Annotated in this window: 50 protein-coding genes (1 of these 50 only partly in view); 34 read left to right on the top strand and 16 right to left on the bottom strand. The window is 69.4% G+C overall.

The features are described 5' to 3' along the window. Window positions 1-71 precede the first annotated feature (71 nt). Together ACWD4J_RS35015 and ACWD4J_RS35020 are read left to right on the top strand one after the other, a co-directional pair. Window positions 72-527, top strand: a complete 456-nt coding sequence (locus ACWD4J_RS35015; RefSeq protein WP_451399529.1) for a hypothetical protein — start codon at window positions 72-74, stop codon at window positions 525-527. A 48-nt stretch (window positions 528-575) separates the two neighbouring features. Then, window positions 576-1091, top strand: a complete 516-nt coding sequence (locus tag ACWD4J_RS35020; protein ID WP_451399530.1) for an SMI1/KNR4 family protein — start codon at window positions 576-578, stop codon at window positions 1089-1091. Window positions 1092-1153: 62 nt separating this feature from the next. On the opposite strand, the gene ACWD4J_RS35025 is transcribed toward ACWD4J_RS35020, so the two are convergent. Together ACWD4J_RS35025 and ACWD4J_RS35030 are read right to left on the bottom strand one after the other, a co-directional pair. Continuing rightward, window positions 1154-1381: a DUF397 domain-containing protein gene (locus ACWD4J_RS35025; RefSeq protein WP_451399531.1), complete on the bottom strand. Its 228-nt coding sequence runs from the start codon at window positions 1379-1381 to the stop codon at window positions 1154-1156. Further along, window positions 1368-2192, bottom strand: a complete 825-nt coding sequence (locus ACWD4J_RS35030) for a helix-turn-helix domain-containing protein (protein WP_451399532.1) — start codon at window positions 2190-2192, stop codon at window positions 1368-1370. The genes ACWD4J_RS35025 and ACWD4J_RS35030 overlap by 14 nt, the downstream gene beginning before the upstream one ends. Window positions 2193-2324: 132 nt before the next feature. Here ACWD4J_RS35030 and ACWD4J_RS35035 point away from each other — a divergent pair, with 132 nt between their 5' ends. Beyond that, window positions 2325-2543, top strand: a complete 219-nt coding sequence (locus tag ACWD4J_RS35035; protein WP_451399533.1) for a hypothetical protein — start codon at window positions 2325-2327, stop codon at window positions 2541-2543. 162 nt (window positions 2544-2705) lie between these two features. On the opposite strand, the gene ACWD4J_RS35040 is transcribed toward ACWD4J_RS35035, so the two are convergent. After that, window positions 2706-3437 (bottom strand): alpha/beta hydrolase family protein, encoded by a 732-nt coding sequence (locus ACWD4J_RS35040; RefSeq protein WP_451399534.1) that lies wholly within the window; start codon window positions 3435-3437, stop codon window positions 2706-2708. A 135-nt stretch (window positions 3438-3572) separates the two neighbouring features. Further along, window positions 3573-3719 carry a phosphotransferase gene (locus ACWD4J_RS35045; protein WP_451399535.1) on the bottom strand — a complete coding sequence of 49 codons (147 nt, stop codon included), beginning with the start codon at window positions 3717-3719 and terminating at the stop codon, window positions 3573-3575. Window positions 3720-4751: 1032 nt separating this feature from the next. On the opposite strand from ACWD4J_RS35045, the gene ACWD4J_RS35050 reads away from it, so the two are divergent. Together ACWD4J_RS35050 and ACWD4J_RS35055 are read left to right on the top strand one after the other, a co-directional pair. Beyond that, on the top strand, window positions 4752-5651 hold the full coding sequence (locus ACWD4J_RS35050; protein ID WP_451399536.1) for a hypothetical protein: 900 nt from the start codon (window positions 4752-4754) through the stop codon (window positions 5649-5651). A 52-nt stretch (window positions 5652-5703) separates the two neighbouring features. After that, window positions 5704-6966 (top strand): hypothetical protein, encoded by a 1263-nt coding sequence (locus ACWD4J_RS35055; RefSeq protein ID WP_451399537.1) that lies wholly within the window; start codon window positions 5704-5706, stop codon window positions 6964-6966. Here ACWD4J_RS35055 and ACWD4J_RS35060 read toward each other — a convergent pair. Further along, complete coding sequence (locus ACWD4J_RS35060) at window positions 6908-8125, bottom strand: SMI1/KNR4 family protein (protein WP_451399538.1); 1218 nt, start codon at window positions 8123-8125, stop codon at window positions 6908-6910. The genes ACWD4J_RS35055 and ACWD4J_RS35060 overlap by 59 nt on opposite strands. A gap of 282 nt (window positions 8126-8407) precedes the next feature. Between ACWD4J_RS35060 and ACWD4J_RS35065 the strand changes: the two genes are divergently transcribed. The 5 genes from ACWD4J_RS35065 to ACWD4J_RS35085 all read left to right on the top strand — a co-directional run bounded on the left by ACWD4J_RS35065 (window position 8408) and on the right by ACWD4J_RS35085 (window position 13167). Then, window positions 8408-8809 carry a hypothetical protein gene (locus ACWD4J_RS35065; RefSeq protein ID WP_451399539.1) on the top strand — a complete coding sequence of 134 codons (402 nt, stop codon included), beginning with the start codon at window positions 8408-8410 and terminating at the stop codon, window positions 8807-8809. Between the two features lie 207 nt (window positions 8810-9016). Beyond that, window positions 9017-9658 (top strand): RNA polymerase sigma factor, encoded by a 642-nt coding sequence (locus tag ACWD4J_RS35070; protein ID WP_451399593.1) that lies wholly within the window; start codon window positions 9017-9019, stop codon window positions 9656-9658. A 200-nt stretch (window positions 9659-9858) separates the two neighbouring features. Next, window positions 9859-10731: a hypothetical protein gene (locus ACWD4J_RS35075; RefSeq protein WP_451399540.1), complete on the top strand. Its 873-nt coding sequence runs from the start codon at window positions 9859-9861 to the stop codon at window positions 10729-10731. A gap of 481 nt (window positions 10732-11212) precedes the next feature. Continuing rightward, the gene (locus ACWD4J_RS35080; protein WP_451399541.1) at window positions 11213-11875 is read left to right on the top strand and encodes an RNA polymerase sigma factor; all 663 of its coding nucleotides are present in this window, start codon (window positions 11213-11215) and stop codon (window positions 11873-11875) included. Continuing rightward, window positions 11875-13167, top strand: a complete 1293-nt coding sequence (locus ACWD4J_RS35085; RefSeq protein ID WP_451399542.1) for a hypothetical protein — start codon at window positions 11875-11877, stop codon at window positions 13165-13167. Before ACWD4J_RS35080 ends, ACWD4J_RS35085 begins: the two co-directional genes overlap by 1 nt. A 370-nt stretch (window positions 13168-13537) precedes the next feature. Here ACWD4J_RS35085 and ACWD4J_RS35090 read toward each other — a convergent pair whose 3' ends face one another. Continuing rightward, a complete protein-coding gene (locus tag ACWD4J_RS35090; RefSeq protein ID WP_451399543.1) occupies window positions 13538-14401 on the bottom strand; it encodes a L,D-transpeptidase family protein in 864 nt (287 codons plus the stop codon). A 308-nt stretch (window positions 14402-14709) separates the two neighbouring features. On the opposite strand from ACWD4J_RS35090, the gene ACWD4J_RS35095 reads away from it, so the two are divergent. From ACWD4J_RS35095 to ACWD4J_RS35125, 7 genes are all read left to right on the top strand, one after another. After that, window positions 14710-16290 carry an acyl-CoA mutase large subunit family protein gene (locus ACWD4J_RS35095; protein WP_451399544.1) on the top strand — a complete coding sequence of 527 codons (1581 nt, stop codon included), beginning with the start codon at window positions 14710-14712 and terminating at the stop codon, window positions 16288-16290. Window positions 16291-16370: 80 nt separating this feature from the next. Beyond that, window positions 16371-16964 carry a Uma2 family endonuclease gene (locus ACWD4J_RS35100; protein ID WP_451399545.1) on the top strand — a complete coding sequence of 198 codons (594 nt, stop codon included), beginning with the start codon at window positions 16371-16373 and terminating at the stop codon, window positions 16962-16964. 67 nt (window positions 16965-17031) lie between these two features. Further along, window positions 17032-17685, top strand: a complete 654-nt coding sequence (gene leuE, locus ACWD4J_RS35105; protein ID WP_451399546.1) for a leucine efflux protein LeuE — start codon at window positions 17032-17034, stop codon at window positions 17683-17685. 235 nt (window positions 17686-17920) lie between these two features. Next, window positions 17921-26980, top strand: coding sequence for a golvesin C-terminal-like domain-containing protein (locus ACWD4J_RS35110; protein WP_451399594.1), 9060 nt, complete (start codon window positions 17921-17923; stop codon window positions 26978-26980). Window positions 26981-27066: 86 nt separating this feature from the next. After that, a complete protein-coding gene (locus tag ACWD4J_RS35115; RefSeq protein WP_451399547.1) occupies window positions 27067-27522 on the top strand; it encodes a hypothetical protein in 456 nt (151 codons plus the stop codon). A gap of 118 nt (window positions 27523-27640) precedes the next feature. Beyond that, a complete protein-coding gene (locus ACWD4J_RS35120; protein ID WP_451399548.1) occupies window positions 27641-27871 on the top strand; it encodes a hypothetical protein in 231 nt (76 codons plus the stop codon). Further along, complete coding sequence (locus tag ACWD4J_RS35125; RefSeq protein ID WP_451399549.1) at window positions 27868-28290, top strand: hypothetical protein; 423 nt, start codon at window positions 27868-27870, stop codon at window positions 28288-28290. The genes ACWD4J_RS35120 and ACWD4J_RS35125 overlap by 4 nt, the downstream gene beginning before the upstream one ends. Window positions 28291-28523: 233 nt before the next feature. On the opposite strand, the gene ACWD4J_RS35130 is transcribed toward ACWD4J_RS35125, so the two are convergent. The 3 genes from ACWD4J_RS35130 to ACWD4J_RS35140 form a co-directional block, all read right to left on the bottom strand. Continuing rightward, window positions 28524-29717, bottom strand: coding sequence for an acyltransferase family protein (locus tag ACWD4J_RS35130; RefSeq protein WP_451399550.1), 1194 nt, complete (start codon window positions 29715-29717; stop codon window positions 28524-28526). Next, window positions 29714-31042 (bottom strand): alpha-2,8-polysialyltransferase family protein, encoded by a 1329-nt coding sequence (locus tag ACWD4J_RS35135; RefSeq protein WP_451399595.1) that lies wholly within the window; start codon window positions 31040-31042, stop codon window positions 29714-29716. Before ACWD4J_RS35135 ends, ACWD4J_RS35130 begins: the two co-directional genes overlap by 4 nt. Before the next feature lie 65 nt (window positions 31043-31107). Next, on the bottom strand, window positions 31108-32106 hold the full coding sequence (locus ACWD4J_RS35140) for a glycosyltransferase family 2 protein (protein WP_451399596.1): 999 nt from the start codon (window positions 32104-32106) through the stop codon (window positions 31108-31110). Between the two features lie 198 nt (window positions 32107-32304). On the opposite strand from ACWD4J_RS35140, the gene ACWD4J_RS35145 reads away from it, so the two are divergent. From ACWD4J_RS35145 to ACWD4J_RS35160, 4 genes are read left to right on the top strand one after another with little or no spacing between them, the layout of a single operon-like run. Continuing rightward, on the top strand, window positions 32305-33630 hold the full coding sequence (locus tag ACWD4J_RS35145; RefSeq protein ID WP_451399551.1) for a DUF6716 putative glycosyltransferase: 1326 nt from the start codon (window positions 32305-32307) through the stop codon (window positions 33628-33630). A 53-nt stretch (window positions 33631-33683) separates the two neighbouring features. Next, window positions 33684-34982, top strand: coding sequence for a cytidylyltransferase domain-containing protein (locus ACWD4J_RS35150; protein WP_451399552.1), 1299 nt, complete (start codon window positions 33684-33686; stop codon window positions 34980-34982). 14 nt (window positions 34983-34996) lie between these two features. Then, a complete protein-coding gene (locus ACWD4J_RS35155) occupies window positions 34997-35935 on the top strand; it encodes an N-acetylneuraminate synthase family protein (protein ID WP_451399553.1) in 939 nt (312 codons plus the stop codon). Between the two features lie 14 nt (window positions 35936-35949). Beyond that, complete coding sequence (locus tag ACWD4J_RS35160; protein ID WP_451399554.1) at window positions 35950-37149, top strand: hypothetical protein; 1200 nt, start codon at window positions 35950-35952, stop codon at window positions 37147-37149. 138 nt (window positions 37150-37287) lie between these two features. Here the strand turns inward: ACWD4J_RS35160 and ACWD4J_RS35165 are convergent, their stop codons facing one another. Genes ACWD4J_RS35165 through ACWD4J_RS35180 form a run of 4 tightly spaced genes read right to left on the bottom strand, consistent with a single transcriptional unit; the run spans window position 37288 to window position 39174 of the window. Beyond that, window positions 37288-37815 (bottom strand): hypothetical protein, encoded by a 528-nt coding sequence (locus tag ACWD4J_RS35165; protein ID WP_451399555.1) that lies wholly within the window; start codon window positions 37813-37815, stop codon window positions 37288-37290. A gap of 49 nt (window positions 37816-37864) precedes the next feature. Next, entirely contained in the window at window positions 37865-38065 is a 201-nt protein-coding gene (locus ACWD4J_RS35170; RefSeq protein WP_451399556.1) for a DUF397 domain-containing protein, read from the bottom strand. A 55-nt stretch (window positions 38066-38120) separates the two neighbouring features. Then, complete coding sequence (locus tag ACWD4J_RS35175) at window positions 38121-38306, bottom strand: DUF397 domain-containing protein (RefSeq protein ID WP_451399557.1); 186 nt, start codon at window positions 38304-38306, stop codon at window positions 38121-38123. 13 nt (window positions 38307-38319) lie between these two features. Continuing rightward, window positions 38320-39174, bottom strand: a complete 855-nt coding sequence (locus ACWD4J_RS35180; RefSeq protein ID WP_451399558.1) for a helix-turn-helix domain-containing protein — start codon at window positions 39172-39174, stop codon at window positions 38320-38322. 252 nt (window positions 39175-39426) lie between these two features. On the opposite strand from ACWD4J_RS35180, the gene ACWD4J_RS35185 reads away from it, so the two are divergent. The 11 genes from ACWD4J_RS35185 to ACWD4J_RS35235 all read left to right on the top strand — a co-directional run bounded on the left by ACWD4J_RS35185 (window position 39427) and on the right by ACWD4J_RS35235 (window position 51349). Next, window positions 39427-39903: an ATP-binding protein gene (locus ACWD4J_RS35185; RefSeq protein ID WP_451399559.1), complete on the top strand. Its 477-nt coding sequence runs from the start codon at window positions 39427-39429 to the stop codon at window positions 39901-39903. Between the two features lie 143 nt (window positions 39904-40046). After that, on the top strand, window positions 40047-40664 hold the full coding sequence (locus tag ACWD4J_RS35190) for a Uma2 family endonuclease (protein ID WP_451399597.1): 618 nt from the start codon (window positions 40047-40049) through the stop codon (window positions 40662-40664). Window positions 40665-40824: 160 nt separating this feature from the next. Beyond that, window positions 40825-42078: an amidohydrolase gene (locus ACWD4J_RS35195; protein WP_451399560.1), complete on the top strand. Its 1254-nt coding sequence runs from the start codon at window positions 40825-40827 to the stop codon at window positions 42076-42078. Between the two features lie 242 nt (window positions 42079-42320). Continuing rightward, window positions 42321-43373: a BMP family lipoprotein gene (locus ACWD4J_RS35200; protein WP_451399561.1), complete on the top strand. Its 1053-nt coding sequence runs from the start codon at window positions 42321-42323 to the stop codon at window positions 43371-43373. Window positions 43374-43653: 280 nt separating this feature from the next. Further along, a complete protein-coding gene (locus ACWD4J_RS35205; RefSeq protein WP_451399562.1) occupies window positions 43654-44706 on the top strand; it encodes a BMP family lipoprotein in 1053 nt (350 codons plus the stop codon). Window positions 44707-44943: 237 nt separating this feature from the next. Then, on the top strand, window positions 44944-46575 hold the full coding sequence (locus tag ACWD4J_RS35210; protein WP_451399563.1) for an ABC transporter ATP-binding protein: 1632 nt from the start codon (window positions 44944-44946) through the stop codon (window positions 46573-46575). Beyond that, complete coding sequence (locus ACWD4J_RS35215; protein ID WP_451399564.1) at window positions 46575-47711, top strand: ABC transporter permease; 1137 nt, start codon at window positions 46575-46577, stop codon at window positions 47709-47711. The genes ACWD4J_RS35210 and ACWD4J_RS35215 overlap by 1 nt, the downstream gene beginning before the upstream one ends. Further along, the gene (locus ACWD4J_RS35220; RefSeq protein WP_451399565.1) at window positions 47708-48973 is read left to right on the top strand and encodes an ABC transporter permease; all 1266 of its coding nucleotides are present in this window, start codon (window positions 47708-47710) and stop codon (window positions 48971-48973) included. The genes ACWD4J_RS35215 and ACWD4J_RS35220 overlap by 4 nt, the downstream gene beginning before the upstream one ends. After that, a complete protein-coding gene (locus ACWD4J_RS35225; RefSeq protein ID WP_451399566.1) occupies window positions 48970-49386 on the top strand; it encodes a cytidine deaminase in 417 nt (138 codons plus the stop codon). The genes ACWD4J_RS35220 and ACWD4J_RS35225 overlap by 4 nt, the downstream gene beginning before the upstream one ends. Before the next feature lie 257 nt (window positions 49387-49643). Next, a complete protein-coding gene (locus tag ACWD4J_RS35230; protein ID WP_451399567.1) occupies window positions 49644-50921 on the top strand; it encodes a thymidine phosphorylase in 1278 nt (425 codons plus the stop codon). 41 nt (window positions 50922-50962) lie between these two features. Beyond that, the gene (locus ACWD4J_RS35235) at window positions 50963-51349 is read left to right on the top strand and encodes an STAS domain-containing protein (RefSeq protein ID WP_451399568.1); all 387 of its coding nucleotides are present in this window, start codon (window positions 50963-50965) and stop codon (window positions 51347-51349) included. Here the strand turns inward: ACWD4J_RS35235 and ACWD4J_RS35240 are convergent. Then, complete coding sequence (locus ACWD4J_RS35240) at window positions 51260-52246, bottom strand: sigma-70 family RNA polymerase sigma factor (RefSeq protein ID WP_451399569.1); 987 nt, start codon at window positions 52244-52246, stop codon at window positions 51260-51262. The genes ACWD4J_RS35235 and ACWD4J_RS35240 overlap by 90 nt on opposite strands. 223 nt (window positions 52247-52469) lie before the next feature. Then, window positions 52470-53750 carry an MFS transporter gene (locus tag ACWD4J_RS35245; protein ID WP_451399570.1) on the bottom strand — a complete coding sequence of 427 codons (1281 nt, stop codon included), beginning with the start codon at window positions 53748-53750 and terminating at the stop codon, window positions 52470-52472. Between the two features lie 63 nt (window positions 53751-53813). Between ACWD4J_RS35245 and ACWD4J_RS35250 the strand changes: the two genes are divergently transcribed. Further along, complete coding sequence (locus ACWD4J_RS35250) at window positions 53814-54767, top strand: LysR substrate-binding domain-containing protein (protein ID WP_451399571.1); 954 nt, start codon at window positions 53814-53816, stop codon at window positions 54765-54767. Between the two features lie 289 nt (window positions 54768-55056). On the opposite strand, the gene ACWD4J_RS35255 is transcribed toward ACWD4J_RS35250, so the two are convergent. Next, complete coding sequence (locus tag ACWD4J_RS35255) at window positions 55057-55818, bottom strand: alpha/beta hydrolase (protein ID WP_451399572.1); 762 nt, start codon at window positions 55816-55818, stop codon at window positions 55057-55059. A 113-nt stretch (window positions 55819-55931) separates the two neighbouring features. On the opposite strand from ACWD4J_RS35255, the gene ACWD4J_RS35260 reads away from it, so the two are divergent. Beyond that, window positions 55932-57027, top strand: the 5' portion of a protein-coding gene (locus tag ACWD4J_RS35260; RefSeq protein WP_451399573.1) for an adenosine deaminase. Its footprint extends 59 nt past the window's final position; 1096 of the gene's 1155 nt are visible here — the first part of the coding sequence; the start codon lies at window positions 55932-55934; its stop codon lies beyond the right edge, outside the window.

Raw genomic sequence — 57027 nt, forward strand, 5'->3', positions numbered from 1 at the left:
CTGTCGCGCACCGCCGGCGGTGCGCGACAGACCCCGCCCCCCGCACCATGCTGGAACTGCGGAGAAGTCAGTTGGAGAAGATCGAGTTCGCGGACGTCGTCCGGGTGTATCTCAGGGTGGTGCCGCACACCGCTGAGGTTCTGCGGGATGTCCCCGAGCCTCAGCGATCGAACTTCGAGGCATGGCCCGACGGGGAGGAGTCGGATCTGTTCGACTTCCTGCCCATGGCGTTCGTGCGTCCGGTCCTGCTGCCCCGGCTGAAGGAGGAACCGGCCGACCAGGAAGCGCTGGCGGGCTGTTTCGAGTTCGTCGAAGGTCTCGCGAAGAATCCGGACACGTACGTCCAGAACGCCCTGTTTTTCGAGGTCTACGAGCAGTTCCTGGAGAGCCGCGAGAACCTGCTCAGGGCGCAGTGGTTCTGCGGCCCCGTCGCACGTGCGGCTCTGCTAAGGATGCTCCGCGAGAACTACCCGGGAACGCTGAAGCAGTTGACCGGAGAGTCAGACGACGCCACGCCGGATGGGTAGGCCACTGGGCGGAAGGCCCGCCACGGCGTCACATGCTAGGAGATATCAATGGCCGCCCTTGAGGACATCAAGGCGCTGCTCGGAGAACCGCGGAACGGGACGTTCGATCCCGAGGCATGGTCCCGGCTCGAGAACGAGCTCGGTATCGAATTCCCCCGGGACTTCCGTGAGTTCTGCGACGCATACGGTCCCGTGCGGATCAACAATCAGGTCGTCACCAAGCACCCGGGCGTGGCACGGGCGAATCTGGGGCAGCTGATCAGGTCGGACATCGAGGCCTGGCCGCACGCGCCGGAGGAGATGGTGATCCATCCGGTGGGAACGGGTCCCGGGGAGCTCTTTCCCTGGGGTACCTCCGCATCGGGGGAGACCATGTTCTTCCGGGTCCCCAAGGGTGCCTCCGAGCCGTGGTCGATCTTCGTCTACTGGAGTGACGAGGGCGAATTCGCGGAGTACGCGATGTCGTTCAGCGACTGGATGCTGGCGTATCTGAGGGGCGAGGACGTGGGCGTCTGCTCGCGCAACTTCGCTCCCGAAGGCCCCTTCTTCCAGCAGCTCGACTGACCTGGAACAAAGAATGACAACGGCCCGCCAGTTCGCCTGGCGGGCCGTTGCCGTCGGCAGGCTCAGGCGAGGGCGCTCTTCTTGACCGCGGTGACGAAGGAAGTCCAGGCGGGGGCGGTGAAGACGACGGCCGGTCCGTGGGGGTTCTTGCTGTCGCGGACGGGGACGGAGGCGGGGAGGGCGGTGTCGTTGACCTCCAAACAGTTGCCCTCATTCGCACCGCTGTAGCTGGACTTCCGCCATATCGGGAGAACTGAGGCGTCCGGGATGATGGGCTCAGCGCGCTTCATGCTCGTATTCCTCTGCAACGGATCGCATCAGGTCCAGAGATTGCTGGTGCGACATAGCGTCGCCCAAGGCGAGATCGTAGGCGGACAAGCACTGGTGCACCACCGACGGAAGCTCCCAGACCTTTCCCGTCTTCCAGCCCTCGACGTAGACAATCGGTGGCAGGTCCTCGAACCACATCAGAGAGACTGCGCCCTCCATCAGCGGGTGAGCCCCTGTACCGAAGGGGAGCACGTACACGCGAATGCGCCGCCGCTCACCCAACTCGACGATGTGCCTCAACTGCTCAGCCATCACTGCCGGACCGCCTACGGGCCGCCGCAACACCGCTTCGTTCAAGAGTGCCCATACCACAGGTGACCAGGGGTCTTCGAGGATGCGGGCCCGACCGAGGCGTGTGACAAGGGCCTTGTCACATTCCTCGTCGGTCATGGGCGGGAACCGTGTCTGGAACACGGCCCGGGCGTACCCCTCCGTCTGGAGAATGCCCGGAACGAGCTCGGCTGAGTACTCACGGATCTCGGTCGCCTGCTGCTGCAACTCCTTGGCAGCCTCGAAGTGTTCGGCCACTCTGCGGCCGTCCAGTGTGGGCAGGAAGCGTTCCAGGACGCCGCCCGTATGCAGGATCTCGTCCAGCCGCCGCGCATCCTCCACCGACGGCCGCCGGCGCCCGGCCTCAATGTGGGCGATGTGCGTGCGTGACATGATCGCCCGCACGCTCAGCTCCTCCTGCGTGAGCACGGCCGCCTCGCGTCGGCGGCGCAGCTCCTCTCCGTAACTGGAACGGGATCCGGGATTGTCCTCGATTGCCATACGCAACTCCGGGATGTGACATCGCAGTTGTCACTCTGCGTCCACTGGCGAGCGTACCTGCGGTGACGCCACTCTGTGAGCGGTTCGGCACACAGCGCGAGAGGCGGTGCGATGGCAATGGGGACGCCGCACATGGAGTTCGAAGAGGGTGCGTATGTCGCCCACACCGGCACCGATGTCTACGGCCCGGGAAAGGTGATCGGAGTGGACGGCGAGCTGCGGCGCGTGCGGTTCGTGCACTTCGTGGCCACGATCGCGGCGCACGATCTGCGTACGGCGTCTCCGGACGAGGAGGCGGAGATGAGGGCGTGGCTGAGACAGAAGGTGAGGCGGTACGGGGGCCGGTGGTGAGTGACAGTGCGTACACGAGACCGACCGGCCGGTACCGCCGATGGCCGGTCGGGGCGCTTGTGCATCTGCCGGCCGCCATCGGGGAGAGGCCGGGACCCGTCCTCGATGGCGGCGTTCTGGCCGACAGCGCCTACCGTCTGTGGCCGGCCGGACGACCCGGCCTCACTTCAGGTGCCGGGTGAAGAACCGGGCCGCGGCGTCCCCCGCGAACTGCGGGACGCCGGTGTGACCGCCCATATTGGCCTCCAGGGTCTTCTCCTTGGAGCCGAAGGCGTCGAACAGGTCCAGGGCCGCCTGCCGGTCGTTCCCTTCGTCGTCCCACTGCAGCAGGACATGCAGCGGAATGGTGACCTGCCGGGCCTCCTCGAACATGGAGCGAGGCACGAGACTCCCGGCGAAGAAACCGGCGGCCACGATGCGCGGCTCGACCACCGCAAGGCGAACGCCGATGGAGATCACTCCCCCCGAGTACCCGACCGGGCCACCGATCTCGGGCAGCGACAGGAGGGCGTCAAGGGCGGCCTGCCATTCCGGGACCGCCTTGTCGACGAGCGGGAGGATGAGGGCGTCGATGATCTCGTCGCTGACCGGCTCGCCGGCTTCCATAGCCCGGCGCAGGTCGGCGCGGGCCTGCTCGACGGCGGGCCAACGGGGCCGGTCGCCACTTCCGGGGAGCTCGATGGTGGCCGTGGCGAAGCCCTCCGCCGCAGAGTGCCGGGCCCGGGCCACCAGTCGGGGGTACATCCTGCGCAGCCCGAGGGGAGGGTGGCCGAGCAGGATCAGCGGTGCCGGTGCGTCGGATTCAGGCGTCCACAGGATGCCCGGGATCTCGCCGAGGGTGAATTCGCGTTCGAGGACGCCGTCGTCGAGGCGCTGTTCAGACGTGAAACGCATGGTTGTGCCTTTCGGGAGTGCACAGAACGGCGCTCCCGGACGACCTATCGCCCGACCGTGACCCCGGAGGAGAGCACCCATGTCGATACGTTCACGGGTACCACCTCCTCGTTCTCTCGCACGGCCTCCGGAAGGCTAGCAGGCCGGGTAGCCCTGCGCGGCCAGCCACCGCATGAGCCGTGCCTCATCCTCAACCGGACGGCCGTCCCGGAAACGTCGCAGCACACGGTCCTCGTCCAGGGCGTACACATCCGCCTCACGCCCCCGCCCGATCAGCTCCATGGCAGCGCAGTCTGCCAACGCCCACCCGTCGACAGCTACCTTCTGCGCCTACTGGCCGTATCGCTGTTCCGTCTCACCGAAGGTTGGGTGCGTCTCATCAAACGTTGAGCGGTGCCAAGCGCATGGTTCACGCAGAGGGTAGATCCGGAGCAACGGTGCGTTCGACTGCTTCCATCAGCAGTGAATTCAGTCCGTGGCGTGCCCTCCGGGCTTCGTCCAAGGACTGCTCCAGTTCGCTTATCTGTTCCGGAGTCGGGGCACCTTGCGTGAGCAAGGTCCGACGCATCAGCGTCGATGTCCGGTCAAGAGCGTAGGTGGCCGAAATATCTTCAGGCCTGGGCTCTTCCGACCCTATGGACCGTATGTATACCGGACTGAGAGGCGTTTGGGGCAGGCGCAGGCCGTCGTGAACCGCCTCGTCGACGGCCGATTGCGCGGCTCGTCGCACTACCTGCAGTTCCTCGTCGAAGTCTCGGAGCGACGGGCCTGGTGTGCTGGCATGCTGCAACATCAGATCTTGCACATAGCGGTCAAGTAGCTGCTCCCAGTCTCGGGTTGTCGTGCGAATGCGAATAATGCGGGCGGTGGCCGCGTCCCGGTCAGCACGGGCCCTCGCTACGTGCTCACGCTGTTCGGCAGCGCGTGCTTCTTCCTCCGCGAGCCGTCGAGCCTCAGCGCGTGCGGCCTCTTGGTCAAGCCGCGCCCGCTCCGCCTCCTCCCGAACCTGCTCAAGCGTCCGGCGCTGCACTTGCAGAGGGCCCATGTAGGCAGCAGCCGCGGCAATAACTGCTCCCCCGAGAGCACCCACCAAGCCATACAGCGCGTCTCCGACATAGCTCCACCATGCCGGATTCACGGCACCCTCAAACCCCCTGCACCCCAAGTCACTGTGAGATTGCGTCAGCCCGTGCCGAGTCGGCAGCACAACCGGAGTGGGTAAATGTTTCGAATGTTCGTTGGCTTGATTCTGCTGAGGCCCGGTGGTTAGAACCTCGCCCGTCCGCGACCCGCGCCCCCAGCAAGGAGCACACCGTGCACGTCCGGCCGCGCCACGTTCTGATCAGCACTGCCGTAGTCGGCGTATTGGCGGCGACGTCCGCTTGCGGTGGAGGCGGTGACGGCGAAGGCTCGGGCTCTGACCCTGTCGCCTCGGCGAAGGCGACCGCCGGTGCGGCCGGGGTGAAGAAGCAGCCGTCGCCGAAGCCGCCGGAGACTCCGCAGGAGTTCCTTGACCGGGCCGAGGAAGCGATGGCCGCCGGGAAGGGCTGGACGTTCGCGGTGCGGGGAAAAGAGAGCCTCGTCCTGCAGGGGCAGCAGAGCGGCGCCTCCTATGAATCCACGGTGCGGCGGACCCTGGTCCCCGACGACGCCTTCCACTCGACAGGGACGACCACCACCAGCAAGGGCGCCCGCAAACCCGAAGAGATCTTCGTGCTCGACGGCACGGGATACGTGAAGGAGGGAACCGCGGGCTGGAAGAAGCAACCCGCCTCCGATCCGGAGATGGAGAACAAGGTCGAAGACCCCCTCGCCGCCATCGGGGAGTTCAGGAGTTATCTCAAGGAATCCGGCGGCGATGTCACGCTGACCCGGAACGGCGGCGAAGTCACGCTTCAGGTGAGCATGTCCTCACGGAAACTGCCGCAGGTGCAGGACCGTGCCTACGTCAAGGCCGCGGTCCGAGAGCTGAACCCGACCCTGAAGCAGCTCCGCAGCGCCGGAGTCTCGGCGACCGACGATCAGCTCACCCTTTCCAGCCTCAAGCAGACACTGGTCCTGGACGCCGCCACGTACCGCATCACATCCCACAGGTTCCAGTTCGGCTTCCTGATCCCCTATGGAGGCCAGAACATCACGTACGCGCAGGATGTGAGGGAGGAGAACAAGGGAGTGTTCGACGGGAGCATCAAGCCTCCGGCCGACGTGAATTGAGCAGGCTGCGGAACGGGGGAGCGGGGGAGCGGGGGAGCGGGGGAGCGACGGGATGACGGTGAAGGTCCTCGTGGACGTCACAGTTCTGGCGTCCGTGCTGATCTCCCTTGCCCTGGGTCCGCGGGCTCTGGCCCGCCGCCCGGATCCGGACCCGGCCCCGGCCTCGGTCCCGGCCGGAGTTCGCTCCCGGTCCCGCTCCCGCTCCCTCTCCGTCCCGCCGCTCGCCGGCCTGGCCGCCGTGACCGTGGCGGTCTACCTCAACCAGGTGCTCTTCACCGTGTACGTGCTGCGCGTGCACGGCGGAAACCCGTCGTTCATCGCGCGCTATCTGCCCACCGGATGGTTCGAACTGGCGGTGGACAACCCTGCCCTGCGCTCACTTGCCGAGCACTTCCCGGCACCGGCACTCCTCGCCCCGTCCGTCCTGCGCGTACAGGCTTTCGTCGAGCTGCCCTTCGTCCTGCTGGCCTTCGCGACGGTCCTGCGCTGGCTGGACGCCGATGTGTACCGGCGGACCATCCGGTCACCGCTGCTGCCCCTGGCCGCGCTGTCGTACACGGCGGTGTTCTGCACCGTCGAATGGGACCTGCACAACCCCTACACGGCGGACGACCTCGTCATCCGGGCCGTCTCGGCCGTCCTCACACCGCCGCTCATGGCCCGCATGGCCGCCCGCGACACCGTCCGACCACGTCCGCTGACCGCTCCCGGCCTCCTGCTTTTCATCGGCTCACTGGGTGCGTTGGGAGTCCTCGTCCTGGTCGTGTACGACACGGCGCTGCTCTACAACCTCGGCAGGCTGGACGACCGTCTGCCGCTCGCTGTGGCCGCACTCGGCGCACTGATCGTCTGCCGTCTGATCGCTCTCCGGCTCCCGGCCCGCCACCCCCCAGGGCCCGCGATCAGTTTCGTGGGCCACGCCCTCCGCCGCTGGCTGTCCCTCTTCCTCGTACCGGCGCTCGCCGTGCGGTACGGAGTCACCTTCGGTACGCCGCAACTGGCCGCCGGAGCGGGCCTGCTGACAGCGACTCTTGCGAGCCTGTACGCCTTGCGGGACGGGTCCGCCCCGGTCCCGGTGCCGGGGGAACGCGACCACCGCCGCGTCCTCATGCTGCTGGGGCAACTCGGCTGCGCCGTGCCGGCGGGCGCAGCCGTGGCGTACACCGTCGTCCGCTGGACCACCGGCCCGTACTACGAGGCGACTCTGCTGCAGGCCATGGCCGCGTTCCTCGTCACGGCCATCGCGGTGTGCGCGCTCACTGATCGTGCCACGCCTCGAATCTCACGTACTCCAGCTGGTCCGCCACCCCTCTGAACCGCGGGAAGCCCTCCGCTGAGAAGCGGCCTCGGTGCCACTCCAGAAGGGTCTCGATCAGCTTGCCGGGGAGTGGGGGGCCTTGGTCGGCGTGGCGTGGGGCGACTATGAGAGGCCAGGCGTCGGGGTCGGGACCCTCCGTGAGCCAGCCCACCAGGTCGCCGTCGATGGTCGAGGCGAAGGGGAGGAAGCCACCCGGAGCCGGCCAGGCCGGGTGCGGGTGGAACTGGGGGTAGTCCACATGGAACTCGGCCAGCCATTTCAGGCGCTGCAGGCACTCGTCGGCGAAGCCTCCGCGGCCCGGCTGCAAAGGTGGCTCGACGTCCAGCCAGCCGGTCCAGGTGCCCGCTCCGTAGCGCTCCATCAAGGTGACGAACTCCGCGGGGAGCCGGGTGCCCAGTTTCTCGTACAGCTCCTCCCAGGAGCCCTCTCCGAGGTAGGGGTTCTCGGGCGGGGGCACCAGGGTGGTGAGCGCCTCCAAGCCAGTGCCCTCGGTCAGCGCCGCCCGGCGCTCGGGCGGTACCACGGGGCGGGGCGGTGGCGGGGTCCAGGGCTTCGGGTCGGGCAGGAACGCGGTGCGGTGCGCGGTCGGCGGAAGCGGTCCCAGGGTGCCGCCGCCGGGGAGCGGGAGGCCGTCGCGTACGGCTGTCGTCAGTACGTCGAGCAGCGCGGCGTCGTAGCTCTGCCAGGGGTCCACCCCCGCGTACACCGCGTCCTGATGGAACATCACCACCGGCCACTCGTCGGGGTCCTCCGACGCCGAGGTGTCCCAGAACAGGTTGCTCGTCGCGCGCGTGGTGCCCCAGGCCAGCAGCCCGCCCGGGTCGGGGTGGAACACCCGTGGCTCGCGCGTGGGCGCTTCTTCGCAGGAGACGCGGCCGTGCCGGTGCGTGTCGCGCAGCCAGGCCGCATAGTCGAACCGGCCTTCCTGGACGCATGGTGCGTGCAGCCATATGAACTCGCCTATGTCCAACGGGCCGTACGCCGACACCACCGCCTTGTAGTCGGTGGGCAGGCGCAGGCCCAGCCAGGACTCGACCTCGTCCCAGTCGACCGGCACGGGGACGGCTTCGGGCGACGGCGGTCCGAAGAGGGCCGCGAAGTGGCTGATGTGCAAGGAGTCAGAGCCGTACGGCGGGTTCATGGCCTTCATGTCCATGCACCGCATGGTGCCAGGCGGGACTGACAACCGGCTCTGCCGTGCCCAAGAGCCGAGAGAGCTCCATCAGTTGAGGCCGTGAAGGGTCGTGGAGAGGTCGCCGACTCATGACGGGCTCAATTGGTTGTGCGGAATGCGTGAATCCAGAGCGTGAGAATCGGCACGTCTGTGGCGCGTGATGTTCACGAGGCGAAATCCGCTTGGTCAACCAGGAGTTCGGGAGCCGCGAAGAACGGGACCGCAATGGGTGAGGATCAAAGACACGTGCCGAAGGCGCGGGAGATGCGACGGCATGCCGCCGTTTTCGTCGCGCAGGCGACGGCCGCCGGCGCACCACGCCGTCTGCCGCTGCCGCTCGACTACTCCGTCGCGAGCCTGCGCCTCGTCGACTTCCTCGTCGACGGCCTGCGCAAGGGCGGCCAGGAACGGGCACGAGTGGCGGGGGCGCTGTTCGGTTTAGGGGCGTACGTGGGCGAGGTGCTGGTGCGGCGGACCGGCGGCGCCTGGGTGGACCTGGACGAGAGTCAGCGCGCCTACTTCGGGCAGCCGGTGGGTGTACGGATGCCCGACGGGCGGGTGTGGAGCCCGTTGAGCCGTGTGGTGAACCGGTTCGACGTGGGGCCGGAGGAGTCGTTGCAGACCTTCTATCTGACGCTCCACGGGCGGGCCCGGAAGGCGAGTTGACCCGACCCCGGCGAGGGCCGGGGACACATCGCGCCGAGTCCCGCACGTGGCGGAGAGGAGGACCGCTTCTGCCGAACTCCCGTGTCTCAGACGCCGGATTGCGCCCGACACGCCAACAGCTGTGACATTTCTGTGAGGCGGCACGCTGATCATCGTGGGGGCATGGGCACGGTGATCTGTGTCGCGTCGGCGCGAAGAGGAAAGCGGTTGGTCCACGGAGGGGAACCCCGTCGCGTGCAGGTGCCCGACGGGGAGCTGGCCACGGCCGTTGCACGGGCGCAGCGGGGCGACGAGGTCGCCTTCGCCGTCGCGTACCGCCTCGTGCAGCCGGGGCTCCTCGGCTATCTGCGCGGACTCGTGGGCGACGACGCCGAGGACGTGGCCGCCGAGGCCTGGCTGGAGATCGCCCGGGACCTGGGGCGGTTCCGCGGGGACGGCGCGGGGTTCCGCGGCTGGACCGCCACCATCGCCCGGCATCGCGCGCTGGACCATCTGCGGCGGCAGAAGGCACGGCCGCGCGCGGCGGCCCTGGAGCAGGACATGCTCGAACTGCCCAGCACGCACAGCACCCCCGAGCAGGCCCTGGAGTCCATCTCGACCGAAGCCGCGCTCGCCCTGATCGCCGACCTGCCGCGCGACCAGGCGGAGGCCGTGCTGCTGCGCGTCGTGGTCGGCCTCGACGGCCCGGCGGCCGCGCGGGTGCTCGGCAAGCGGCCGGGCGCGGTCCGTACGTCCGCGTACCGCGGCCTCAGGCGCCTCGCCGAGCGGCTCGGCGCCCGGGGTGTGACGGATGCCAAAGCGGGTGGTGTGACGGATGAGGGCCCGCGAACGCTGGGTGATTCGAGATGAACTAGAACTCCTCTTCGGGCATGTTGGGTAAGTGAGGCACGTTGGACAAGGGTGGCGGCGGGGACGGGACACAGCGGGCCGCGAGCGGCTCGCCGGGTGCCCCCGCCCCGCAGGGCGGCGCGCCGGAAGCGTCGGCCCCGGGGCGCGCACCGGGTGCGTCGGTGGCCCCGAGGCTGCCGCGGGCACGGCAGGCGCCGGACGTGTCCGACACCTCGGGAGCGTCTTCTGCGTCGGATCCGCAGCCTGCCCGGGATGCCGCGGAGGACCCCCTGACCGGGCTGGAGACTCTCCTGGCTGCGGCCGTGCGAGCCGGCCGGGTCGACACCGACGCGGAGGCGCGTGCCATCGCCGCCTTCCGCGCGGCGCGTGACGGAGCGGTGCCCCGTCCCTCCCGCACCCGCCGCCGCGACGACTGGCGGCCGCGCGGGCGGCGCAGGCCCGGAGGCTCGCTGCGAGCGGTTTTCGGGGCGCTGCTGGGCAGCCTGACGCTGGGTGGTGTGGCGATGGCGTCGATGGGCGTGCTCGGTGCGCCGGTGGACGACGACCACAGTGAGCGCCCGCGTCCGCAGCGGACGGTCCAGCGGCCTACTGCGGGCGCGGAGTCGGCTGCCGGGCCCTCGTCCTCCGGTGGCGGCATTACTCCGCCGGAGTCCCCCTCGACGGGCAGTGACGGCCGCCGCGACAAGGCCGCCGGGCCCAAGAACAGCAAGGCTCTGTGCCGCGCCTACGTTTCCGGGAAGGGGACGGGGAAGGGGAAGGGCCGGGGACGCGGCCTCGATGCGGCGGAGTGGCGGCGTCTGGTGGACGCGGCGGGCGGCGAGGCGTCGGTCGAGGCGTACTGCGACAAGCAGTTGGCGTCCGGGAAGGACGCCAAGAAAAAGAAGACCGAGAGTGCCGCAGCCGACGACGGGACCGGGAACAACGGTAACGGCGGTAACAGCGGGAAGACGGTGCAGGAAACCGCGGCAGCCGCCAAGAAAAGCGTGGTGGCCGAAAAGAAGTCCACCGGAAAGGGCGGTGGCAGCACCAAGGCGGAGTCAGGGGAGGCGACTGCCGCAGGCGCCGGAGGCTAGAGCGGGCCGCCGGGCGCTCTGCGCACCCCGCTCGATTCCGGGCGACTTGCCTCTCGGGCGCCGCCTGTCCCCCAGAGAGCCGCCGCGGCGTGTCCCCGGCCTGTTCTTGGGTGGCCTGGCGGTTTTACGGGTACGCCGGGCGACCCGGCTCCGCTCGACTCGCCGTCAGGCGAGCCGCTGGCAACGGCCGAGGCCGCCACCCCCCACAGGAGAGGCCCCGGCCGTCGCGCGGCACGGGCCGCGCGGCGGCCCGTACTCAGTTCAGCGCCGTGCGTGCGTTTTCTGTCACACCCCGTTTCGGCACGCATTCCGCCGGGAGATAGTTGCATCTTGTACTGACATGGACGAGGCCCCGTTTCAGGCCGTAGCGTGCCTTTCGCGCCGGACTGCGAGGCAGGACCGCAAGCAACGATCGAGGAACCACGACGGCGAACGACCAGGTCCGCGAAAGCGGCGCCGGTTTAGGCGCATAAGGGGCGTAGTGCTGGGGGACGACGCGGAGCTGACCGCCGCGGTGCTTGCGGCACAGCACGGAGACGAGAGCGCTTTCCGGACTGTGTACAGAGCCGTGCATCCACGGCTCCTGGGGTACGTACGGACGCTGGTGGGGGATCCCGATGCCGAGGACGTCGCATCGGAGGCGTGGCTGCAGATAGCCCGCGATCTCGACCGGTTCAGCGGGGATGCGGACCGGTTCCGGGGCTGGGCGGCGCGCATAGCGCGCAACCGTGCCCTCGACCACATACGGATGCGGGGGCGCCGCCCGGCGATAGGCGGGGACGAGACCGAGCTCGCGGGCAAGGCGGCCGAGTCCGACACCGCCGGTGAGGCCATGGAGGCCCTCGCCACCGGCAACGCGTTCTCGCTCATCGCGCAACTCCCGCAGGACCAGGCCGAGGCCGTCGTCCTGCGGGTCGTCGTAGGGCTCGACGCCAAGAGCGCGGCCGAGACGCTGGGCAAACGTCCCGGCGCTGTCCGGACCGCCGCACACCGCGGTCTGAAGCGGCTCGCCGAGCTGCTCGGTGACGACCCGGAGAACACGGACGCACTCAGCGCCGTACCACCCCAGAGAGAGACGCACAGGCGAGCGGTGACGTCCGCAGGTGTGACGCATTCGCGTTTGCGGACGCAGAAGGACATGTGATGGCCGACGAGCGCAGTGGATTTCCGGGGGGCGAGGACGCCGGTGGTTCCGCCGCGGGCAACCCCCGGACGCCCGGAGGCCGAACGCCGGGGCATACCCCCGGCCCCACGCCTTCCTTCACGCCCGACCGCCCGGCGGGCGGTCCGTCCGACGGCACGTCCGGCACTTGGCTGGACGGCGACGCCGCGGAGCGTCTGCTGAGCGGCGAGCCCGTCGACGCGCAGGCGCGGCCCCAGGCCCACCGCCTCGCCGCGGCGCTACGCGCGCTGACGGACGAGGGCCGTTCCCCGGTCGCTGCCGAACTCCCGGGCGAATCCGCGGCGTTGGCGGCTTTCCGGCAGGCGCGTGCCGAGCGCGGTGTGCAGCACGCGGAGTACGCGCGGGACGCCGAGGGCCCGGAGCGTGTGCACCATCCGGAGAAGAAGCGGGGCCGCGCGCCCGGTCGTGCCGCGGACCTCCTCGACGGCGGTTCCGTACACCTCGGTCGCGCCGGCGCCGATCGTCGTGGCGCGCACCGCGCTGCCCCGGCCTCCGCCCGTGGCTGGGGCCGGCCTGTGCGGTTCGCACTTGCAGCGTTGCTGGCCGGCTGCATGATCGGCGGGGTCGCGATGGCGGCCGGCTCCGGGGTGCTGCCGTCGCTGTTCGGCGGTGAAGACGAGCGGGGTCCGGACGTGTCCGTCTCCTCCGTCGCCTCCCCGGAGGACCCGTCGGCGTCCCTGACGCCCGACGTCCCGGAGGCCGACGGCGGCTCCGGCACGCCCGATCCCTCCAGCTCCGCGAGCGCGTCCGGTGGTGACGCGGGCTCGCCGAAGGCCGTCGGCCGGGACGGGTCCCAGCAGCCCGGCAACGGCGAGGCCGGGCGCAGCGAGGAAGCCGCCGAGCGGTGGAAGCACACCGTTGCCCTCTGCCGCGACTACAGCGCCGGCAAGAAGCTGGACGACGAGAAGTGGACCTATCTCGAGGACGCCGCGAAGGGGAACGGCGCCGGCAGCGTCGCCCCCTTCTGTCGACGGGTCCTGAAGCAGGCCGATGCCGAGGACAACGCGAAGGGCTCGGCCGGCAGCAGTGGCGACGGCGAAGACGCTGACGGCTCCGGGAAGGGCAACAGCAACAAGAGCGACGACGAGGACGACGTGAGCGAGACGGCCGAAACCGCCCAGAGCAGCGGCTCGGACACCGTCGGCTCGGCCTCGGAGACCTCCGCGCCCACCGGCATGCCGACGGTTCTCGAGTCGGACGGTACGCAGGAGCCGACGGCCACGGCGTCGTACAGCGCGCTGCCCGCCCAGTAGTAGCAGTCGCCGAATAGCGCAGTCGCCCAGTAGCAGTCGGCCTGCCCGGCAGAAGCCGTCAGCGGCCGCCCTGCCCGGTCGCGGCCCGTTCGCCCCGGCGTGGTCGATTTCCGGCCATCTTGGCTTTCGAACCGGCCGCGGCCGGCGCCGCCGTCTCCGTGCCTCTTCCGGCATCAGGTCCCTGACCTGCGGAAACACCCGCCTTTCTGCTGCTCGAAAAATGGGTGTGACATTTCTGGGGGCTCCGGCGCTGTAAGAAATGAGCCGACTGGTCATCGGCCAGGCGCGAGCCAGGGTTCCCCCCGTACCCACGGCTCGGCGCTATTGGCGCGGGTGGGACACGTTCCCCCGGTCCCACCCGCGCCCCTTCTCACCAGTAGATGACCACCCGGTCGCCCGTCCGCACCTGCGCGAACAGGTTCGCGATCTTCGCCTCGTCCCGTACGTTCACGCAGCCGTGCGAGGCACCGCTGTAGCCGCGGGCCGCGAAGTCGGCGGAGTAGTGGACGGCCTGGCCGCCGCTGAAGAACATCGCGTACGGCATGGCGGTGTGGTAGATCGTCGAGACGTGGTGCCGGGACTTCCAGTACACGGTGAAGGTGCCCTCGCGGGTCGGCGTGTACTGCGAGCCGAACCGCACGTCCATCGACGACAGCACCTTCCCGTCCACCATCCACGACAGCGTCCGGCTCTTCTTGCTGATGCACAGCACCCGGCCCGTCATGCAGCGCGGATCGGGCTTCGCGACCGGCAGCGTCGTGGGCGGGTAGAGCTCGTCGCGGGTGGGGGTGTCCGTCAGGCTCCGCAGCTTCCGCCAGGTCTCGGTGTCCGTCTTTCCCGTACGCGGCAGGCCGTGCGCGCCCTGGAAGGCGGAGACGGCGGCGGCCGTGACCGAGCCGTAGTAGCCGGTGGGCGAGCGGTCGAAGTGCTTCAGCGCGTGCAGCCTCGCCTGCAGTTCGCGGACCTTCCCGCCCGTGTCGCCCCGAGCCATGAGGATCTCGGGCTTCTCGGGTGTGGCGGACGCGGTGGGCGAACCGCTCGGCTTGGCGTCACCGGTCTCCGCGGACGGCTTGTCCGGGCCCGCGGACGTCGGAGAGGTGCGCACCGGCGGCGCCTTCTCGTCCGAGCCGGCGGCCTGCGCGGTGCAGCCGGCCACCGAGCCCATCAGGGCGAGCGCGGCGGCCGCAGCCAGTGACGCGCGTACGACGGGTGTATGTGTGACGGACGCGCGCATCGGATCCCCCCGTGGATTCCACCGTTCCCGTACGTTGCGTATGCCCCTTCAGATGCTTCCCGGGCGCGCCCGGTTGCGAACGCGGAGGCATGGTTGTGGCAGAGCCGGAGAGAGAGCGTGTGAGAGGCCGTGTCGGAGAGCGTGCGAGCCGGCCGCCCCGAGGGCTGTCGGGAGGCGTGTGACGAGACCGTCAGGGAGTCTGTGAGCAAGGTCCCAGCGTGCGCCTCTCCACTGGCCGCACGCCCCCCACTACAGTCCGTGGCGAGGTCGGTCCTTAACCAGTGAGTAACTCAGCGGGAGGCACAACCATGGCGCGGGAGTCGGAGTCGGGACTGCCCATCGAGCCGGTGTACGGTCCGGACGCCCTCGGGGGCTGGGATGCCGCCGAGAAGCTGGGTGAGCCGGGCTCGTATCCGTTCACGCGCGGTGTGTACCCGTCGATGTACACCGGGCGCCCCTGGACCATGCGCCAGTACGCGGGCTTCGGCACCGCCGTGGAGTCCAACGCCCGCTACAAGCAGCTGATCGCCAACGGCACGATGGGCCTGTCGGTCGCCTTCGACCTGCCTACCCAGATGGGCCACGACTCGGACGCGCCGATCGCGCACGGCGAGGTCGGCAAGGTGGGCGTCGCGATCGACTCGGTCGACGACATGCGGGTGCTGTTCGGCGGTATCCCGCTGGACAAGGTGTCGACGTCGATGACGATCAACGCCCCGGCGGCGCTGCTCCTCCTCATGTACCAGTTGGTCGGCGAGGAGCAGGGCGTCCCGGCGGACAAGCTCACGGGCACGATCCAGAACGACGTGCTGAAGGAGTACATCGCCCGCGGGACGTACATCTTCCCGCCCAAGCCCTCGCTGCGGCTGATCGCGGACATCTTCAAGTACTGCAAGACCGAGATCCCGAAGTGGAACACCATCTCGATCTCCGGCTACCACATGGCCGAGGCCGGCGCCTCGCCCGCGCAGGAGATCGCGTTCACGCTCGCGGACGGCATCGAGTACGTGCGCACGGCCGTCGCGGCCGGCATGGACGTGGACGACTTCGCGCCGCGTCTGTCCTTCTTCTTCGTCGCCCGTACGACGATCCTCGAGGAGGTCGCGAAGTTCCGCGCCGCCCGCCGTATCTGGGCGAAGGTGATGCGGGACGAGTTCGGCGCGAAGAACCCGAAGTCGCTGATGCTGCGCTTCCACACGCAGACGGCCGGTGTGCAGCTGACGGCCCAGCAGCCCGAGGTGAACCTGGTCCGCGTGGCAGTCCAGGGCCTGGCCGCGGTCCTCGGCGGCACCCAGTCCCTGCACACCAACTCCTTCGACGAGGCCATCGCGCTGCCGACGGACAAGTCCGCGCGGCTTGCTCTTCGTACGCAGCAGGTCCTGGCCTACGAGACGGACGTGACCGCGACCGTCGACCCCTTCGCGGGCTCCTACGTCATAGAGAAGATGACCGACGAGGTGGAGGCCGCCGCCCTGGAGCTGATGGGCAAGGTCGAGGACCTGGGCGGCGCGGTCAACGCCATCGAGCACGGCTTCCAGAAGAACGAGATCGAGCGCTCCGCCTACCGCATCGCCCAGGAGACCGACTCCGGCGAGCGCGTCGTGGTCGGCGTCAACCGCTTCCAGCTCGACGAGGAGGAGCCGTACGAGCCGCTCCGCGTCGACCCGGCGATCGAGGCCCAGCAGGCCGAGCGCCTGGCGAAGCTGCGCGCCGAGCGCGACCAGGCGGCCGTGGACACGGCCCTCGCGGAGCTGAAGAAGGCGGCCGAGGGCACGGACAACGTCCTGTACCCGATGAAGGACGCCCTGCGGGCCCGCGCGACGGTGGGCGAGGTGTGCAACGCGCTGCGGGAGGTTTGGGGGACGTATGTGCCGTCGGATGCGTTCTGACCTGGGAGGTTCCTTCGTATGAGTGATCGGGGGCGGAACTCGTCCGGCTCCGGTTACTCTCGTGAAGAGTGAGCTCCGAAATGGAGGATGCCGTGGCTGTACTGCAACACGAGCTGACGTTGGGCGAAGCCGCCGACCTGCTCTCCCGTGCACTGCCTGGGCACCGCGTGGAGATTCTCCAGGGGAGGCTCACTGTGACACCGCCGGCGGACGGCTCGCATGCGCTGTCGTTGTCTTGGCTGGTCGTGGAATTCCACACGGCTGGAGCCCGAAAGGCTGGGCTCAGGTATGTCCAGGGCGTCGGGCTTTGGCTGCCCACGTTGCCCGAGGACTTCGCGATCCCTGACTTCTCCCTCGTCGAAGCGGACTTCCGCGACGCCCATGTCACGAAGAACTACTACGCCCCGAATGTCTTCCGCATGGTCGTCGAAGTAACGTCGTCGAACTGGTCCGACGATCTCGGCCCCAAGGTCGAGTGCTATGCCCAGGCCGGAATCCCTGTGTACATCGTGGCCGACCGCAAGCACGACGAGGTTCTGCTCTTTCGGGATCCCGTCGACGGGAAGTACCCCAAGCCCGAGACCTACAAGCGAGGCCAGAGCGTCCCGGTGCCAGAGTCCGTGGGCGTCACCCTCGAACTGCCCGTGGACACCCTCCTCGACGGCGACGGCTGACGTCCCGTCGTCCCACCCCCCGATACCCGAAGGCGGAGTGCCGTACCCGCGTGCGACACTCCGCCTCATGCTTGGCGTCACCAACCTTCCGACCTATCTCGCGGGGCTTGTCCTCATCGTCCTCCTTCCGGGGCCGAACTCCCTCTACGTCCTGTCGGTCGCCGCGCGGCGCGGCATCCGGGCCGGGTACACGGCGGCCTGCGGTGTGTTCCTCGGGGACGCGGTGCTGATGACCCTCTCGGCGGCCGGTGTCGCCTCGCTGCTGCAGGGCAACGCCCTGCTGTTCGGGATCGTGAAGTACGCGGGCGCCGGTTATCTGAGCTGGCTCGCGATCGGGATGCTGCGGGCCGCGTGGGGGATGTGGCGTACGCGGAGGGAGAGGACCCTCGCCGACGAGGCACCGGCTGCGGCCGCCGCCTATGAGCGGCCCTTCCGCCGGGCCGTCGTGGTCAGCCTGCTCAACCCCAAGGCGATCCTGTTCTTCGTCGCCTTCTTCGTGCAGTTCGTGGACCCGGCCTACGCCTACCCGGCCCTCTCCTTCGTCGTCCTCGGTGCCTTCGCGCAGGTGGCGAGCTTCCTCTACCTCAGCGTGCTGATCTTCAGCGGCACGCGGCTCGCCGACGCCTTCCGCCGCCGCAAGCGGCTGTCGGCCGGGGCGACGTCGGCTGCGGGCGCGCTGTTCCTGGGGTTCGCGGTGAAGCTGTCGCTGGCCAGCACGTAAAGGCTGGCTCAAAACTTCCTGTTTAAAAGGGAATTGATGCTCTTCAGGCACTCAATGCCCTGTATAGCCGCGATGTCCCCACGCTTGACATGCCCACGCGCATCTTCTGTAGAACTCGCTGCCGTCGACCGCCTTCGGGCGGCCGCCGCACCCTGTCCGCTCCCGAAAGGATCCGGGGCAAGCAGCGATGTACGGATTCGGACCACGCGCACGACGCGTTCTGGCGATGACCGGCATGGTGTCGGTCCTTGCCGCGGGTCTCCCGCAACCGGCCTTCGCGGCGCCCGCCGACGGCCGGGCGTTACTCGGCGGCCTCAAGGACTGGCTGGGCATCGACGACGAGCAGGAGCCGGCGAAGCCGCCGAAGCTCTCCGACGCCGGAGTGCCCAGCAACGAGCAGCTGCCCCGGGGCAGCGTCAGACCCGAGCCGAAACGGGTCAAGGAGCTCAAGGACAGACGCACCCCCAGCGCCCGCTACTGGCAGCTGTCGGACGGCAGGATCCAGTCGGAAGTCTCCTCCGTGCCCACGCACTACGAGGCGGGCAAGGACTGGAAGCCCATCGACACGGCCGTGCGCGGCACGGAACGCGACGGCTACCGGTACGCCAACGCCACCAACCTCGCCAAGACCTACTTCGGCGAACGGCCCGGCGAACTCGTCCGGTTCGAGCTGGACAAGGGCCACTGGGTCGTCATCGGCCTCAAGGGCGCCGGGGCCGGGAAGCTCAGCCCCAAGGCCGACGGCGACACCGTCACGTACGAGAACGCCCTCGGTGACGGCGCCGACCTGACGTACACGGTCGGGAACGGCACCGTGAAGGAGGGCATCGTCCTCGACGGGCCCCCGAAGGGCGCCCCCTCCTACGAGTTCACGCTCACCACCAAGGGCCTGAACGCCCAGCGCCTGGCGAGCGGCGCCATCGCCCTCTACACCGACGCCTCCGGCCCGAACCGGCCGGATCTCGTCATCCCCGCGCCGTTCATGACGGACGCGAAGAAGAAGGCCGACTCGCCGTACGGCACCGTCGGCACCGACGCGGTGCGGCAGACGCTCAAGGCGTCCGGCCGCGACGGGCGCTACGAGCTCACCCTCCGCCCCGACGCGAAGTGGCTCGCCTCGGACAAGCGCAGCTACCCGGTCGTCATCGACCCGACCATCTCGATCTCGCCGACGGTCAGCCAGTCGCAGGACGTGATGATCTCCTCGGACGGGCCGTCCGACAACTACGACGGCCTGTGGCGGCTCTCCGTCGGCAACACCACCGCCGGCAGCTCCCGCGCCCTGCTGAAGTTCCCCCTCGGCAGCGTGCCCGCCGGGACCAAGCTGGACTCCGCCGACCTGCGCCTCTACTACGACCAGACCCACACCGCGGGCGACACCGAGGTGCTCCTCGAGGCGCACCGCGCAACCCAGGCCTGGGACGAGACCACCGCCACCTGGAACAACGCGAGCGGCATCACGGGCGAGCTGTCCGGCACCTCCGTCCAGGTCGACGACGGCGACTCGGGCACCACAGCCGCCAAGGGCGCCTGGCCGGCCTCGACCAACACGGCGTACACGCAGTACGCGGTCAACCAGGACTACCTGTACAACAAGGACGCCACCGCCGGGGACACCTACACCTGGCAGCCGAACCTCCCCGAGGACGGCGACTACCGGGTCGACGTGCACTACGTCCCCGCGTCCGACCGGGCCACCAACGCCCCGTACACGGTGACGTACAACGGCGGCACCAAGGCGTACACGGTCAACCAGAGCAACGGCACGGGCGGTCAGTGGAAGACGCTCGGCACGCACCCGTTCAAGGCGGGCACCGCGGGCAAGGTCGTCCTCGGTGACGGCCCCGCCTCGACCTCGACGGCCGTCCTCGCCGACGCCGTCCGCCTGACCAAGGGCGGAGTCGCCGTCAAGGAAGCCAACAAGAGCAACACCTGGAACTCCTTCAGCGTCACCAAGACCGTCCAGTCCTGGATCGACGGCGCCAACGCGAACTACGGCTTCGTCGTCAAGGCAGCCGACGAGAGCAGCACCGCGCCCAAGGGCGGCCCGCGCTACGAGGCAGCCGAGTACGCGTACAAGGGCGAGGTCGCCAACTACCCGCGGCTCGTGCTCACCTGGGGCCGCCCCGGTGTCACCCTGGACGCCCCCGAGGTGATCCACGCCACCGGCGCGGAGCTCGACTGGTCCGCATACAGCGACCCGTCGGCGAACCTCGGCGACGACATCGTCGAGTACCAGGTGCACCGCAGCATCTACCAGACGTTCACGCCGTCCCCGCAGACCCTGGTCGCCCCCGTGGCCAAGGACAGGACGAACTTCACGGACACCACGGCGACACCGACACCGGCCGACTCCGCGGACGCGTTCGGGAACGTCTTCTACTACATGGTCGCGGTCAAGACCCGCGACGGAACGGTCATCCCGGCCCCGACACAGATCGTCAAGCTCCCCAAGGCGGGACGCACGACGCTGGTGCTCCAGTCCGGGCAGACCGACACCACCCTGTCCTCCGCCCAGCCCACCACCGGCCACGACACGATCTCCGACTCCGGCCTGAACCAGAACTGGCTGTCGGTCGGCAACAACTCGTCCACGTACGGCAAGACGCGTGCGCTGCTGAAGTTCCCCGGTGTGAGCGCGATCCCGGCGAGCTCCCGGGTGCTGGATGCCCAGCTGGACCTGTGGGGCTTCACGACCACCACGGGCAGCGCGGGAGCGGTCTACGAGGCCCACGGCCTGACCAGGGACTTCGACGAGACCGCCGCGTCCTGGAACAACGCCACGAGCAGCACCGCGTGGACGACGGCCGGCGGCGACATGAACGCCGCGGTCGCCGACACGGTCGGCACCGTCACCAACGACCCCGCGCGCCAGTCCTGGTACCTCACCTCGCTCGCCCAGTCCTGGGTCAGTGACCCTGCGAACAACAAGGGCGTGGCGATCAGGCTGCAGGACGAGTCGGCCACCGGTCCGCAGGAGCGCACGGTCTTCCTCTCCTCGGAGGCCGAGGAGCCCCAGCTGCGCCCGCAGCTGGTCGTGACCTACATCGACAAGAGCACCGACTCGACGTACTACGCGCCCGACACCCCGGCGCGGATGATCCCCGGCGACCAGTACTCGGTCGACGTCACCCTCACCAACACCACCACCTCGGTGTGGAAGGCCGCCGACCAGGTGCTGTCGTACACCTGGTCGCTGCCGGACGGCACGGACGCCACCACCGGGGGCAACCAGCTCGAGACGGCGCTGCCCAAGGACGTCTACCCCGGTGACACGGTCACCGTGAAGGCGCAGCTCAAGACGCCCATCAACAGCGACTCGGGCAACAAGCGCCTCGACTACGTCCTCAAGTGGGACCTGCGGAACAAGACCGCGGGCACCTGGCTGTCGGCCACCGAGAACATTCCCGCGCTCGCGCAGAACGTCCGGGTCGAGGACCCGACCTCCGACCAGCTCGGCCTGGAGAAGTTCTACTCGTACGCGGGCAAGAACACGGGCGCCGGCTCGTCGCTGATGACGAACCTGTACGCGGGCAACACGGTCTGGCAGTACAACGCCTTCAACAACCCCGGCAGGGGCTTGTCCACCTTCGTCCGCTTCGCGTACAACTCGCAGGACACCTCGGACACGGTGCTCGGCCCCGGCTGGTCGGCGCAGGCCTCCTCCCCGGTGCGGCTCGGCGCGGCCCTGGACTTCCACCCGAACCCGAACCCGACCGAGGTGACGCTGCCCGACGGCGACGGCACCGCGCACATCTTCCGCAAGCAGGACGACGGGACCTGGAAGGCCCCGGCAGGCGTGCACTACCTGCTGCAGCAGGGCTCCGGCGTGGACTGCACCCCGGACAAGGACGGCGACCCGAAGGCCTGGTCGCTGACCCGCCCGGACCGCACCCAGTTCTTCTTCGACTGCGACGGCTACCTCACGTCGATCGTCGACAAGAACGGCAACACGCAGACGTACACGTACGAGGAGCGCAAGTCCAACAACAAGCCGGTCAAGTTCCTGCGGTACATCACCGACCCGACCGGCCGGCAGACCCTGACGGTCGACTACTACGCCAAGGGCGACGCCTACTCGTACATCAACGACGCCGGTACGAAGGTCACCGGCAACAACCTCACCAACCAGAAGATCATCGACCACGTCAAGTCGATGACCGACATCTCGGGCCGCAGACTCGAGTTCGTCTACAGCGACAAGGGCCTGCTGGGCGAGCTGACGGACGGCGTGGGATCGTCCCAGCCGAAGGTCTTCAAGTTCGTCTACGACGCGACCCAGGGCAACAAGAACGTCAAGCTGGTCAAGGTCACCGATCCGCGCGGGAACTCGACCTCGCTGGACTACTACTACCCGAGCGAGGGTGACGACCCGAAGTTCCACTGGAACACCCAGACGATCACCGACCGGCTGGGCGGCACCACGGGGTACGTCTACACAGACCCGGACGGCACCGCGGGCTCGTTCATCGAGACCGAGGTGACGGATGCGGAGAGCCACACCGCCACGCACCTCATGGACGGCTACGGACGGCCCACCCAGATCACCAACGCCAAGTCGGAGACCACCAAGCTCGGCTGGGACGCCGACAACAACGTCGTCAGGCTGGAGGAGGCCAACGGCGCCGTCTCCACCTGGGTCTACGACCAGAAGACCGGTTATCTGCTGGAGACGAAGGGGGCCGAGGCCAACAAGAACGGCACTGCGGCCGGCAAGCTCGTGTACGCCACGGGGCTGAACGGCTACATCGCCGACATCTTCCAGAAGAAGTCCCCCGAGGGCCGCACGTGGCAGTTCGGCTATGACGCCCGCGGCAACCTCACGTCGGTCACGGACCCCAAGGGTGTCGCTTCGGCCACGGCGGACGACTACACGACCTTCTACGAGTACGACACCCACGGTCAGCTGAACAAGGCGACGGACGCCAACGGCAATCCGACCAGCAACAGCGGCTTCGGACCGACCGGCTACCCCGCCACGATCACCGACGCGCTGGGCGCCGAGTCCTCGTTCACCTACGACGAACGCGGCAACGTCACCAAGATCGTCAACGCCGAGGACGCCGAGGTCACCCAGACCTACGACGTGTACGGCCGCCCGCTGATCAAGAAGGAGCCGAAGGACCAGGCCGGCGGCGTCTTCATCACGACACCTGCACCGGTCTACGACGCCAACGACAACATCGTCCAGGTGTCGCAGCCGAACGGCACGGTCTCCACCTCGGTGTACGACAAGGCCGACCAGGTCACCGAGACCGTCCTGCCCAAGGACGAGGCGACCGATCCGGTCCGGAAGACCACGACCACGTACGACAAGGTCGGCAACGTCCTGACCACCACCGAACCCAAGGGCAATCTGACGCCGGAGGCCGGCGACTTCACCACGACCGTCCGCTACGACGCGGTCTACCAGCCGATCGAGACGGTCAACGCAGCTGGCGACAAGGTGACCACGACGTACGACGACGTCGGCAATGTCACCAAGGTCGTCGACGCCCGCAAGAACGCGACCGCGGACCCCGACGACTACGCCGCGAAGTACACGTACGACCTGAACCACAGGATCGTCACGTCGGCGGACGCCGCCGGTAACACGACCTCGTCGAAGTTCGACCTCGACGGGCTGAGCGTGTCGATGACCGACCCCGAGGGCAACGAGTCGCTGGCGAAGTACGACGAGCGCGGCGCTCTCGTCGAGTCCAAGGTCGTGCGCGACAAGGACGGCTCCGGTAACCCGCTGTACCGCACGGTCCGTTACGAGTACGACGAGGTGGGCAATCCCACCAGGACCATCACCGCGCGCGGTGTGGCCACCACGGACGACTCCGACGACTTCACCTCGGAGACCCGCTACGACGCGCTCAACCGGGTGAAGGAGGAGATCTCCCCTTACGACAGGGACGATCCGAAGTACGGCACGCCGGACCGCACCTTCTATTCCTACGACTCCGTCGGAAAGCTCTCCGAGGTTTCGGCTCCGCCCTCCGACGGCCAGACCACCCGCAACGTCACCAAGTACAGCTACTACGACAACGGATGGACGAAGACCGCCGAGGACCCGTGGGACATCGTGACGTCCTACGACTACAACGAGCTCGGTCAGCAGACGAAGAGCACCCTGACCTCGGCGGGAGGCTCCCAGAGCCGGACCATCACCACCGACTACTACCTGTCCGGCAACAAGAAGTCGCGCAGCGAGGACGGCGTTCCGGTCGGCCTGGCCGCGGTGGTCGTGGACAGCTCCGACTTCAACAACACAGCTCTCCAGGGCAACTGGACGCGTTCCCAGGCCGAGAAGCAGTACGGCTACGACACGTACTCGCATCCGTCGGGCACTGGCGCCGACAAGTTCGTATGGCAGCTCAACATCCCGCAGAACGGTACCTACGAGGTCTTCGTGCGGTACCCGAACACGACGGGCGCGGCCACCGACGCCAAGTTCACGGTCGACCATGACGGCGGCAGCGTCACCAAGACGGTCGACCAGACCAAGAACACGGGCTCCTGGGTCTCGCTCGGCAGCTACGCCTTCGTCGAGGACGGCCCGCAGAAGGTCACCCTCACGGATGCGGCGAACGGGACCGTGCTGGCCGACGCCGTGAAGCTGGTCCGGAACAACACGGGTGACACCGACAACGAGAAGAAGGACTTCAGCTACCGGTACGACGCCAACGGCAACATGGTCGAGGTCGGCGACCATTCGCCGAGCCCGAAGATCGACACCTACCGGCTCGCCTACGACGGGCTGAACCGGATCGCCAAGGTGGAGGAAGTCGCCGCGGGCTCGGTCAAGAACACCACCGCCCTCACCTACGACGAGAACGGCAATCCGCTCACCTCGACCCACGACCTGACCTGGTCGAAGTTCGAGTACGACATCCGGGACCAGGTCGTCAAGGTCACCAACGCCGACTCGCCGACCGCGGGAAACCAGCAGATATCCAGCTTCAGTTACACCGCCCGCGGTCAGCTGCTGAAGCAGACCAAGCCCAACGGCAACACCGTCGACCTCACGTACTACCCCGACGGCTCCATCAAGAAGCAGGTGGAGAAGAAGGCCGACGGGACGACCGTCGCCCAGCACGACCTCGAGTACACGCTCAACGGCCATCGCGCCAAGGACGTGCTGAAGCTGATGAACGCCGACAACACGTCGGACTACATCGACAACACGTACACCTACGAGTACGACCCGCAGGACCGGATCACCGAGGTCGCCAAGACCGGTGACTCCTCGTCCACGGAGGCCTACAGCTACGACGGCAACGGAAACGTCGTCGAGCAGTCGGTCGGCGACGTCCAGACGACCCACCGCTACGACCGCAACCGCTTGCTGTCCTCGGCCTCTGGCGGTGTCACCAACACCTACAACTACGACCCGCTGGGACGTCTGGACACCGTCTCGGCCGGCGGCCAGACCATCGAGAAGTACTACTACGACGGCTTCGACCGCACGGCGAAACACCGGGCCGGTTTCGGAGCCGCGGCGCGGACCACGACCTACACCTACGACCCCTTCGACCGCACCGTCACCCAGCAGACCGACGGGACGGAGGGCAAGACGACCGCGTTCACGTACCTGGGCATCGACTCGACGGTGCTGCGGGAGACGGTCGACGGCAAGGCCGACAAGTCCTACCAGTACGCGCCGTGGAACCAGCAGCTGACCCAGATCAAGCACAAGGACGACGGCACCAAGGAGCTGTCGCAGTACACCTACCACCCGCGTGGCGACGTCGAGGCCATCACGAAGGAGGACGGCAACACCCGTGCCACGTACGGGTACACCGCCTACGGCTCCGACGACAAGCAGCAGTTCTCCGGGGCGGACAAGCCCGATGAAGCCAACCCGGAGAAGGAGACGTACAACGCCTTCCGGTTCAACGCGGCCCGGTGGGACAAGGCAAGCGGAACCTACGACATGGGCTTCCGGAACTACGATCCGGGGCTGAACAGGTTCCTCACCCGGGACATGTACGGTGGCGCGCTCGGCGACATGGCGCTGGCCACGGACCCGTTCACCGGCAACCGCTACTCGTTCGCGGGCGGCAACCCGATCACGTTCGTGGAGCTGGACGGTCACCTCTTCGGAATGTCGTGGTCCGACATCGGTCACGCGGCACTCGACGTGGTCGGCCTGGTCCCGGTCGTCGGTGAGGTCGCCGACGTGGCCAACGGCCTGTGGTACCTGGCCGAGGGCAACTACGTCGACGCCGCCCTCTCCCTGACCTCGGCGATTCCGCTCGCGGGGTACGGTGCGAGCGCCGTCAAGGCGGGCCGGTACGTCGACAAGGGCATCGACGCGCTCGACGCGGCCAACGACGTCCGCAAGGCCGAGAACAAGGTCGACGACGTGGTGGATGCCGCGACGCCGCCCAGGCCGAAGGACACGACTCCGGGCGGTCCGGCGCCCAAGGACCAGCCGGCCGCACCGAGTTGCAAGGTCAACAGTTTCGTACCGGGCACGCAGGTCGTGATGGCCGACGGCAGCACCAAGGCCATCGACGCCCTGGTCGTCGGCGACGAGGTCAAGGCCACCGATGTGGAAGGTGACGACACCCGTACGCGCGTCGTCACCGACACCCGCTCGCACGAGGGCGACAAGAAGCTCGTCACCCTCACCGTGAAGTCCGAGGGGAAGACCGGCAAGATCACCTCCACGGAGGGGCACGCCTACTGGCTGCCCGACGCGGGACGGTGGGTCGAGGCCGGTGACCTCGAGCCCGGAATGTGGCTGCGCACCTCGGCAGGCACCTGGGTCCAGATCACGGCGGTGGAGCAGAGCAGCCGCCATGCCCGGGTGCACAACCTCACGGTCAGCGGCGTTCACGACTACTACGTGCTCGCCGGCGGCATCGAACTCCTCGTCCACAACGGCTGCGGCCCGGGCGGACAGGACCGGGCGCCGGCCGGTCACCAGTACCAGGGCGGTGTCTACAAGAACCTCAAGGACCCCGCCACCGGCAACAACGTCCCCGGGACCGAGATCAACCACATCCCGCCGGACTCGGTGACCGATTTCGCCTACGGCGACGGACCGGCGATCCAGATGGACTATCTGGACCACCGCGCCGTGTACTCCACCGGTCGCTACCGTGCGTCGCAGGCCTGGCGCATGTGGCAGAAGGAGCTCATCGACGGAGGACGCATCGACGAGGCGGTGCAGATGGACATCGACGACATCCGCCGTAGATTCGGCACCAAGTACGACGACGCCATTCAGCAGATGGTGAACGGGCTGGCCAACAACCCGGCCTACCAGGCGCTGAGGACCGTACCGAGCCAGATCGGCTGACGGGCGCGGAAGGTCCATGACGGGGCTCGTGGTGGGCCAGGGTGTACCGACCCTGGCCCACCACGGCCATGCGAGGAATGAGGAACATGATTCTTGAGCTGACGCCCCCGTCCGGGGTGGGCCCCGTCCGGGTCGGGATGACCATCGACGAGGCCGAGGCCGCCCTGCGAACGATCGAGGGGTATCGCGAGCCCGAGCCGACGGGCGTGCCGACGCGAGGGACCGCTGACTACGACAGCGGGATGTCCATCGGGGTGGAGACCAGTGGCGGTCTCGTCGAGGCGGTCCAGGTGTACCGCCCCTACGGCGACGTCGAGGTCAGCTACCAGGGCATCGACCTGCTGCGCACCCCGGCCCGGCAGGTGATCGAGCGGCTGGGGGTCCTGACGGAGCTGGAGGAGGACGAGGGAGGCCGCAGCTACACGGCTCCGGAGTTGCTCCTCGCCCTGTGGCGTCCATTCGTCGAGGACGAGAACCCGGAGGAGGAGCAGGGCCACTACTTCCAGTCCGTGCTGGTCGCGCGGCCCGGCTACTACGACTGACGAGCGGCGGTGGCCCAGCGGCCCGGTCACTCGCCGTGTCAGTGCCCGTCGGGGAGCGCGGACCGGCTGCAACATGCCACAGTTCGACTGACCCGTTCGGACCCCTGTCGAGGACATCATGACCGTGAGAGACGAAGTCCGGGACTTCTGCCGGCTCGGGCGGCTCCCCCCGGAGGACGACGATTCGGTGGACGCCGACGACAAGCTCGACGAGAGGCAACGGTCGCTCCACGCCATTGCCGCGCCCGTCACCGACGAGGAGGCCCGGCTCCTGGTGAGGTGCTTCGGCGACGACAACTGCCGCGTCGATGACGTCCGTGAGGCCGCAAAGGAGACAGCCGACCGATGAGCAGCGACTACCTGCGGGTCATCCCGACGGAGCCGTCGTGGGTGCCGGACGAGGCCCACGCTTCGGCCGCCCTCGCGGTGGTGAGGGCGGCGGTGCCGGCCGGGTGGGACTACTCCGTCCGTACGCACGACGAGGTGGTCTTCGTCGACCAGGGCGGGAACTTCGAATCCGTCAGCTGCCCGTACTGCTCCAGCGCCCTCGACGACTGGTGGCAGGAGCGGATGGGGGAGGCGGCCGAGACCTCCTTCTCCCAACTGACGGTGACCACGCCGTGCTGCGGCCGGGAGGTGTCCCTCAACGACCTGGACTACCGGATGCCGGCCGGGTTCGCCCGGTTCGAGATCGAGGTCGAGGGACCCGAGCGCGACCTGCTGGAGCCATCGGAGGAGAAGGCGGTCGCCGAGGCACTACGGGCATGAGGTGCGGCAGGTGCTCGCGCACTACTGAGGCATCCGGGCGTGAGCGGACGGCCGGCCGTGGCTTCCCGGCCGGCCGTTCCGTGTCCCGGGAGACGGCCCCGCCTCGAACGCGGCCCGCCAGTTCCGACTGGCGGGCCGCTCCGCGTCAGGTCGGTCCTCGCCGGTCGGCTGCAGGGCAGAGCCGGGTGCACCGCGGGTCCCCGTGGGGAGCACCCGGTCCTGGCGGTCGGGGCTCAGCGCAGCCGGGCCGCGAGCCGCGACCGCAGCAGCGGCGTCATCCACCCCTCCACATACCGGTTCAGCACCCACGCCAGCACCAGCATCCCCGCGAGCGTCAGCCCCAGCGTCGCGTACGACGGCAGTCCCAGGCCCCGGTGCAGCGCGCCCACCACCACCCAGCCCAGGTGTTCGTGCACCAGGTAGAAGGGGTACGTCAGGGCGCCCGCGACCGTCAGCCAGCGCCAGTTCGCCCAGCTCAGGGCGGACAGCGCGATCGCGGCCACGGCCGCGAAGCCGAGCGTGACGACCAGGATGATGCCGAGGGACGAGCGGTACGAGAAGAAGTGCGGGTCCGGGGCGTGCCACAGCCGGGACACCGCGTAGTGCTGGCCGATCAGCCAGCTGACGGCGACGACGCCCCAGGCCATGACGTCCCGGCGGTCGCGGTGCACGAGGTACAGGCCGATGCCGCCGACGAAGAACGGCGCGTACTCGGGCATGAGCACGATGTCCAGCAACGGATCCTGTGCCGCCTGCGTGACGGCCGCGGCCATCGTCCACACCCCGCAGAACAGCAGGACGCGCCCGCGCGTGGCCCCCGGCAGCACGATGCACAGCGCGAACAGGGCGTAGAAGCGGATCTCCGCCCACAGCGTCCAGCACACGCCGAGGACCCGGTCCACGCCCAAGGGCTGCTGCAGCATCGTCAGGTTCACCAGTGCGTCGCTGGGCGACACCGCCTCGTAAGCGACCGCGGGCAGCGCGAAGACCGCCGCGATGAGGATGACCGCCGCCCAGTACGAGGGCAGCAGCCGCGAGGCGCGGGAGGCGAAGAAGGAACGCAGGGGGCGTCCCCAGCCGCTCATGCAGATCACGAAGCCGCTGATGACGAAGAAGATCTGCACACCCAGGCAGCCGTAGGCGAACCACGTGTGGGCCGTGGGGAACACGGTCTTGGTGGAGGCTCCCCAGGCCTGGGAGATCTCACCGTCCCGGCCGCCGTAGTGGTAGGCCGCGACCATCAGCGCGGCGACGAGCCGGAGCCCGTCGAGGGCGCGCAGCCTCGGGGCACTGTGCCGCGCGGGGGACGTGCCCCGGTCCCGGATCCGGTCCGGGTCCCGGTCCCGGGACGAGCCCGGGACCGGGGAAGGACGGGTCGAGCTCGCTCCCGGTGAATGCTTCGGGAGCGCCGTGCCCGGGGCCGTCATCCGAGAGCGGCCCGCTTGAACGACCGTGCGCGGCGCGCGACTCTTCGGACCGTCGCGTTGCGCGGAATGAACGCCAGCTGCGAGGGGACCGCGCCGGGCAGCGCCAGCGAGGTGAGGCGGCGGCGCTTGAAGTACCGCCAGGTACGGGAGGTGAGGTGCCGGGAGAGGTAGGCCTCCGCCGCCGGCCGCAGACCGGGGTAGATCTTCGACTGCATCGCGTAGCCGACCGCCTTGACGAGGCCGGTCAGCTCCACCGCCTCGGCGTCCAGCCGCTGGGCCTCCACGGCCGCGCGGTCGCCCAGCTCGGGCACCAGCGCGTCGACGATCGTGACGGGGACGCGGTTGCTGTTCTGGTACGGCGTCAGCCGCTCGAGCAGCAGATCAGTGCCGGTGTGCGCGACCGGCAGGCCGTAGAACGCGGATGCGGTGAGCAGCGCGGTGGAGAAGCAGCCGATGACGAGCGCGGGCTGCATCCGCTGGTAGAGCACCTCCGCGAGCACGGGCGAGTCGAGCACCGTGAGCTCGATGCCGAGCTTCTCCGCCTCCCGCTCCAGGGTGCGCGACCAGCGTGCCGGGGCGGTGGGGTGAGGCTTGAACACGATGCGCCGGTGGCCGAGTTCGACGGCGCCGCGCACCATGCGGACGTGCAGGTTCTCCTCCTCCTCGGCGGTGAGGATGTCGAGCGCCGAGAGGTACTGGCCGAGCAGCAGCGCGGGTTCCTGCACGACGGGCAGGGAGGCCGCCGACTCCTCGGCGTCGTCGCCCAGTCGGGCCAGTACCTTCACGAACACATCGCTCGGCACGATCTCCGGCAGCACGTCGAACTCGGTGAGCAGCAGCGGCTTCAGGCCCGGCACGAGGTCCAGGTGCAGCAGCCGCCGGATGCGCGTGCCGACCAGCGGGTCGATCTTGTTGCGGGTGGGGCCGTAGCTCATCAGCCCGTCCGCGTAGACGTCGACGGGCGCGCCGGTGAAGATCTGGCACAGCGCCAGCGCCGGGTTGACCTGGATCGACTCCACGGCGAGCTCGACGGCGTCGTCACCCAGCTCCCACAGCAGCCGCAGATACCGCTCCCAGAGCAGCAGATCGTCGGCGCGCGGCGCCCAACCCCCCGGATGGAAGGGGGAGATGGCCTCGTTCCACAGCAGCACGTCGTCGAAGCGGTCGCGCAGGCACGCGAACCCGGGCATCTCGCTGACGGGCGGCGTCGTCTCGGGAGTCGACGCGTTGTTGGAGACCAGCAGGATGCGCCGGTCGGCGGGACCGAAGCAGTCCGCGTCGAGCGCGGCGGCGAGCGTGGCGGCACCGTAGAGCGTCGACGCCATGAAGATCTGGGTGGTACGGCGCCGACCGGCCGCGCCCTGCCCGGAGCTGGGGAAGCCGGCGGAGCTCACGCGGCCACCTCCCCGGCGGGCACGGGCCGCCTGCGCAGCCGGCGAAGCCGCGTCGCACGCTCGATGTCCATGGAGTCGAGTGCGTCGTCCAGAACGTGCTGCGGCATTCGCTTCAGCGCCGCCGCGCTCATGGCTTTCAGTTTGCGCGCCACGGATGGTTCGAACCTTTCAATGGTGCCGAGGTGGTGGGAAATGATGGCGCAATAGGTGCGCACGGCCTTCGGCAGCAGTTTCTCCGCTTCCGGGTCCTGGGCCGTTTCCCGTATCACCTGGTCGAATGCCCGGATGAAATCGAGCTGGCGCACATCGCCGATCTGGGTCAGCGACGACGCGACGCCGCGCCGGTAGAAGACGCCGAGCAGGCTCACGGCCGCGAAGGATTCCGCCTCGCGGTGCAGCCGCCAGATCCACGGCCGGTCCTCGGCCGTGCGCAGCCCGTCGGTGAAGTGCAGCAGCCCCTTGTCGACGAGGCGGCGGTGGTAGATGCCCGCCCAGGCGTACGGGTAGTCGACCGAGGTGGACCGGTCGGCGGGGAGTATCGCCTCACGCGGCTTCATCGCCACACCGCGCAGGCCGTGCGGAACCCGGTGGATGGTGCGGGCCCTCGCCGTACACTGCACATGGTCGGTACGCACGAAGTCGCAGCCCAGCTGCTCGATGGCGGCGACGAGTTGGGCGTAGTACCCCGGCGCGAGCCAGTCGTCGCCGTCGAGGAAGGTGAGGTATTCGCCGGTTGCCGCGTCGATACCCGTGTTGCGGGCGGTCGCGAGGCCTCCGTTCTGTTCGTGTCTGACGTGCACCACACGGCCGACGCCGCCGGCACCCGGCAGTTCCTTCGCGGCGCGTTCGAGGATGCCCGGAGTCTCATCCTTCGAGCAGTCGTCGACGAAAACGAATTCAAAATCGTCGCGTGCGTTGGCACGCAGACTCTTCAGGGTGTCGGGCGCGTATTGCTGCACGTTGTAGAACGGCACGATGACGGAGAGCTTGACCACCTGCATGACGTTAGGTGCCGGTTCGGCATTCGTCTTGACTCGCGGCTTGATGCAAGGTGAACGACGCGTGGCGATGCCGTGAACCAGGCACTTTTCGGGCCTGTTCCCGGCCCGATTCGCCATTCGTCGATGTGCTGTTAACCGTTTGTTGCATTCGGGTTGGGCCGCGGCTCGGAATGGATTCCTAGCGTCGTCGACGTGCCAGCAAGTACTTCGACGAAGTCCCCGCGGGTGGCCGTACTCGCCGATTCCGACACCCGGTGGAAATGGGGCGCGCTCACCGCGAACCGGACCGTTCCGGACAGTCGGCTGAGCGGCTTCCTGCTCCGCGGGCGTGCCACCCCGACGGCCCGCCAGCTGCGGGAGGTCGGAGTGCGCGCGGACGACCTGCGCGAGGTCACGGCTGTCGAGTTCCTGCGCGAGATGGAGCGGGATGACGACGCGTACGACGTCGTCGTCCTCGCTCTCGTCGGCGGAGCCGTCCAGGCGATGCTGCACGGGCTCGCCCGCGCCTGGCAGGGCCGCGCGAAGCGCCCCGTCGTCGTCACCGGCTATGTCGGCGTCGTCTACGAGAAGCTCGCCGACGGCCTGCTGCTGCGGCACGGCGCGGACCTCGTCCTCGCCAACTCCCGCCACGACGCGGAGCGCTTCCGCGCCGTGTACGAGGGAGTGGGCGCCGACGCCTCGTCCGTCGTGGAGACCGCGCTGCCGTTCCTCGGCGGCAAGCCGTACGAGGCCCAGGCCGGCAAGGACCACCCGTACACCGTGGTCTTCGCCGCCCAGCCCTCCGTGCCCGACACCGCCGTCGACCGCACCTACCTGCTGCGCCGCCTGGCCGAGCACGCACGCCTGCACCAGGACCGCGAGGTCCTGCTCAAGCTGCGGTCCAAGCCCGGCGAGCACACCACGCACATCGAGGAACTGCCGTACCAGAAGCTCGCCCAGCGGATACCCGGCGGACTGCCCGCCAACTGCCGCCTCGTGTACGGGCACATGGGCGAGGTCCTCGACCGCACCGACTTGCTGGTCACCGTCAGCTCCACGGCGGCGCTGGAGGCCCTGCACCGGCGCATACCCACGGTCGTCCTCACCGACCTGGGCGTGCGCGAGGCGCTCGGCAACCACCACTTCACCGGCTCCGGGTGCCTCGCCTCCTGGGACCAGCTCGACGCCGGCCACCAGCCGGTGCCGGACGAGAAGTGGGTCGCCCGGCAGGGCGTCGCCGCCGACGGAGCGTACGAGACGGCCTTCGACGCGGCGCGTGAACGCATCGCGACGCTGCTGGAGACGGCGGAAATCCCGCCCCTGAAGCCCTACTACACGCCGGTCACCGCCCCTGGCTATCTGCCGCGCGTCCTCGCCCGCCACCACCTCGGCCCCGACGGCGCCCCGCTGCCCGGAGCGCCCGCGTCCGACAAGGAACCGGGCCCGGTACGGCAGATCGTGCGCCGCGCCGCCCGCGGCGCCTACCGCCACGGAGTGCAACGCGTGGCACCCGTGATCCGGCGCATGGGCGACCTGTGACCGCCCCCTCAGACGCACCCCACGCACCCCAAGGAACCGAGGAGACCTCTCCCATGACGCACCCCGAAGCGGGCACCGCGGCGCCAGTACGCCGGGTGCTCGCGGTGATCCCCGCACGCGGCGGCTCCAAGGGCGTGCCCGCCAAGAACCTCGCCCCGGTCGGCGGTGTGCCCCTGGTGGCCCGCGCCGTCCGCGAGTGCCGTGCCACCCGGCTCGTCACGGACGTCGTGGTCTCCACGGACGACGCCGCGATAGCCGCCTGCGCCCGTGAGGCGGGCGCCGAAGTGGTGCTGCGCCCCGCCGCGATAGCCGGCGACACGGCCACCAGCGAGGCCGCGGTCCTGCACGCGATGGACGCCCACGAGGCCCTGCACGGGGCGGTGGTGGACGTGGTCCTGCTGGTGCAGTGCACGAGCCCGTTCCTGGTCCGCGAGGACATCGACGGGGTGGCGGCCGCGGTCGCGGAGAACGGCGCGGACACGGCGGTCACGGTGGCCCCGTTCCACGGCTTCATCTGGCGGGACGCGGCGGACGAGCCGGCCGCGATCGGCGCCGAGCGCGCCGCCGTCGAGGGCGGCACCGGCACGCTGGTCGCCGACGCCGCCACCCGCGGCGGCTACGGCGTCAACCACGACAAGTCCTTCCGCCCCCGCCGCCAGGACCGCCCCCAGGACCTCCTGGAGACCGGCGCCGCCTACGCGATGAACGCGGCCGGATTCCGTGAGCACAACCACCGCTTCTTCGGGCACACCGAGCTCGTACGCACCGACCCGGCCCGCGTCCTCGAGGTCGACGACCCGCACGACCTCGCCCGCGCCCGCGCCCTCGCCCCGCTCTTCGACGCGGACCGGCCCGGCGCCCTCCCGACCGCCGACGACATCGACGCGGTCGTACTCGACTTCGACGGCACCCAGACCGACGACAGGGTGCTGATCGACTCCGAAGGACATGAGTTCGTCTCCGTGCACCGCGGAGACGGCCTCGGTATCGCGGCCCTCCGCAAGAGCGGCCTGACGATGCTGATCCTGTCCACGGAGCAGAACCCGGTCGTCGCCGCCCGGGCCCGGAAGCTCAAGATCCCGGTCCTGCACGGCATCGACCGGAAGGACCTCGCACTCAAGCAGTGGTGCGAGGAGCAGGGCATCGCGCCTGAGCGCGTGCTCTACGTCGGCAACGACGTCAACGACCTCCCGTGCTTCGCCCTCGTCGGCTGGCCCGTGGCGGTCGCGAGCGCCCACGACGTCGTGCGCGGCGCCGCACGCGCGGTCACCACCGTCCCCGGTGGCGACGGCGCGATCCGAGAGATCGCCAGCTGGATCCTCGGCCCCTCTCTCGATTCCCTAACCAAGTAAGGACAGTTCCTGCCATGAGCACCAACTCCCGCCTGCGCACGTTCGGTTCGAAGACCGCCGGCCCGGGTCAACCCGTGTACGTCGTCGGTGAGATCGGCATCAACCACAACGGTGAGCTGGAGAACGCCTTCAAGCTGATCGACGCCGCCGCCGAGGCCGGCTGCGACGCCGTGAAGTTCCAGAAGCGCACCCCGGAGATCTGCACGCCGCGCGACCAGTGGGACATCGAGCGCGACACCCCCTGGGGCCGGATGACGTACATCGACTACCGCCACCGCGTGGAGTTCGGCGAGGACGAGTACCGCCAGATCGACGAGTACTCCAAGGAGAAGGGCATCGACTGGTTCGCCTCCCCGTGGGACACCGAGGCCGTCGCCTTCCTGGAGAAGTTCGACGTCCCGGCCCACAAGGTCGCCTCCGCGTCCCTCACCGACGACGAGCTGCTGCGCGCCCTGCGCGCGACGGGCCGCACGGTCATCCTGTCCTCCGGTATGTCGACCCCGAAGCAGATCCGCCACGCGGTCGAGGTCCTGGGCAGCGACAACATCCTGCTCTGCCACGCCACGTCGACCTACCCGGCGAAGGCCGAGGAGCTCAACCTGCGCGTCATCAACACGCTGCAGGAGGAGTACCCGAACGTCCCGATCGGCTACTCCGGCCACGAGACCGGCCTGCAGACCACCCTCGCCGCCGTCGCCCTCGGCGCCACCTTCGTCGAGCGCCACATCACCCTGGACCGCGCGATGTGGGGCTCCGACCAGGCCGCGTCCGTGGAGCCGGGGGGCCTGCAGCGCCTGGTCCGCGACATCCGCACCATCGAGGCCTCCCTCGGTGACGGCGTCAAGAAGGTCTACGACTCGGAGCTCGGCCCGATGAAGAAGCTCCGCCGCGTCGCGGGCGTCGTCGCCGAGGCCGAGATCGCCGCCGCCGCGGGCGAGCCGGTCGGCGTCTGAGCGGTACGAGGCAGATGACTCCCCGAACCGGGCCGGCGGCCGGCTCGACATTGGCCTTCGTCGAGAGCCCCGTACAGCTCCTCAACGTCCTGGAGTGGGCGCACACAGCCACGCCCAGGACCGCGCAGGAGCGTACGGAAAGTGCCGCGCCGCCGTCCTCCGTACGGCCACGGCACCAGCCCGTCACCGGCCCGGCCGGGGAGCCGGACCACGAGACCCCGGGGGTGTACGCCCCCGCCCCCCTCACCCCTGACGCCCTGACCCTCGTCGTCCTGTCGCCCACCGACCCCATGACCCGCGGCCAGCTGCGGCGCATGGCGGAACTGGCCCGCGACGAGGGCTACAAGGTCCGCTGGGAGGAGGCGCGGGGAGGCCCAGCCGCGCCCTTCCAGACCATCGGCGGGCTCACCCCGCTGCTGCGGGCGGCGCGCCGGATCGTCATCGGCGACCCGTTCTCGCGCTACGTACAGCTCCTGCTGACGATCACGCGCGCCCGCGACCTGGTCGTCGTCGACGACGGCACGGCCACCATGGAGTTCATCTCGCAGCTGGCCAGCGGCGAGCGCCTGGTGCGCTGGCACCGGCGCGGCGGGCGTCCCGGGGCGCGCGACATCGTCTTCGCACCGGTCTCCGCATCGGCGCGCCGCCGCCTCACTCCGGGCCGCAAGCGGACGGTCGAGGTCTTCTCGTCCATGCCGATAGAGACGGCACCCGACGGCGTCCACATCACCGCGAACGACTTCGCCTGGACCCGCTCCCGCTTCGGCCCGCCCCGCATCACCAAGGGCGCCGACCTGGTCGGCACCTCCCTGGTCGAGACGGGCGTCGTCGACCCCGACCGCTATCTGGAGGCGGTCGCATCCCTCGCCCGCACCCACGGCGCCACCAGGTACTTCGCCCACCGCCGCGAAAGCACGGACAAACTCCACCGCCTGGCGGTCGAAACGGGCCTCGAGATCGTCCGCCCCGACCTCCCCCTGGAACTGATAGCCCGCCGTGGCCCGATCGGCCGTACGATCCTCAGCTTCCCGTCGACGGTCGTCCACACCCTCCCGCTGGCCCTGGCCGGCACGGAGGTCAAGGTCGCCGTCTGCGACATCGACCCGTCCTGGCTGACGGAACACGCCTCGCCCCGGGCGCAGGGCTTCCTGTCCGGGGTTACGGGTACGGCGCGTGACGTGCACCGGTTGTCGGCGGTGGCGCACGGGGTCTGAGGGCGCTCTGCAACCTGTGTGCCGACTCCGTATCGCCCGGCCGCCCTAGAACCACGGCTCGCCCGGCGGCGGCTTGCCGGTTTCCGACGGGCATGGAACCAGCCTGCGGCAGACAGGCGTCAGCCACGCAGCGAGAATTCAGGCGAGAGGCGGCACGACCTCGATGATCGTGGCCGTGCCGGCGACAGGGCGGGCCTCGTACATGGTGATCACGTGACCGCGCTTCAGATGCCTCCACTTCTCGGGGAACAGGGGAGCCAGCCGGACGTCGGCGGTCTCTCCAGGGCCGAGTTCCTCCGCGAACTCAACCCACAGCGTTGCGATGTTCAGATCTCGTTTTCCGTCGGCGGTGCGATTACCGATGTCCCACAGCGGCCTGAGCCGACCGTCCCCGGAAAAGGCACTCTGACGTCCGCCCTCTTCGGCTCCCAGCAGACTCAGCCTCGCCCGGAAAGTGCCGCGTTGGACCTCCCAGCCCCGCCACTCACACCAACGGCGGCTGCGGTCGAGCATCATCTGCCGAGCGGCCTCGGCGAGAAGCTCCCAGAAGTTCACGGACACGGGATGGACATCCCCGATCTCGATGAGAAGGTCGAGCACCATCTCCCATTCCTGGCACGCGATTTCCTCGCGAACATCCCCGACTGTCACGCCGTTCTCTGCCACGGCTTCTTCGGGCAGCAGGTCGACGGCCCGCCGAAGGAGGGTGAACGCGTCATCCATGTGCTGATGGCTTCGTGGTGCCCGCCTTCACGGCCGCTATGAGCGCGGCCATCGCGTCGCGGCCCGTCCGCAGGACGACGTCCGGCTCGTCGCTCTCGCGTAGGCGGAGGGTGGTGTCGGGGGCGGTGGCTACGTAGACGCAGGAGGAGGCCTCCGAGCTGAAAGAGGGCTTCTGCCACTGCAAATTGGTCACGCTTCCCCCTCGGTGGCCTGCCCGGCGTTGTCTTCGCCGAAGAAATCCTGCGCTGTCATCGTGTCGTGCCGGACTTGACGGCTGCTATAAGGGCGCCGAGTTGGGCACGGTCGGCCACCAGGATGACGTCCGGTTCGTCGCTTTCACGCAGGCGGATCAGGCCGTCGACGGCGGATGCAATGTAGACGCAGGAGGAGGCCTCCTGGCTGTAGGACGACTTCTGCCAGTGGAGTTCGGACATGAGGTGGGCTCCTCTAGACGTTCTGGATCAGCTGGGCGATGAAGTCACGGGACTTCGACGGAGCGAGGGCGGCGGTCGACATGCGGTCGAGGACCAGGCGGTAGCGCTCCAACTGGGCGGGTGAGTCGATGAGTTCCCCGCCGTGGTCCGTATCGATCTGAACGGTGTCGAGCTGGTGTACCGGGCCGTGGAAGTAGTCGATGCCCTGGCCAGAGGTGTGAAAGGGGCCGCTGTCGAAGGGGACCACCACGAGCGTGACGTGGTCCAGCTCGCTCATCTCGATGAGGTGGGCCAGCTGGGCGCGAGTCGTGGCCCGGTCGCCGAAGCGCATGCGGAGGGCGGCCTCGTGGAGGATCGCGGTGTACGGCGGCGGCTGCTCGCGGTGGAGCACTGCCTGACGCTTCACTCGGTGCGAGACCCGGTGTTCGATCTCATGAGCCTTGAGGGCGGGCACCGTCTGCGCGAACAGCGCTCGCGCGTGCTCGGGCGTCTGCAGCAGCCCCGGGATGTTGATGACCTGGGCGACGCGCAGCGCCGTGGCGTGATGCTCCAGCTCCGTGAGGTCCAGCATCGTGGGCGAAAGGATGTCGCGGTACTCCTCCCACCAGCCGCGTCGGCGTTCCCCGGTCATCGCGGCCAAGGCGTCGACGAGTTCCCCGTCGGTGCATGCGTAGTGACGGGCCAGGGTGCGTACGCGGTCGGCGCTCACGCCGTACCGGCCTGCCTCGATGTTGCTGATGCGGGACTGTGTGGCTCCCACGAGCGCGGCGGCCTCGGTCGCGCTGAGGTCCGCGCGCTCGCGCAGCCTGCGGAGCTCGGTGCCGAGGCGACGTCGGCGCGCGGTCGGCAGAGGGCTCGGCTGGGGCATCGGCTGCTTCTCCTCGTTCGTACGCGCGATGCAGGCGTAACCCGCACGCGGGAAACAGGGGCTGCATTCCCTGTGAAACATGGAATGTATTCCACGTTACGTCCTACGGTGTGACTCATACCGCTCAACCACCCTGCTCCGTAAGCCGGAAGTGCACCGTGCGTCGGCGCAGTGGAAGCTGACGCCGCGGCATCCCACCGCCGGGGTTGGAGTGGTCGAGCACATCAAGAGCCTGGCTCGCAGGAGGCGTTCATGGTCACCGTATCCCCAACACCCGCCCAAGCCTGGTCGTACGCCCTGCACCTACCCCACGACCCCCGCGCCCCGCGCATCGCCCGCATGACCCTGCGGGCCATCCTCCCGGCATACGGGATAGGGGAACTGCTCTACACCGCGGAGCTGTTGACGTCCGAGATGGTCACCAACGCCTACCGGCACACGGAGGGCCCCGCCGCCCTGCGGTTACGCGCCACCGCCGCGCGCGGCGTCCGGGTGAGCGTGTGGGACACCAGCCCGCACATCCCCGCGCCCTTCGACCGCCCGCCCGGGTGCCCCGGCCCGCCGTCCCAGGTCCCGCCGGAAGCGGACGGAGGGCGCGGTCTGGACTTCGTACGGGAGTGGGCCGACAACTGGGGCGGCTTCCCACTCGGAGGCGACCCGTACGGGCAGCGAGGAAAGCTGCTGTGGTTCGAGCTTGATGCCCGTTCCGTCGTCGGGGTCGCCCTGTGACCGGCGTGGGCTCGGAAGGATGCGTCACCGAGGGTTACCTCATCCGAGTGGCCGGTCGCTCACCCCGGGCCGTGCACCGTTCCCGACGCTACCTTTGTGGCAGCGACATGCCCTGCATCCAGTGGAGGACCGCGGTGACCACCATGATCGAGCGGCCGAAAACCATAGAGGGCCCGACTCCCGGAGACTTCGAGGACCTGCTCCGGACCGTCGAGGAACTGGACACGCCTGACGGCTACAAGGCCGAGCTCATCCGGGGGAAGATCGTCGTGTCGCCGTGGTCGAAGCTGCGCTACCTGCGGCCCATGCGGAAACTGCGCCAGCAGCTGGAAGCCCACGAACCGGAGGGGCACATCACGGAGACTTCGCCCTTCCTTTTCGTCTTCCCGCACGCCGCGCGCGGCTTCGGACCTGACCTGTTCGTCGCAGACGAGGCCGCCTTCGAAGCCGAAGGGCGGCACGCCGACGGCACCACGCTCTCCCTCGTCGCCGAGCTGACCTCGGAGTCGACCAAGGACGTCGACTGGCTGGACAAGCTGGACACGTACGGGCGCATCGTCCCCGTGTATCTCGTGCTCGACATGCAGGCCCAGGAGATCAGCGCCTTCTGGGACCCGTCGCCGAAGGGGTACAGGTCCCGGACCAACGTGCCCTTCGGTCGGCCGCTCCATGTGCCGGCGCCGTTCGACTTCGAGCTGGACACCTCGGGGTTCGTCATGCCGCTCGAGGACGAGAACGGGGAGGGGGGCGAAGAGCGGTGAAGGCGGCACGGACGGTCAAAATCCGGCCCGGCGAAAGCAATCTTTCTACCCGTCCGCGGCGGCGCGTAAGCACACCTGGGCTGGATTTCTTACCTCAATCGGGCTGAAGTTTCGTTGATCGCATGTTGGTCCGACCCCGATTCGCCCTACCCTTCAAAGGGTGAAGCAACCGACGTCCCGTGAGTCCGACGATCCCGGAGCCGAGTCCGCGACGGAAGCCCTCCCCGGTGTGCTGTCCGAAGAGCTGCGCACCGAGCTGATCGCTTTCCGTCGTGACCTGCACATGCATCCCGAGCTCGGCAACCAGGAGTTCCGTACCACCGCGGCGATCAAGGCCCGCCTGGAGAAGGCAGGGCTGAGGCCGCGCGTCCTCGACACGGGGACGGGGCTCGTATGCGACATCGGAGGCGCCGACCTACCGGAACGGGACACCGGGCGCCCCATGCTGGCGCTGCGCGCCGACATCGACGCGCTGCCGATCCCGGACACCAAGAGCAGCTGCGCCTACCGCTCCACCGTGCCCGACCGCGCCCACGCCTGCGGCCACGACGTGCACACCACCGTGGTGCTCGGGGCGGGCCTCGTCCTCGCCGAGCTGGACCGCCAGGGCCGGCTCCCGCATCCCGTACGGCTGATCTTCCAGCCCGCCGAGGAGGTACTGCCCGGGGGCGCCGCCGACGCGATCGAGTCGGGTGTCCTGGACGGCGTCGGCAAGATCCTCGCCGTGCACTGCGACCCGAAGGTCGACGCGGGACGCATCGGGCTGCGGCACGGCCCGATCACCTCGGCCTGCGACCGGCTCGAGGTCTCCCTCGACGGACCCGGCGGGCACACCGCCCGCCCGCACCTGACCACCGACCTCGTCACGGCGGTCGCCAAGGTCGTCACCGATGTGCCGGGGCTCGTCGCCCGCCGGGTCGACGCGCGCTCCGGGCTCGCCGTGACCTGGGGCCGTATCGAATCCGGCCACACGTGCAACGTCATTCCGCAGCACGCCGAGCTGTCCGGCACCGTCCGCTGCCTCGACCTGGACGCCTGGCGGCAGGCGCCCGACATCGTGCACGCCGCGATCGACGAGATCGCCGGGCTCCACCGCGCCAAGTCGGTGATCAACTACATCCGCGGGGTGCCGCCCGTCGTCAACGACCCCGAGATCACCGAGCTGCTGCAGGACGCCATGAGCGCCCGCCGCGGGACGTCGTCGGTCGAGGACACCGAGCAGAGCCTCGGCGGCGAGGACTTCTCCTGGTACCTGGAGAAGGTGCCGGGCGCCATGGCCCGGCTCGGCGTGCGCACGCCCGGTGAGCGCGGCATCCGCGATCTGCACCAGGGCGACTTCGACGCCGACGAGCACGCGATCACCGTCGGGGTCGAGCTCTTCACTGCGGCGGCCCTGCTGGATGCGGGTATGTGATCCGCAGCCGCACGGCCCGAGTTCAGTGCGCAGCCCTCACGCAGACGCCTCTCCCCGAACGCGCAGCGTGAGGGCTGTTGTCCTAACCGCCCCTTTCGATCCCATGGTTCACAAGGGCGTAACCGGCCATCGGCACGAATGGATAACGGCCACGGAAAACCCCGTTCCCTGGAGTGTCTACGCGCGTTAATGTGCGCCGAGCTAAGCACCCACGCGGGGCTTTGGAGAATGGGGAACTTCAGATGCGTCGGATATCCACACTGACCCGAGCCGCGGTGGGGATCGCGTCGCTCGCGCTCGCCGCCACGGCCTGTGGCAGCACCAGTGACCAGGCGGACAAGCCCGAGAGCACGGGCAAGAGCGACAAGGGCCTTGCCATCGCCTACGACGTCGGCGGCAAGGGCGACCAGTCCTTCAACGACGCCGCGTACTCCGGCCTGGAGAAGGCGAAGCAGGAGTTCGGCTACCAGACCAAGGACATGGAGCCCACCGAGGGCGAGACGGACGCCGACAAGGAGCAGCGTCTCGCCTCGCTTGCGAAGCAGGGCTACAACCCGGTCATCGGTATCGGCTTCGCCTACGGCACCGCGATGCAGAACGTCGCCAAGAAGTACCCGAAGACCAGCTTCGGCATCGTGGACTCGGTCGTCGAGGGCGACAACGTGGCGTCCCTGGTCTTCGCCGAGAACGAGGCCTCGTACCTCGCCGGTGTGACCGCGGCCAAGGCCACCAAGTCGAACGTCGTCGGTTTTGTGGGCGGTGTGGACGTCCCGCTCATCCACAAGTTCGAGGCGGGCTTCAAGCAGGGCGTCGAGGACACGAACCCGAAGGTGAAGGTCCTCTCGCAGTACCTGACGCAGACCGCGGAGGAGGGCGGCTTCTCCAGCCCCGACAAGGGCAAGGCCGCCGCCGAGGCCCAGATCGAGAAGAAGGCGGACGTCGTCTACCAGGCGGCGGGTCTGTCCGGTCAGGGTGTGATCGAGGCCGCTGCCAACGCCAAGGTGTGGGCGATCGGTGTCGACTCCGACCAGTACAAGCAGGCAGCCCTCGCCAAGTACAAGGACTACATCCTGACCTCGGCGCTCAAGGACGTCGGCGGTGCGGTGTACGCGCTCGCGAAGTCCGTCAAGGACGGCAAGCCGCTGACCGGCACGCAGACCTTCGACCTGAAGGTGAACGGCGTCGGCCTCGCCGAGAGCAACCCGAAGTTCAAGGAGATCGACGGTCTCGCCGACGCCGTGGCCAAGGCCAAGGCGGCCATCATCGACGGCTCCATCAAGGTCAAGACCGAGTAACCGAACCGAATGACCTGATCTCCGCCGGCGAACGAAGGGGCGGGCGTGCGTCACCCGGCGCCCGCCCGTCCCTTCGTCCGTCCGCCCGTCGGTCCCTTTGTTCCGCTCGGCCCGCCCCTTCGTCCGCGCGGCTCGGGCCTTCGTCCACCCCGCTTGGGCACGGCCGTATAACAAGGTGGACAGAAGGGGTTTTCCCGCCGGTCTACGCGCGTTACTCTGCGGCGGAAAGTTAGCGCCACAGCTGTACCGCCAGGCGCTTGTACGGACAGGAGCACAACACATGCGCCGGGTTTCCCGCCTCGCGGTCGCGGGCGCTGCGACCGCCTCTCTCGCCCTCGCGCTGTCCGCCTGTGGCAGCACCTCGACCTCCGCCGGTTCGTCGGACTCCAAGGGCGGTGACAAGGGCCTTGCCATCGCGTACGACGTCGGCGGCAAGGGCGACCAGTCCTTCAATGACGCAGCCTACGCGGGCCTGGAGAAGGCGAAGAAGGAGTTCGGCTACCAGACGAAGGACATGGAGCCCACCGAGGGCGAGACGGACGCCGACAAGACCCAGCGTCTGGTCTCGCTGGCCAAGCAGGGCTACAACCCGGTGATCGGCATCGGCTACGCCTACGCGACCGCCGTCAAGGAGGCCGCGGCGAAGTACCCGAAGACCAGCTTCGGCATCGTCGACGACTCCACGATCGAGGCGGACAACGTCGCGGACCTGGTCTTCTCCGAGAACGAGGCCTCGTACCTCGCCGGTGTGACCGCCGCGAAGGCGACCAAGACGAACGTCGTCGGCTTCGTGGGCGGTGTGGACGTCCCGCTCATCCACAAGTTCGAGGCGGGCTTCGAGCAGGGCGTCAAGGACACGAACCCGAAGGTGAAGGTCCTGTCGCAGTACCTGACGCAGACCGCTGAGGAGGGTGGCTTCTCCAGCCCCGACAAGGGCAAGACGGCCGCCGAGGGTCAGATCGAGAAGAAGGCGGACGTCGTCTACCAGGCGGCGGGTCTGTCCGGTCAGGGTGTGATCGAGGCCGCCGCCACCGCCAAGGTGTGGGCCATCGGCGTCGACTCCGACCAGTACAAGCAGGAAGCCCTCAGCAAGTACAAGAACTACATCCTCACCTCCGCGACGAAGGACGTCGCGAAGGCGGTGTACAACCTTGCGAAGTCGGTCCAGGACGGCAAGCCCGAGACCGGTATCGTCAGGGGCGATCTGAAGTCCGGTGAGGTCGGCCTCGCGGACTCCAACCCGGAGTTCAAGAGCAACACCGAGATCCAGGAGGCCGTCAAGACGGCCAAGGAGAAGATCATCAGCGGCGAGATCAAGGTCAAGACCAGCTGATCCGGCCGGCCCCGGCCGACACGGCCAGGACCAGCCGGCACAGCAAGATCACGAGCAGCCAGTAACCGCGGGGTTACGTCCGCTCGACGGGGTGCGGGAAGCCAGGCTTCCCGTACCCCGTTGTCGCGGAGCATCGCCCCTTCCGATGCCGTAGGGGCGCGTAGACGGCCCCCTTCCCCAGGAGAGTGCGTCATCAACGCGTCCAGCAGCCCTCCGGCCGGCGCGGCGGGCGGTCAGGTGACCGCCGTCGAACTCGCCGGGATCACGAAGCGATTCCCCGGCGTCGTGGCCAACCATGACATCCACCTCACCGTCCGCAAGGGCACCGTCCACGCCCTCGTCGGCGAGAACGGCGCCGGCAAGTCGACGCTGATGAAGATCCTCTACGGCATGCAGAAGCCGGACGAGGGCACCATCTCGGTCGACGGCGAGCAGGTCGCCTTCTCGTCGCCCGCCGACGCCATCGCCCGCGGCATCGGCATGGTCCACCAGCACTTCATGCTCGCCGACAACCTCACCGTCCTGGAGAACGTGGTCCTGGGCAGCGAGAAGCTGTACGGCATCGGGGGCAAGGCGCGCCGGAAGATACTCGAGATATCCGAGCGGTACGGCCTCGACGTACGCCCGGATGTCGTCGTAGAGAACCTCGGTGTCGCCGCCCGCCAGCGCGTGGAGATCCTCAAGGTCCTCTACCGCGGCGCCCGCACCCTGATCCTCGACGAGCCCACCGCGGTCCTCGTGCCGCAGGAGGTCGACGCCCTCTTCGCCAACCTGCGCGAGCTGAAGTCCGAGGGCCTGTCGGTCATCTTCATCTCCCACAAGCTGGGCGAGGTGCTGTCGGTCGCCGACGAGATCACGGTCATCCGCCGCGGTACGACCGTCGGCACCGCCGTCCCCGCCGAGACCACCCCGCGCCAGCTCGCCGAGCTCATGGTCGGCAGCGAGCTGCCCACGCCCGAGACCAGCGAGTCGACGGTCACCGACCGCCCCGTCCTCACCGTCGAGGACCTGCGCCTGGTCGCCGACGGCGGCAAGGCGCTGCTCGACGACATCAGCTTCACCATCCACGCGGGAGAGGTCCTGGGCCTGGCCGGAGTGGAGGGCAACGGCCAGACCGAACTGGTCGACGCGCTCATCGGCCTCAGGCACGCCGACTCCGGCACCATCACGCTGGCCGAGGACGAGATCACCGCCTGGCCCACCCGCAAGCGCCGCGAGCAGGGCGTGGGCTACATCCCCGAGGACCGCCACCGCCACGGCCTGCTTCTCGAAGCGCCCCTGTGGGAGAACCGGATCCTCGGCCACGTCACCGAGGAGCCCAGCACCCGCGGCAAGTGGCGCTTCTGGCTGAACCCGAAGGCCGCGCAGGCCGACACCCGCCGGATCGTCGAGGAGTACGACGTCCGCACCCCCGGCATCGACGTCACCGCCGCCTCGCTCTCCGGCGGCAACCAGCAGAAGCTGATCGTCGGCCGTGAGATGAGCCACAAGCCGCGCTTCCTCATCGCCGCCCACCCCACCCGCGGTGTGGACGTCGGCGCGCAGGCCCAGATCTGGGACCAGATACGGCAGGCCCGCCGCGAAGGCCTCGCGGTGCTGCTGATCTCCGCGGACCTGGACGAGCTGATCGGCCTCTCCGACACCCTCCGGGTGATCTACAACGGCCGGCTCGTCGCCGACGCCGACCCCGCCACCATCACCCCGGAGGAACTCGGCTCGGCCATGACCGGCGCCGCCTCCGGCCACCTCGAACACGAAGAAGCCCCGGCGGCCGCCCTGGCCAAGACCCCGGCAGAGGCTCCCGCGCACAGCCCGGCAGACGCTCCCGCGAATATCCCGGCAGACGCCCCGGAAGACGAGGCCCGCTGATGAAGAAGTTCGACAAGGAGCGGGTGCTCCTCGCCGTGGCCGGACCGGTCATCGCGCTCGTCGTCGCCGTGGCCCTGACCTCGGTCGTGCTGATCGCCTCGGGCAAGAACCCGGTCGAGCCGTACCTGCTGATGTTCCAGCAGGCCACGTACTCCGACATCCAGGTGCTGATCATCAACCAGGCCGGGATGTACTACCTGGCGGCGCTCGCGGTGGCCATCGGCTTCCGGATGAACCTGTTCAACATCGGCGTGGACGGCCAGTACCAGCTCGCCGCCATGGCGGCCGCGATCGTCGGCACCCACGTCGCGCTGCCGGCGGTCCTGCAGCTCCCGCTGCTCGTCCTGACCGCGGTCCTCGCCGGCGCGTTCTGGTCGGGCATCGCCGGCGTCCTGAAGGTCACCCGGGGAGTCAGCGAGGTCGTCGCGACGATCATGCTCAACGCGATCGCGAGCTCCGTCATCGCCTACCTGTGGCTGCCGAACATGTTCGGCGTCAAGGTCGGCAACAACAACACGACCGGCCAGATGGCCAAGTCCGGCTGGGTGCCCGGCATCGACATGGGTCCGGCCGGCGAGATCTACGGCTTCACGATCGTCGCGGTCCTCCTCGGCATCGGCTACTGGGTCGTCCTCAACCGCACCCGCTTCGGCTTCGACCTGCGCGCCTCCGGCGCCTCGGAGACCGCCGCGGCGGCCAGCGGTGTCGACCCCAAGCGCATGGTCCTGACCGCCATGCTGGTCTCCGGCGGCATGGCCGGCCTCGCGGGCCTGCCGATCCTGCTCGGCGCCTCGCACACCTACAGCGCGACCTTCCCGACCACCCTCGGCTTCACGGGCATCACCATCGCCCTGCTCGGCCGCAACAACCCGGTCGGCATCGCCTTCGCCGCCCTCCTGATCGCCTGGCTCGACAAGGCATCCCCGGAGCTCGAATTCGCCGCGGTGCCCTACGACAAGGAGATCGCGGTCATCATGCAGGGCCTGATCGTGCTCGCGGTCGTCGTCTCGTACGAGGCCGTACGCACCTGGGGCCTGCGCCGCCAGCAGCGCCGCGTCGGCGCGGAGCTCGCCGCGGGCCACGTCCTCGGCGCCACCGCCGACAACAACACCGAGAAGGAGGTGGCTGGCCGATGACCACGGCAACCGCTGTCAACCAGCCCTCGCTGCAGTCCGCCGCACCGGCCGGCCGCAGACTCTCACTCCCCGTCCTGCTGCTGGTCATCGCGGGCGCCCTCGCGCTGACCTCGATCGTCCGCATCATCACCGGCGCCGACGGCATCACCAACGTCAGCCAGATGTCCACCGCGCTCCAGCTGGCCGTACCGATCGGCCTGGCCGGTCTCGGCGGCCTGTGGGCCGAGCGCGCGGGAGTCGTCAACATCGGCCTCGAAGGCATGATGATCCTCGGCACCTGGTTCGGTGCCTGGGCCGGCTACCAGTGGGGCCCGTGGACCGGCGTGCTCGTCGGCATCCTCGGCGGCGCGCTCGGCGGCCTGCTGCACGCGTTCGTCACCGTCACCTTCAACGTCAACCACATCGTCTCCGGTGTGGCCATCAACATCCTGGCGCTCGGCGCCACCCGCTACCTCGCCCCGCTCGCCTTCGAGGGCGTCCAGGGCGGCTCGGCCAAGCAGTCCCCGCCGGTCACCTCCCTCGGCGACTTCACGGTGCCAGGACTCTCCGACGCGCTTCAAGAACTGAACGCCAAGGGCTGGTTCTTCGTCTCCGACATCGCGGGACTCCTCGGCGGCCTGGTCACCAATGTCTCCTGGCTCACCCTGATCGCCGTCGCGCTCATCCCCGCCTCCTGGTGGATCCTGTGGCGCACCGCCTTCGGTCTGCGCCTGCGGTCCTGCGGCGAGAACCCGGTCGCGGCCGAGTCCCTCGGCGTCAACGTCTACAAGTACAAGTACCTGGCCGTGATCATTTCCGGCGGCCTCGCCGGACTCGGCGGCGTCTTCCTCTCCATCGTCGCCAACCCCTTCTACCTGGAGGGCCAGACCAGCGGCCGCGGCTACATCGGTCTCGCCGCGATGATCTTCGGCAACTGGATGCCCGGCGGACTCGCCCTCGGCGCGGGCCTCTTCGGCTACACCGACAGCCTCAACCTGCGCGGCGGCTCCGAGAACGTCCACGCGCTGCTGCTGCTCGGCGCCATCCTGCTGGTGGTCGGCGCGGTCTGGCTGCTGATCCGGAAGAAGTACGTCCCGGCCGTGATCACCCTGGTCGTCGGCGTCCTGATGTTCACTTGGTACTCCGTCACCAACGAGGTGCCCAACCAGGTCGTCTCCGCCACGCCGTACGTCATCACGCTGCTCGTGCTCGCCCTGTCGGCGCAGCGCCTGCGGATGCCGAAGGCGGACGGCCTGCCGTACCGGAAGGGTCAGGGCAAGTGAGCTCCGCGGACGGCGTCGCCCGTGACGCCGAAGTCGACTGGGAGGCCCTGCGGGAGGCCGCTCGGGACGCCATGTCCCGCGCCTACGCCCCCTACTCCGGCTTCCCCGTCGGCGCCGCGGCCCTGGCCGACGACGGCCGGACCGTGACCGGCTGCAACGTCGAGAACGCCTCGTACGGGCTCGGGCTGTGCGCCGAGTGCGGGCTCGTCTCGCAGCTGCAGCTGACCGGCGGCGGCCGGCTGACGCACTTCACCTGCGTGGACGGCAAGGGCGACATCCTGATGCCGTGCGGGCGCTGCCGCCAGCTGCTGTTCGAGTTCGGCGGGCCCGGGCTGCTGCTGGAGACGCCGCAGGGGGTGCTGCCTCTGTCGGCGGTGCTGCCGCAGGCGTTCGGGCCGGAGCGGCTGCTGTAGGGCGGTTTTTCTTCCCCTACCCCGCCCCTTCCCGAAACTGGGGCTCCGCCCCAGACCCCGGATCGCCCTTCGGGCTCGTCCTCAAGCGCCGGACGGGCTGAAAAATTCAGCCCGTCCGGGGGCACCTCCCAGCGTCAGCTGGGGGAGCTTGAGGACGAGGCGGCGAAGCCGCCGACAAACGGGGGTCCAGGGGGCGGGGTGGGGGAGAAAAACGGCCACCCACCCACCGCACCACCGGAAAACCCGGAAGGAACCCCATGGACGCCATCTCCGTCATCCGCACCAAGCGCGACCGCGGCGAACTCACAGACCCCCAGATCGACTGGGTCATCGACGCCTACACCCGCGGCGAGGTCGCCGACGAGCAGATGTCCGCCCTGGCGATGGCCATCCTCCTCAACGGCATGAACCGCCGCGAGATCGCCCGCTGGACCGCCGCCATGATCGCCTCCGGCGAGCGCATGGACTTCTCCACGCTCACCCGCCCCACGGCGGACAAGCACTCCACGGGCGGCGTGGGCGACAAGATCACGCTGCCTCTCGCGCCCCTGGTGGCCGCCTGCGGCGCCGCCGTCCCGCAGCTCTCCGGCCGCGGCCTCGGCCACACCGGCGGCACGCTCGACAAGCTGGAGTCCATCCCGGGCTGGCGCGCCCTGCTCTCCAACGAGGAGATGCTGCACGTCCTCGACACGACCGGCGCGGTGATCTGCGCGGCGGGCGACGGCCTGGCCCCCGCCGACAAGAAGCTGTACGCCCTGCGGGATGTGACCGGAACGGTCGAGGCGATCCCGCTGATCGCCTCCTCGATCATGTCGAAGAAGATCGCGGAGGGCACCGGCTCGCTGGTCCTCGACGTGAAGGTCGGCACGGGCGCCTTCATGAAGACGATCGAGGACGCCCGCGAACTCGCCTCCACCATGGTCGGGCTGGGCACCGACCACGGCGTGAAGACGGTCGCGCTGCTCACCGACATGGCCACCCCGCTCGGCCTGACCGCCGGCAACGCCCTCGAGGTCCGCGAGTCGGTGGAGGTCCTGGCGGGCGGCGGCCCCGCGGACGTCGTCGAACTGACCCTCGCCCTGGCCCGCGAAATGCTGGACGCGGCCGGGCTGCCGGAGGCCGATCCGGCGAAGGCCCTGGCGGACGGCTCCGCCATGGACGTATGGCGCCGCATGATCGCCGCACAGGGCGGCGACCCGGACGCACCGCTGCCCACATCCCGCGAGCAGCACGTCGTGACGGCGCCGTCCTCCGGCGTACTGACCCGCCTCGACGCGTACGGCGTCGGCGTGGCCGCCTGGCGCCTCGGCGCGGGGCGCGCCCGCAAGGAGGACCCGGTCCAGGCCGCGGCAGGCATCGAACTCCACGCCAAGCCGGGCGACACGGTCACCGCCGGCCAGCCCCTCCTCACCCTCCACACGGACACGCCGGAGCGCTTCGAGTACGCGCTCGAGTCGCTGGAGGGTGCATACGACATCGCGGCGCCCGACACGGCCTTCACGCCGTCGCCGATCGTGCTGGAACGCATCGCCTGAGCCGGAGAGCCCATCCCACAGCGTCCGCGTCGCGGCACGCGATGACTTCTCCGCTCACGCCCGGTCTACCGACCGTGGACGCTCCGACACCCCCACCCCTGGTCCTGCCCGGCGCCATCGACCGCGCCGAGGCGGACCGGCTGTGCGCGGACGTACGAGCGCAGCTGCTGGCCACCGGCGCGGACGTCGTCGTGTGCGACGCCGCGGCGCTGGCCGCTCCCGGGCTCGCCGCCGTCGACCTGCTGGCCCGCCTTGAGCTGGCCGCGCGCCGCGCGGGCGGCCGGATCCGGGTACGCAACCCGGCCCCGCAGCTACGCGAACTGCTCCAACTCGTCGGGCTAGGGCTCGAGATGGAGCGGCACTCCGAACAGCGGGAACCACCGCGCCGTGTCCAGGAAGCAGTGGAACCCGGTGATCCGGCCCTCTGACACCTCTATGACCTGCACCGACCAGGGCACGAAGCCCTTGCCGTCCGGATCAGGCTTGTACTGCGCGAACGCCGGGGTGCCATTGGCGACGACCGGAAGCAGCCGGGAGCCCTCGCAGGCCGCGCCCAGCGTCGTCATGAAGCCGGTGATGTCCGCCGACCCGCGCAGCCACAGGTCGAACGGCGGCATCGTCATCACCGCGTCCTCGTGCAGCAGCGCCGTCAGCGCCGCCATGTCGTACCCCTCGAAGGCCGCCACATAGCGGTCCAGGAGCCTTTGCTGCTCCTCGTCCAGCGGGTCGGCGGTCGCCGTGTCCAGGGAGCCGCCGCTCTCGGCCAGCGTCGCCCGCGCCCGCTGCAGCGCGCTGTTGACCGAGGCGACCGAGGTGCCGAGCAACTCGGCGACCTCACTGGCCTTCCACGCCAGCACCTCCCGCAGGATCAGCACCGCCCGCTGCTTCGGCGGCAGTTGCTGCAGGGCCGCCATGAACGCGAGGCGCACCGACTCCTTTGCCACCGCGGCCTCCGCGGGGTCGCTCACCTCGGGCAGCACGCGCCCGTCCGGCATCGGCTCCAGCCAGGTGTGGTCCGGACGGGGATTGAGCGCCGCCTGCGCCAGCGGCGTGGCCTCGGTGAGGTCCATGGGGCGGGCCCGGCGGTTGCCCGCGTTCAGCATGTCCAGGCACACGTTCGTCGCGATGCGGTACAGCCACGAGCGCAGTGACGAGCGGCCCTCGAACCGGTCGTGGCTCCGCCAGGCGCGCACCATCGTGTCCTGCACGGCGTCCTCGGCCTCGAAGGAGGAACCGAGCATGCGGTAGCAATACCCCGTCAGCTCGACCCGGTGCTTCTCCAGCCGGGCGTCCAGATCCGTCGTCGTCGCTGTGCTGTCACTCATGGAACGCACCTCTGTGGCCTCTCCGTCGCCCTGTGCGGCGCAGCAGTCCGGAAGCTACAGGACCCCACTGACAATCGTCCCGGACCTGCCGTTTTCCGCGCGTAGGGGCCGAACAGGCGCCGTCCGGCGTCCACGCGCACCGCATACTCGCGCGACACCCCGCGCACCGCCAGTCGGCGGGTGCGCGGGGTGTCGTGTGCGGAACGAGCCGTGACCGGCGGCCTCAGTGCCGTACGGGCACCGCCACCAGCCGGGCCTGCGCCCGAGCCGCCCGAGTTCCGGCCGCCGTGATCGTCACGACGCCTGCCACGGCGAGGAGTCCGAGCGCCACGGTCCCGAACCAGCCGCCGGCGTGGAAGGCGACCGCGCCCAGCGTGCTGCCCGCGCTGGAGCCCACGTAGTACGAGGACTGGTACAGCGCCGAGGCCTGCGCCCGGCCCCGGGTCGCCGTGTGGCTCACCGCCGAGGACGCGACCGCGTGGCCCGCGAAGAAGCCTGCGGTGATCAGGACCAGGCCCAGCAGGACCAGCGGCAGCGTGTCGGCGAGCGACAGCACCAGGCCCGCGGCCGTCGTACCGCCCCCCAGGTACAGCGCCCCGCGCCGCCCGAGCCGCGCCACCAGCTTCCCGGCCGCCGACGCCGACACCGTACCGACGAGATAGACCAGGAAGATCGAGCCGATGATGCCCTGCGGAAGCGAGAACGGCGCATCCGTCAGCCGGTAGCCGATCACCGTGTAGACGCCGCCGAACACCGTCATGAACAGCCCGCCGATCGCGTACAGGCGGCGCAGCAGCGGATCGGACAGGTGACCGCGGACCGTGCGGCCCAGCGCCTTCGGGTTCAGCGTGCCGGGCGTGAAGTGGCGCGGCACCGGCAGCAGTACGCGGAACAGTGCCGCGCACACCACGGCGATCAGGCCGACCACACCCACGGCCACACGCCAGCCCCACTCCTGCGCGACCCAGCCGGTGATGACCCGGCCGCTCATCCCGCCGACGCTGTTGCCCGCGACGAACAGCCCGATCGCGGTGACCAGCGCCCTGGGGCGCACCTCCTCCGCGAGGTACGCCGTCGCGGACGCCGGAACCCCGGCGAGGGCTGCGCCCTGCACCGCGCGCAGCGCGATCAGCGCGCCGACCGACGGGGCGAACGGCACCAGCACAGCCACCGCCACCGCGACCGTGAGGGACGCCGTCATCATGGTCCGCCGCCCGAACCGCTCGGAGAGCGCGGACATCGGCAGTACGCACAGCGCCAGCCCACCCGTCGCCGCCGACACGGTCCAGCTCGCCGTGGACGCGCTCACGCCGAAGTCGGCGGAGACCAGCGGGAGCAGGGCCTGCGTGGAGTAGAGGACGGCGAACGTGGCGACGCCCGCCAGGAACAGGGCGAAGCTCATCCGGCGGTAACCGGGACCGCCCGGGGCCATACGGGAGTCGGGAGCAGAGGCGTCGGGGCGGGCGTCCATGGTGGTGGACGCCTTGGTACTGGCAGGAGGCATGCCTCGAACCTACGATCACCTGCATTCATGCGTCCAATGCATGGAATCGCCATAATCGATCCCATGCAGCATGAGCAGAGGTCACAGCCGCGACTGTCACCGTCCAGTGACACGGAAGACATTGCGGCGATACTCGCGCCGCGTCTCGCCTACTTCGCAGGGGTCGCCCGCACCGAGCACGTCACGCGGGCCGCGCAGGAGATGCAGGTGCCGCAGTCGACCCTGTCCCGGGCCCTCGTACGCCTCGAACAGGACCTGGGCGTCGACCTGTTCGCCCGTCACGGACGCACGGTCTCGCTGACGCCCGCGGGCCGCACCTTCCTCACCTCGGTGGAGCGGGCGCTCGCCGAGATCGAACGCGCCGCCGAGGAGGTACGGGCGGACGTCGACCCCGCGTCGGGCAAGGTGGCCTTCGGCTTCCTGCACACGATGGGCTCCGAGACCGTGCCCGAGCTCATCCGCGCGTTCCGCGTCGACCATCCGCGGGTGCGGTTCAGTCTCGTCCAGAACTACGGCGAGGCGATGATCGAGCGGCTGCGGTCGGGGGAGTTGGACCTCTGTCTGACCTCGCCGGTCCCCGACGCGCCCGACCTGGTCGCGCGCCGCCTCGACGAGCAGCGGCTGCGGCTGGTCGTGCCCGACGACCACCGGCTCGCCTCCCGCAAGCGCGTCCGGCTGGCCGAGGCGGCCGACGAGACCTTCGTGACCCTCGAACCCGGGTACGGGTTGCGCCGGATCACCGACGACCTGTGCCGGCAGGCCGGGTTCCGTCCCCGTATCGCCTTCGAGGGGGAGGAGGCCGAGACCCTGCGCGGCATGGTCGCCGCCGGGCTCGGTGTGGCGCTGCTGCCGCCGCCGGCCGTGGCGCGGCCCGGGGTCGCCGAGCTCACGGTCACTGCGCCGCGGGCGGCCCGCGAGATCGGGGTGGCGTGGCGGGCGGGCATCCCCGACACCCCACCGGTGGCGGCCTTCAAGCGATTCCTGCTGTCGCGGCGGGGGCACCTTCTGCCGGACTGAGCGGTCCCGTAGTCCGGGTGGGACCACTGTCTCCCGGCGCCCGTCATGGTGGTTGCGCCCACCCCGCCCGGGCGCCCCACGTTTCACGGCACCCGCCGTCGTGGGTTGTGCCCACCCTCCCCCAGCTACCGCTGGGAGGTGCCCCCAGCCATGCGGAACGCCTGCCCACAACGGTGAGGTGCGGTTGCCCACCGCCAGGCGCAACCGACCCAGCCACCGGCAGGTGGCGTACCAGCCCATGACGACCCGCGGCCGCGTTCGTACCCAACCACCCACCGGCAGGTGGCACTCAGCGGCGGCGTCCCGCCGACCCGAACCCCGCCGCCAACGGCATCCGCAACCCCAGCGGCGGCGGAGCCGCCAGCGCGTCCGCGACCGGGCGCGAGAAGTCGCGCCCGAAGAGCGTGCCGAGCACGAAGTCCGAGGCGAGAGCGAGGACTTCGGCCCAGTACTGATGCAGCCCGTGCCCGTCGGAGTGCACCTCGAACCGGCAGATCCCGGGATTGGTCTTCTTCACCCGGGCCGCCAGCCGAAACGACAACTCGGGGTCCGTACGCTCGTCGTTGGTCCCGTGCACGATCATCACGCGCCGCCCCGCCAGCTGCTTCACGGGTTCGGGAGCCACGGCCACGTCGTCCTCGGGCAGCCAGGGCGCGACCGCCAGCACGGAGTCGACCGCTTCGTGCCCGCCGGCGTGCAGGGCGGCACGGCCGCCCATGTCCACGCCGGCGAGGCAGACGGGCACGTCGCCGTAGCGCCGTACGACCTCCTGCACAGCCCATGAGGCGTCGCGCGCGAGATGCGCCTCGCTTCCGTTCCAGCCGCGGTACCGGTAACGGACCACATGCGCCGCAAGCCCCTGCTCACGCCCGTCGCGTGCGAGACGCCGCCCCAGGGCGCGTGCCGACGACGCGGCGAGCGGGGACGGACGGCGCACGGAGACCTCGTCACCCCCGGGCAGCAGGAGCACCACACCGCCCACGGCGGTCGGCTCCGGGCCGATCGCCTTTCCCAGCCTCGGCGTCTGAGCCGACGTCGCTTGCTGTGCCATGACAGAACAGTGTCAGAAGCACTGGTGTACTCCACCTGTCCGATGGGTCACCGTTACGTATCGACGATCCTTGGAGACAAGAGATCTACGCGCGTAGGAGTTAGAGTGCGGAAATGACAAGCCAGACCCGCGAAATGCCGACTCCGGATCAGATCCGCCGCGCCCCGAAGGTGCTGCTCCACGACCACCTCGACGGTGGCCTGCGCCCCGGCACCGTCGTCGAACTCGCCCGTGCCCAGGGCTACGACCACCTCCCCGAGACCGACCCGGACAAGCTCGGCATCTGGTTCCGGGAGGCGGCCGACTCCGGTTCGCTGGAGCGCTATCTGGAGACCTTCGCGCACACCTGCGCCGTCATGCAGACCAAGGAGGCGCTGAAGCGCGTCGCCGCCGAGTGCGCCGAGGACCTGGCCGAGGACGGCGTCGTCTACGCCGAGATCCGGTACGCCCCCGAGCAGCACCTCGAAAAGGGCCTCACGCTCGAAGAGGTCGTAGAGGCGGTCAACGAGGGCTTCCGTGAGGGCGAGCGCATCGCCCGCGAGAACGGTCACCGCATCCGCGTCGGCGCCCTCCTCACCGCGATGCGGCACGCCGCCCGCGCCCTGGAGATCGCCGAACTCGCCAACCGCTACCGGGATGCCGGCGTCGTCGGCTTCGACATCGCGGGCGCCGAGGCCGGCTACCCGCCCACCCGGCACCTCGACGCCTTCGAGTACCTCAAGCGCGAGAACAACCACTTCACGATCCACGCGGGCGAGGCCTTCGGTCTCCCGTCGATCTGGCAGGCGCTGCAGTGGTGCGGTGCCGACCGGCTCGGCCACGGCGTGCGCATCATCGACGACATCAAGGTCGCGGACGACGGCTCGGTGCAGCTCGGGCGGCTGGCCGCGTACGTACGGGACAAGCGCATCCCGCTGGAGATGTGCCCCACCTCCAACCTCCAGACGGGCGCGGCGTCCTCGTATGCCGAGCACCCCATCGGCCTGCTGCGCCGGCTGCACTTCCGGGCCACCGTCAACACCGACAACCGCCTCATGAGCGGCACCAGCATGAGCCGTGAATTCGAGCTGCTGACCGAGGCTTTCGGATACACGCTCGACGACATCCAGTGGTTCACCGTCAATGCGATGAAATCAGCATTCATTCCTTTCGACGAACGACTGGCGATGATCAATGACGTGATCAAGCCGGGATATGCCGAGCTGAGGT

This window comes from Streptomyces sp. NPDC002577 (assembly GCF_053594815.1).

Excerpts from the sequence above, each read along its gene's own strand:
- ACWD4J_RS35255 (WP_451399572.1), bottom strand. The coding sequence starts at position 55,818 with ATGGCACAGCAAGCGACGTCGGCTCAGACGCCGAGGCTGGGAAAGGCG.
- ACWD4J_RS35100 (WP_451399545.1), top strand. The coding sequence starts at position 16,371 with ATGGAGGATGCCGTGGCTGTACTGCAACACGAGCTGACGTTGGGCGAA.
- ACWD4J_RS35180 (WP_451399558.1), bottom strand. The coding sequence starts at position 39,174 with ATGCCCCAGCCGAGCCCTCTGCCGACCGCGCGCCGACGTCGCCTCGGC.
- ACWD4J_RS35150 (WP_451399552.1), top strand. The coding sequence starts at position 33,684 with ATGACGCACCCCGAAGCGGGCACCGCGGCGCCAGTACGCCGGGTGCTC.
- ACWD4J_RS35095 (WP_451399544.1), top strand. The coding sequence starts at position 14,710 with ATGGCGCGGGAGTCGGAGTCGGGACTGCCCATCGAGCCGGTGTACGGT.
- ACWD4J_RS35155 (WP_451399553.1), top strand. The coding sequence starts at position 34,997 with ATGAGCACCAACTCCCGCCTGCGCACGTTCGGTTCGAAGACCGCCGGC.
- ACWD4J_RS35235 (WP_451399568.1), top strand. The coding sequence starts at position 50,963 with ATGACTTCTCCGCTCACGCCCGGTCTACCGACCGTGGACGCTCCGACA.
- ACWD4J_RS35215 (WP_451399564.1), top strand. The coding sequence starts at position 46,575 with ATGAAGAAGTTCGACAAGGAGCGGGTGCTCCTCGCCGTGGCCGGACCG.
- ACWD4J_RS35025 (WP_451399531.1), bottom strand. The coding sequence starts at position 1,381 with ATGAAGCGCGCTGAGCCCATCATCCCGGACGCCTCAGTTCTCCCGATA.
- ACWD4J_RS35060 (WP_451399538.1), bottom strand. The coding sequence starts at position 8,125 with ATGGACATGAAGGCCATGAACCCGCCGTACGGCTCTGACTCCTTGCAC.
- ACWD4J_RS35115 (WP_451399547.1), top strand. The coding sequence starts at position 27,067 with ATGATTCTTGAGCTGACGCCCCCGTCCGGGGTGGGCCCCGTCCGGGTC.
- ACWD4J_RS35245 (WP_451399570.1), bottom strand. The coding sequence starts at position 53,750 with ATGCCTCCTGCCAGTACCAAGGCGTCCACCACCATGGACGCCCGCCCC.
- ACWD4J_RS35240 (WP_451399569.1), bottom strand. The coding sequence starts at position 52,246 with ATGAGTGACAGCACAGCGACGACGACGGATCTGGACGCCCGGCTGGAG.
- ACWD4J_RS35065 (WP_451399539.1), top strand. The coding sequence starts at position 8,408 with ATGCGACGGCATGCCGCCGTTTTCGTCGCGCAGGCGACGGCCGCCGGC.
- ACWD4J_RS35090 (WP_451399543.1), bottom strand. The coding sequence starts at position 14,401 with ATGCGCGCGTCCGTCACACATACACCCGTCGTACGCGCGTCACTGGCT.
- leuE (WP_451399546.1), top strand. The coding sequence starts at position 17,032 with ATGCTTGGCGTCACCAACCTTCCGACCTATCTCGCGGGGCTTGTCCTC.
- ACWD4J_RS35175 (WP_451399557.1), bottom strand. The coding sequence starts at position 38,306 with ATGTCCGAACTCCACTGGCAGAAGTCGTCCTACAGCCAGGAGGCCTCC.
- ACWD4J_RS35030 (WP_451399532.1), bottom strand. The coding sequence starts at position 2,192 with ATGGCAATCGAGGACAATCCCGGATCCCGTTCCAGTTACGGAGAGGAG.
- ACWD4J_RS35035 (WP_451399533.1), top strand. The coding sequence starts at position 2,325 with ATGGAGTTCGAAGAGGGTGCGTATGTCGCCCACACCGGCACCGATGTC.
- ACWD4J_RS35185 (WP_451399559.1), top strand. The coding sequence starts at position 39,427 with ATGGTCACCGTATCCCCAACACCCGCCCAAGCCTGGTCGTACGCCCTG.
- ACWD4J_RS35130 (WP_451399550.1), bottom strand. The coding sequence starts at position 29,717 with ATGACGGCCCCGGGCACGGCGCTCCCGAAGCATTCACCGGGAGCGAGC.
- ACWD4J_RS35160 (WP_451399554.1), top strand. The coding sequence starts at position 35,950 with ATGACTCCCCGAACCGGGCCGGCGGCCGGCTCGACATTGGCCTTCGTC.
- ACWD4J_RS35250 (WP_451399571.1), top strand. The coding sequence starts at position 53,814 with ATGCAGCATGAGCAGAGGTCACAGCCGCGACTGTCACCGTCCAGTGAC.
- ACWD4J_RS35120 (WP_451399548.1), top strand. The coding sequence starts at position 27,641 with ATGACCGTGAGAGACGAAGTCCGGGACTTCTGCCGGCTCGGGCGGCTC.
- ACWD4J_RS35190 (WP_451399597.1), top strand. The coding sequence starts at position 40,047 with ATGATCGAGCGGCCGAAAACCATAGAGGGCCCGACTCCCGGAGACTTC.
- ACWD4J_RS35220 (WP_451399565.1), top strand. The coding sequence starts at position 47,708 with ATGACCACGGCAACCGCTGTCAACCAGCCCTCGCTGCAGTCCGCCGCA.
- ACWD4J_RS35125 (WP_451399549.1), top strand. The coding sequence starts at position 27,868 with ATGAGCAGCGACTACCTGCGGGTCATCCCGACGGAGCCGTCGTGGGTG.
- ACWD4J_RS35200 (WP_451399561.1), top strand. The coding sequence starts at position 42,321 with ATGCGTCGGATATCCACACTGACCCGAGCCGCGGTGGGGATCGCGTCG.
- ACWD4J_RS35110 (WP_451399594.1), top strand. The coding sequence starts at position 17,921 with ATGGTGTCGGTCCTTGCCGCGGGTCTCCCGCAACCGGCCTTCGCGGCG.
- ACWD4J_RS35045 (WP_451399535.1), bottom strand. The coding sequence starts at position 3,719 with ATGGAGCTGATCGGGCGGGGGCGTGAGGCGGATGTGTACGCCCTGGAC.
- ACWD4J_RS35205 (WP_451399562.1), top strand. The coding sequence starts at position 43,654 with ATGCGCCGGGTTTCCCGCCTCGCGGTCGCGGGCGCTGCGACCGCCTCT.
- ACWD4J_RS35040 (WP_451399534.1), bottom strand. The coding sequence starts at position 3,437 with ATGCGTTTCACGTCTGAACAGCGCCTCGACGACGGCGTCCTCGAACGC.
- ACWD4J_RS35055 (WP_451399537.1), top strand. The coding sequence starts at position 5,704 with ATGACGGTGAAGGTCCTCGTGGACGTCACAGTTCTGGCGTCCGTGCTG.
- ACWD4J_RS35135 (WP_451399595.1), bottom strand. The coding sequence starts at position 31,042 with ATGGCGTCGACGCTCTACGGTGCCGCCACGCTCGCCGCCGCGCTCGAC.
- ACWD4J_RS35230 (WP_451399567.1), top strand. The coding sequence starts at position 49,644 with ATGGACGCCATCTCCGTCATCCGCACCAAGCGCGACCGCGGCGAACTC.
- ACWD4J_RS35085 (WP_451399542.1), top strand. The coding sequence starts at position 11,875 with ATGGCCGACGAGCGCAGTGGATTTCCGGGGGGCGAGGACGCCGGTGGT.
- ACWD4J_RS35020 (WP_451399530.1), top strand. The coding sequence starts at position 576 with ATGGCCGCCCTTGAGGACATCAAGGCGCTGCTCGGAGAACCGCGGAAC.